This is a genomic window from Ornatilinea apprima (genome assembly GCF_001306115.1).
In the GTDB taxonomy this organism is placed as follows: domain Bacteria; phylum Chloroflexota; class Anaerolineae; order Anaerolineales; family Anaerolineaceae; genus Ornatilinea; species Ornatilinea apprima.
Map to the genome: position 1 here is coordinate 1 of NZ_LGCL01000023.1, position 57671 is coordinate 57671.

Genomic DNA, 57671 nt, shown 5'->3' on the forward strand with positions numbered 1-57671 from the left:
GTATCCATTCATCGTTGGGTTACCTGACACCTGCCGAGTTCGAAGCTGCTTGGCTGTCATCACAATCAGTGGTGGGTACCCCCTAAACTATCCCTGTTTTTGTGTCCAGTTTTATGGGTCCACCACAATGAAACTCTCACCCTAGTTCTTTTTGCACCATTCACTGGCAACCTGCTTACACGTGGCACGCCAATGCTATTCGAGACCTCTCACAGCGCTGAGGCGGCATTCTTATCTATGAGGTTTGCCCTCAGGGTCGTACTCACCGGTCTTAGCTTCTCCAGAATATGAAGGTTTCGAATTTTTTTGCTATATTTGCCCTCAAAACAAAATCAAAAGGGATGATAAGGTTCAACGTAAGTAAATAGTCCAAGAGATTATCACGTTATCTGGCACTAATGGTTCTTGCTGTAGCCAAGGCAGTGCTTAACCACTCAATTATTAATTCGCACTTTTCAGTATCAAAGAAAACCTCTGCATCACCACTTGATTCTTCAGATATTCCTATTCCAATTGAATTATCGACAACCCGGACAACAATATAACTTAGTTCTCCTGACATCCTATCCTTAAATTGAACAGATCCAATGTTTACAATATCCATAGAAATCTCCATTTCATTTAGGCATTGGTTGCCCAGATAAATATGTCAGATGTTTCTATAATCCCGGCCATTCAATATGCCAACTAGCCCTTATGAAATGCAGGTGCATCAAGGTAGTAAGGATGTTGCTCGTATGTAATCTTAATCCAAGTTGCCACCTTGGGATGAACTTTGAGAATTTGTGGGAGGTTGGTATAAGGCAAGGAATCTTTCACTCTCAGAGGAAATTGGTCATAAAACCAGTGTCTCCCCAATTCTCGAAGACACTGGTTTTTCTTTTCAAACATCCACTCGCCATCTAATCAAACATCTCATGGGGCGTGCCCTCATTCACTAAATACGTCAGCTCGCTGTCACTGAGGTGTCCAATCCCCAGCTTGTCGAGGGTGCGGCCGCGCCGCCAGTAATCCGTTTTGTGAATGATGCATGCCAGGCGGATAATTGAATCCATTGCCCGCACAGAAACGCCGAAGTGCTCGCCCAGTGACGCGATGGGAACCATGCTCATCGGCACGTCTTCAAAGATGTAGCGGTGATACAGGGTGGTTGGGGCCTTAATTCCATAATAGCCCGGCTGGTTATGGATGGCCTGGTGCAGGTCTTCGCCCACCGTGTCGTAAGCCAGCTTCAACCACTCCATGGCGGTTCGCCCGCGGATGCCCAGCGAAGCCGCCACAGTTACCCGTTCGCGGTCCAGCGCCTCCAGCACGCGCGCCACCGAGGTGGAAACACCATCAATATAAAACTCAAAATCGCCGTGGGTGGTTTCAATCCAACCCGCGTTGAGAATCGTCAGCGCCGGATGAAAAATGGCGCCCATATTGTTTAACCCGGTTTGCAGTACATTCACGCCATCAATGTATTGCGAATAGGCCTGGTGGATCATGTCCAGAACGCTTCGCGTGCGGGTGGCTGGCAATGCTGCCAGCGGTACGGCCTCTTTTATGCGGAAGATGCGCGCCTGAGCTGGGCCATCGGACCGCGAGGCATAAATGAACGTTTCCGCTTCCGCGACGGTAACATCAGCCGTGCAGTGATTGTCGTGCAGCACTTTTTGGAATTCAATCGCCCCACAGGTGCGCCCGGGGTGCAAAAGCACAATCTGCCCATCCTTCAAGTAGGGCGCGCAGTTTTTGGCAATTTCGGCGTGCGCCGAAGACGGCACCACCACCATGATCATGTCGGCGTTTTCCAGCGCCTCGGCAATGTTGGAAGTCACGCAGGCCAGCTTACCAAAGCCGTGCGGTCCGCCTTCGCAGCATTCCAGGTCAATTCCACCCAATTCCTTGATCGCCGCGATATGGTCGGGTGTGCGATTATACAGCGTCGTCGGAAATTCCATCAACGCCAGGTGGGCTGCCATCGCTTTTCCCCCATGGCCCGCTCCAATTACAGTGAAATGAGTTTTTTGGGTCACTTTGCTTCGCCTTTTTTCAACACAAACTCCAATCGTTCAGCCTCCGGCACAACTCTGCCCGACTGGTCAATACAATCACAGCCACCATTAATGATTCTGGTACTGATCTGCCCGCGTCCAAAACGGTTGTTTTTGAGCTGCGGCGCGTCCATAATGCCGAGGGTAACCGCCCTGGCCAACGTAGACGGGTCGGTTAATGGGTCTTCTCCTTTATTTTCCGAGATAGCCTGAATGGCGTGCAGGGTCTGAATTGCCTCACTGACCAGATGCTCTGCCCGCCGGTTCACCAGCGGATCGCTCACCATATCGGGGATTCCGCGTTGAGCGTTCTCGATTGCCCGGCGCGCCAGCTGGCAAGACTCAATCACATCCTCAGCCGTGGCGGCATGGTCCGCTTCGGTAAACCCGACCACATGCACAATATCAGGCTGGAGCGCCATTTGCAGGTAAACACTGGTGGCCAGATGAGCACGCGCTGCCGCCGGGTCTAAAGGATAACTCAACAACCCGGTGCGGGTCTGCTTCCAGATGCGAAAATCCGGCCCCGCGAGCGGCGCGACCATCCGCAGAATGGCCAGCATTTTTGCCAGGTCCATGGCGTCGGAATGCCCGGGCGGGCTGTTGAACATGAACTGCGCGATATAGTCCTTCACCCCAAACGCGCGCGCGTTATAGGCTGAGAGATAAGCACTGACCACAAACACCACATCAGGCGCGTCGCGCATACCCCAATGATGCGGCTCATTCAACTCCACGGGCACGTTGCGCTGGCCATACCATGCCATCACTTTTTGGTGCTCGCGGATCGATCCTTCCAGGTCCCACGGGCCGCGCCCGTCCATCTGATTGAACCAGAAGAGCGGAATCGCGCACCAGGCCAGGTGGATGGTTTCCAGGTACATTTCTGCCAGGGGGATAAAATCATCGGTGCCGGAATAGGTTCGCAGCAGTGGATAATTTCCGCTGCGGCTCGCCTGGTAGAGCTGTTGGTAATCCTCAGACGAGCGCACCGGCACGCCCCCCGCCCCTTTGCGGCGCGGATCTTGCCGCTCGGGGTGAAAGAAGTTCTCCTGCGCGTCCTGGTCAATCCCCAATGAAATCACATCCAGCACTTTGGCGTTGGCAATTTTGGCGATGCCCTCTACCGTGTCTTGCATGGTGGGCAGCCCAAAATGGTGGCGCAGCAGGGGAAAGGGAGATTTCCATTTCATGCGCTCGACGGTGGTTTGCGGCGGAATTTGCTCGGCCGCGCCGCCGCCCGCGTACCCCTTCAGGTAAGCAACCACCGCTTCAACCGGCTCAGAGCCGTCGAACACCGCCTCAAAGAATCCCAAGCGGCGCGCCTTCGCGGCAATCGGCGGTGTCCCGCCAAACGCGAAGCGCACCCCGGTGCTGTGCAGCTCGTCGGCCGCCTCGGCAAACTCTCCCAATAAGCGTTCGCCAGTCTCCGGGGTCAGGCGGTAAGAGACCCCCACCAAATCCGCTTTTTCCTGGATGGCGGCCTCGATCACCTTTTCAATCGACACAGCCGGTCCAAGAAAAACCGTTCGCCAGCCGGCATTCTCCGCCAAACTAAGGAATTTGGATATGCCGGCAACGTGGACGCATTCTCCTAATGCAGCCGCGATCACCGTTTTGGTCATAAGATGCTCCTGTTGTGGTGAGAATAAAGCTTCTCAAAAGGGGCTTTCATTTCTCAGAATGAAAATCAGCCAGGTCAGTTAAGAATTGAATCGGTCATCTGTGAGCTGGTACAGATAAGCCGTAAGGAATGGATCTTTCAATCCATTGGATAGTTTTGATATCGGTTGCAATCAATTGAAGTAATAGAATTGTAGCAAAGAATAAAAGCGATGGGAATAACTTCAGGGCGGATTCGATATTTGAATCCACGAATTTCTCCGGGTTGCCATTTTTCGGATGCCACCCTGGAAAAAAATTGGAAGGGAAAAACCGGTCTATTAAGTGGACGCCAGCACCAGGTTGATGCCCCGTTTGGCCAGGTCCAGGCGAAGTTGGCTTTCAGCGAATCGCCGGTGATCCATAGTTCAGGGGTGTTGGCTGTCCAGCGAATGGTCCCGCCAACACCCCTGCGTTCTTATCAACCTTGCTCACAAACTCCGCGGCAGACTGACTGCCCTTCCGAGCTTTTCATGGATGCTCAGAGACCTGTAATCCACTCTATTCCTTATCGAGGTCCCCTTCCACAAAGCCAGGCATCATAAACTTTGGGTTCGGATAGGTATAGAAGCCGCGGCCGGTCTTAATCCCCAGCAACCCCCGGTCCACATAGGCCTTCAAATAATCCGCGTTCTTTTGCAATTCGGGATCATTCAACGTGGTGGCCCAGTATTGGTTGATATGATAAGCCGTTTCAAGCCCAACCTGATCAAGAATCCCAAACGGCCCCATCGGCGCTTTCATCACGCCCATCCAGGCCCGGTCAACATTTTCAAACGAAGTTACCTCATTCGCCGCCAGCGAGGTGGCCGTGCGCAACAACGCGTTCAGCATGGAATTGAGGACATAGCCGTAATGCTCCTTGCCCAGCCGGATCGGAATCTGTCCAATCCGCCTCGCGAAAGCCTCCAAGGTATCCAGCGTCTCTTCCGATGTGCCCGGGTGCGGCATAATGTCAACCACATTGGAAACCCACACATACCCATGAAAATGCAGCGCGGCGAAGCGGTCTGGCCGTCCGGTGGCTTCCGCGTACATGGATGGCAAGAGGGAGGAAGTGTTGGTGGTGAAAATGGTGTGTGCCGGGCAAAGCTGGTGAAATTGCGCGAAAACCTTGCCTTTCAACGCCGGGTCCTCCGGCACCGATTCACTCACCAGGTCTGCCTGCGCCGCGGCAGCCGCGTCGGTCATGGGATGAATGCGCTCCAGAACCACCGGTTTGTGTTCTTTCGGAAACACCCCCTGCGCAATCAATCCGTCCAGATATCCCTCTATGGTGCGCATGCCGTTCTCCACCGATTCGGCAGAAATATCATAAAGATGGACATTAAAACCGTGCATCGCGCATTGCAAACCAATCTGGCTGCCCATTGTGCCCGCGCCAATGACCAACACCGTGCGTAGATCTTCGATCCTCATCCTAGTTTCTCCTTATCATGAATTTGCCACGCACCCCTTTGAGGGGCGCGTTTTCCCACCCTGCATGCTTAATCATACCCGATCTCACGCCAGGAGAAATCGGGGTTTATGAGGAAAACTTCTCCGCTACAAAAAACTGAAGAAATCTCAAAAGGAATTGATCAGGCGGTTTTCCCCCGAATTACATTCTCCGCCCTGCGTTCCAGATAACGCAGCAGAAAATTGGCGCTGAAGGATAAAACGCTGGCAGCCAACCCCCCGGCGAAAATCTTTTCATAATTCGCCGTGGTTACCCCCTGGAAGAGCAGCAGCCCCAGCCCACCCGCGTTGATGAAGGCTGCGATCATGCCAATCCCAATCGAAGAAAGCGACACCAGGCGAATGCCGGCCAGCAGCATCGGCATCGCCAGCGGAAGCTCCACCTGCCAGAAGCGCTGCCAGCCGTTCATGCCCATGCCGCGCGCAGCCTCAATAATCGCCGGGTCAATGGTGGTCAGCCCCACCAGCCAGTTACGCACCAGCAATAACTGGGCATAGGCCGTTAAAGCCACCACGGCCGGTCGGGTTCCCAGACCAAAAAGCGGGATCAACAAGACAAACAGCGACAGGCTCGGAATGGTGTAAATGACCCCAAGAACGCTCATCACCGGCCCGCGCAGCCAGGCCACACGCGCCAAAAGCAACCCCAAAGGCACCCCAATCAATAAGGAAAAGAAGAGCACCGTCAGGGTAAGCTGAACGTGCTGCAGAAATAACGGCGCCACCACTTCAAAATGATTGATCAGGTAACTCATTGGCAGTTCTTCTTTTTTGACGATGGTGCAGCAAACAACATCGAGCGTAAATCGCTAAACCCAACTTCACCCAATGGTATCCCAGACGCGTTTTCCACCCGCAGCGTATCCCTGCCACTGCTCAACAGCAAAGACAGAGCCGAGCGCAAATCATCTTCCGGACGCAAAACAGCGGTCTCCTCTGCGTCCGCTTCGGGCAGCACCGCCGGTATGCCCATCTCTTCGCGGGCTTTCAGGATCGACTGCACATTCACCAGGCTCAACCGCCGCAGAAGATTGTTGGATCCCACCAGGTCTTCCACAAAGGCATCTGCCGGGTGGGTAACAATTTCGATAGGCGTGCCATATTGAACAACCTTGCCCGCCCGCATCACAATAATCTTGTCCGCCAAGCGAAAAGCCTCTTCCACATCGTGGGTAACAAATAAGATCGTCTTCGCCAGTTTGCAGTGCAGGCCCAGCAGCTCGCCCTGCAGCCGCTCGCGGTTGATCGCGTCCACGGCGGCAAAGGGCTCATCCATCAATAGAATGGAGGGGTCAGCCGCCAATGCCCTGGCCAGCCCCACCCGCTGCTGCTCTCCGCCCGAAAGCTGGCGGGGAAAGCGTGAAAGGTAGGAAGTCGGCAGGCCGATCAGGTCCAGCAGCTCTTCCACGCGGGCGTCAATTTTCTGATCATCCCACCCCAGCAAACGCGGCACAACGGCGATGTTCTTGCGGATGGTCATGTGCGGAAACAATCCGACCTGCTGAATCACATAACCGATATGGCGGCGCAGTTCATTGACCGGCAGAGTATGAATTTCTTGCCCGCCCAGCCAGATCTTTCCCTCGGTGGGGTCGTATAGGCGGTTAACCATCTTTAACAGCGTGGTTTTTCCGCAGCCAGACGGCCCCAACAAAACGACCATGTTACCGGCCGCGACCCGGAAAGACACACCGTTCACGGCCGGTATTGATCCATCCGTAAATGACTTTGACACGCCTTCAAACACAATCTCACCCGATTGTGCCATCCGGCCATCCTCAAAAAGAGAAACACTGTTCGTCAAAGCGCCCGCCATTCTAATCTATCAAACCATTTTCCACCAGAAAATCTCTGGCCACATCAGCCGGCTCTTTCTTTTCTGGTCCGTCCACCTGCCAGTTCAGCCCAGACATGATTTCATCCGTGAGCAGCGGTGACAGTTCATTGAGCAGGTCAGCGATTTGCGGGTAGGCTGTGAGCGTGTCCTGGCGAATCACCGGCGCAACATTGTAAATGGGGTAGAACACCTTATCATCCACCAGCAGCAGCAGATCATTGCCATTGATCGCGCCGTCTGTGCCGAAAGCCACCACCACATCCACCTGACCGGCCATGAGCGCCTCATACCGCAGGCTGCCCTTGCCCAATTGTTTCAACTCTTTGAACTCAAACCCACCATAAGCGCCTTGCAGTCCTTTAATCCCGTCTTCTCGCTCTGAAAATTCTGGCGGACCGCCCAGAATCAGCTCAGGCGCGACTTTAGAAAGATCGGAATAGGTGGTGATACCGTATTTCGCGGCGACTTCTCTGGTCATCGCCAGAGCTTGCGAGTTGTTGAACGGCGAAGGTTCAAGCCAGGTCAGTCCATAATTTTCCTCATAGCCCTCTTTGACGGTGGTAAAAATCTGTTGGGCGTTCTGAATGGGACTCAGCTTCAACACGGTCATTAATCCGGTGGATGTATATTCCGGGTAGAGTTGAATCTCATTGTTGATGATCGCCTGATGCGCAATCGGCGTGCCTCCCAGATTCAGCTTGCGCTCCACAGTGAAACCTGCGTTCTCTAATATTTGGGCGTACATTTCAGCAATGATATACTGCTCGGTAAAATCTTTCGAGCCGATGATCACCTTTCCAGCGCTCTCTGCTGGTTGGCTTCCAGCCGCGGGCGCGCAGGCGCTGACCAGCATCACAGCCGCCAGCAGAACAAAAAACAATTTATGCATCTTCTTAGACTTCAACATCAACACACCTCCTTGAGCGCGTTATCCAAGCAATTGGATGAGGCTACTTTCCGATCGAAGGGTAAACCTTCAAAAATATCGACCAGAAGAATTCAGACGATAAAGCCAGCAGCGCAATGGGGATCGCGCCCACCAGCATCACTGACACGCTGTACAAAGCGAACCCGCGGGTTACAAAATCCCCCAAACCTCCCCCACCGATAAAGGATGCCAGGCTCGCGCTGGAAATGACTTCGACCGACGCGATGCGGATGCCGGTTACAATCGCGGGAACCGCCAGCGGCAGTTCGACCTTGCGCAGCACCTGCTGTGGGGTCATTCCCATACCCGCCGCCGCTTCAATGAGGAAGGGATCCACCCCGCGCAGACCAGTGTAGGTATTGATCAGCACGGGTGGAAAGGCCAGAATGGAAAGCGCGACCAGGGCAGGGACAAAACCCAGACCAAGGTAGGGCAGCGCCAGAAAAAGAATCGCCAGGCTGGGGATCACGCGAAAGGCCGTGAAGAAATTGATCACCGCCTGGGCAATTTTGGCGCGCTTCGCAATCCAAATCCCCGCTGGCAGCGCCACCAGCAGACTGATCCCCAACGCCGAAAAACTGAGCGCCAGGTGCTGCCGCACCGACTGCCAGAAGAAAGCTTGGTTTTCTAGAATGTATTGGTATGCACCTTGTAACGAATCCATCATATCCGCCCCGCTGGGCTTTGCTTTCCTGACCCGTCTATCCTGGCAAAGAAGATCACCGTAAATATGTTAAATCCTATTGTGATCAAAACGGCCGATGATTGCAATACCAAGCATAACAAAACCGGGGGTTTGTAGAACATTTAATCAACAATCGGGCTCAAATTCGACCAAACCGGCCGAAGGACATTAAAAAACCGCGCCTTCTCCAGAGAAACACTCTAGAAAAAGCGCGGTAGATGTAATAAACAACTGCCTAGCGATTCACTTCCGAATGGTTTAACAATGGCCCGAATACGCTCACCAGCTTTTCCAACCGCTCTGGCCTGTCAACCACCCAGCAGGCCATAAAGGTTGTGATGGGTACTGCCGCAAACAATCCAATTGTCCCCACCAGAGAGCGGACCATTTCTTCGGCCAGGTAATTGAGGTTGATGATATTCGAGAACTGCACATTGCTGTTGGAGAAAAGCAAGAACAGCGATAGGGATGCACCAAGATACGCCAGAACCAGCGTGTTGACCGTCGCCGCGATGTGATCTTTGCCCACATTCATCGAGCGTTTGAACCGTTCCGAAAAGTCCATCTCTGGGTTGGCCCGATAAATCTCAATCACCGCCGAGGTCTGGCCCACCACCAGATCATCCAAAATTCCCAGCGCACCAATCACAATGCCGGCGATCAATAAGTTGCGCAAATTCATCTGATTGGACTGCTGAAGCAGGTACATGGCGTTTTCATCTCCCATGCCATTCAGCCGCGCGAAGTCCACAAAGAAGACCGCGATCAAGCCGGTGATCAAGATCGACACCAGAATCCCGCTCAGCGCAATGTGCGTCTTCAAGGTCCAACCATAGACCAGGTATTGTGTAATGGTTAGAAACAGGAAAGATCCCAACAGGCTGATCAGAATCGGGTTCTCGCCGTCCAGAATCTGCGGCACAATGTAGAAAATAATCACCAAAACGCTGACGCCAATCCCCAAAATACTGCGAATCCCCTGCCAGCCGCTTACCAGCACGCACACGCCCACAAACAGAATTCCCAAAACCAGCAGCGCGGGAGTGCGAATGAAGTCCACAAAATGAACATATACATTTCCATCATCCATCGAGGAAACCGAGACCAGAATCTTCTCGTTGGCTTGCAATACATGCGAGCTGGCCAGCAGATACTTCTTGCCATAATCAATGATGAATTGCTGCCCGGCATACTTCCCTTCCAGGATGCGAATATCCACCACCTGGTAAGGCTGGGTCGTCTCGCCCAACTGTGTGGTGCCCTGCTCTTTAATGGAAAGCACCTGGGCCTTAACAGTATCTGTGGTATACCCGACCTGCGTTTCCACTCCGCTGGGCGGCCGGTTCAGCGCCAGGATCAATGTGAGAATTAAACCGATGGCAACCATTAACGTGATTTGTTTCGACCTTTGGTTGAGTTTTTCCCAAAACATAAAAGCTCCAAACTGAATGCCGCAACCGGCTCTTCCGGCTGAGAATTAACCCGCTGTTCCTTTTTCTGACCACTTTAATGAATTTTCTCATTCTAACATACTTGCCGGAAACGCCATTTTGCTTGTGATGCACTGCAACCGGGTTGAATACGTTTCTCTACATTTGGCGTGGTAAAATTTCCTTTAGAATGGTTTTGATCACTGACCGTTACATGGGGAGAAAATGGCAAAGATTCTCAGCATAGTAGGCAGCTATCGAAAAAATGGCAACACCGCGCGCGTGCTGAATCTGCTGCATGAAGATATTCTGAACAAAGCCGAGCGCGAGAATATCTCCGTTGAAATTGAAACCGTATTCCTGGGTGAGTTTAACCTCAACCCATGCCGGGGCTGCCGCTGCTGCTTTGACCGCGGTGAAGACACCTGCCCTTTGGGCGACGATGATTTGAATACCCTTTTCAAAAAAATGCACGCCGCGGACGGGTTGATCATTGCCACCCCCGTTTATGTCAACGATGTATCTGGCCTTGTAAAAACCTGGATGGACCGCCTGGCCTTTGCCTGTCACCGGCCGCAGTTCCACGGAAAGTCCGCATTGGTGGTCAGCACAGTTGGAACCGGTATTCACGGCTATACGCAAGATGTGCTTGCCGCCGGCATCACCAGTTGGGGTTACCATTTATCGGGAAAATTGGGCATTACCGGCGGTGCGCTCACCCCTCAGGCAGACCTGGCCGCCCGCTACCAGAAACCCATCCACCGCGCGGCTGAAAAACTGGTTACCGATATTCAAAAGGAAAACCACCTGCGCCCCAGCTTGCGCTCTCTGGTCACTTTCGCCGTCCAGCAGGCCGTCTGGCAGCGCCACCAAGACGAAGACACGGTTGACGCGCGCTACTGGCATGAACAAGGCTGGACCAAACCCTCTACCAGGTTTTACCTGCCCCCTCGCACTCAACCTATCGTCATCCTGCTAACGCGTGCCATTGGGAGAGCAATTGCCCGCTTTATCGCTTAATCATACAAAGCACCGGCATTTTTCCTGAAACTTCGCCTTAAGTTATTCGTTTTTTCCCCCGGTAGCCTTTCTACATGTTTATACATGATCTGATATTTCAGATATGACTTGACCAATTATGCTATCATATTAATAATTGATCGCCGCTTTGCTGAACCGGTGAAAATCATAAATTAGATTCTCCAAAGGACGGTCTCATGAAAAAAGAAACGCTTCGCCCTCTGCTTGTATTTCTGTTCTTTCTGTTGGTTTTTTCTCCCTTGCTGGTCATGCCTTTTGTCGAGCCCGGACTAAGCCGCGGCTGGCAGCGCGAATCCTCCATCATCCTTGGCTTTGTGGGCTTAACATTAGCTGGCTGGCAGCTGGCGCCCATCTCACGCTTCACACCCGCGCAAAAACTCTTTAATCTAGACCGCCTCTATACATTTCACCATATCCTTTCGGTGATGTCGGCGGTCTTCGTTACGGTGCATTATCTTCTGCTCCTGTTCAACTTCGAGGCCGGGTTTGGCATCAACAATTGGGCGCTTGGGTTGTTGAACATTTTTACCGCACCGCTGCGCGCGCAGATGGGCGTCCTCAGTTTATTGGCCTATCTATTGATCACCATCACTTCCGTATTCCGCAAGCCGCTGCGTATGGATTACGATGTCTGGCGCATCCTTCACGATATTTTCACGCTCATTCTGGTTGCCGCCGGTCTGACCCATGCCTTGCTGGTTGGCAACTACACCGCCGCGCCAGCCATGAAAGCCCTGTTATGGTTTGAAACGGCGTTGTGGATTCTGGTGGCGCTGTACATTCGCGTCTTCAAACCGCTCGATCAACTGCGCCATCCATACAATATTATTGAAGTGCGGGAGGAAGTGGAAAACGCATTTACTCTGGCATTAGAGCCACAGGGGTTTGCTTTGCCGGAATTCCACGCCGGGCAGGTTGCCTGGCTCACCGTGCGCCGCTCACCGTTCTCTCTGCGCCGCCATCCCTTCTCCGTTTCTTCCAGCACGCATAACCGCCAGCATATTGAATTTACCATCAAGGAATTGGGCGATTTCACCAGAACCGTTCGCAACCTGAAAGCAGGCGAGACCGTTTATATCGACGGGCCGTTCGGCTATCACAACATCACCCATCCCAACCACAAGGGAATGGTTTTTCTGGTGGGTGGAATTGGGATTGCCCCGGCCATGAGCGCGCTGCGCAGCATGGCAGACGGGAACGACCCACGCCCGGTTTACCTGTTCTACGGCAACAACCACCTTGATCACCTGGTGTTTGGGGAAGAATTGAAACAGCTTGAAGCCAGGCTGCCCAACTTCAGGAACCATGTTGTCCTCGAACATCCCCCCGCGGACTGGCACGGGTATAAAGGCTTTATTACCAGCGATCTTGTTCGCAAAGAACTGCCGCAAAACTTCCGCGAACTAAACTTCTTCATCTGCGGGCCGCAGCCAATGATGAAGCCCATGCGCAAAATCCTCAAAACGTTGGAAGTGCCTGCCGGCAACGTCCATTTTGAAGAATTCAACATGGCCTGAGCAGCCATTGCCTTTCAAAACAAAACCCGCTTTGATGAAGAAAAACTATCAAAGCGGGTTTGTGATTCAACCAAAGCGGTTCAATCCCTGCCCATCAAAAGATGGCGGGCGGTTGCCAGCATCACCGATCGATATTGGCCATTCTTGATCGCCCCCGGGCTATGTAAAAGCGCCCTGACCCCCTTCTCAAAGATTTGCGCGGGTGCATGCTCAAGGGAATGTTCATAAATTGTCCAGGAGGTAAAAAACCAGCCGCGAACATAACGTTCATCACCCGCAGACAGGCCTCGCGGCCAGAGGGCCAGCACCTGATCAATGAACTGCAGTTTCTCCTCCACCGGCAGCAACAGACAATAATGCACAATCAACGCCGTGTACGATGGGCGATGGTTGAATAAAGCCGGCTCTTGATCATAGGCGGCCTGCATATGCACATAAGCATTCTCCTGATCGCCGCGCGCCAGCGCGCGCAGCGCCAGCCCAAAATGAATCCGCGAGTAGATGCGATTGCCAGCCTCACGAATCAACGCGCCGCCAGGCGGCAGGTGTTCAAGCAGGTCAGAGATAAACTGCTCCGGGTCATGAACCCGCACGCTGAGTGCGTCTTCGCACAACCGCTCAACCAGCGCATCGCGGTTCTGGAAAACCGGCGGATACCCTGTCAGTGCCGCCTCCAGGTTACGCTTCGCATCTTCCCACTGGTGGGAGGCGTAATACCGGCAGCTGAGGAAGAAGCGCATCCGCGCGAAGGCTTCATCCCGCAGCCCCAAAGAACTTGCCGGAAATTTGGGATGCGAGAAAACCATTTCCAACAGCGGAATCACCCACTCTTCCAAACCTCTGACATTACTGATATCGCTGTGCGGCAAAATGCGGTATGCCCCCAATGGCTCTTGCACGCAGGCCACCGGGCGCCCCATCAGCCCCACCGCCAGAACGCGCGCCCAATCCGCCGAACACCAGAACAAACTGGTGGCAATTTCGGACTGGTCAATGCAGCTGCGCCGGATGAGCGGCGCTCCAGACCACATAAAATCACCGCGCAGCAGCTCGTCCAGCACATACCCTTCCGGTAGCGTTGTTATGGTCTCCAACAATTGGCCGTTTTCGTCAATGTGGTGATAACCGCAGTGCGCCATGCTGAGACGCTCATCAGCTTCCAACCGCTTAACCTGCCGGGCAATTTTTTGCGGGTACATCAAATCATCGTGATCCAAAAAGTTGATGTACTTCCCTCGCGCGGCTGCCAGCCCGGTCAGAATCACCTGCTCGCCGCCCGTATTAACCGGTTCGCGAAGATAGCGCACGCGGTCGCCATAAGCAGCCATCACCTCTGGCGTATGGTCGGTGGACGCATCATCCGCCACAATCACCTCAATATTTGGATAGGTCTGCGCCAGCACACTCTCCACCGTCAGGCGTAAAAACTCCGGCCGGTTGTAGGTCGGAATAATCACCGAAACGAGAGGGAGAGGCGCGCTGCGATCAGACATCATTTTTCACTTAAATAGCGCATGACCCAGCAAGGCCAACGTTCCCTTGTGTCGCACAATATTGGTGTTAGTACGGATAGCCTTAAGTACATTTTTAATCACATCTCCCCGATTTTTCTGATCGCGCGCCTGAAAAGCGCGGATCAAATACAGCTCAGCGAATAAATAAGAGCGCACATTCGGGTGCACCGGCTCAACCAAGACCTCATTGAGGAATCTTTCCTGGTGCTCATGGTCAATATTTTGAATCACATACAAAAATGGATCAAACGTATCGGGCCGCCAGCGAGAAATATCTGTTTGGTTTTCAAATGCCCGATGAGCATATTTTTTGGTAATCGCAATCTTTTCTTCTAATGCGTATTTATTACCCATTGCCAGACTGTAATTGATGTGCAGAAATACGCGCGCATAAATTTCATCTTTGTGCTCGGCTACACTTCTGGGTAAATTGGGATGGTTGAATACCTTTTCGAAAATCATCATCAAATACGGCTCAACCCGATCGACTGCTCTGCCTTTGGATTGCTTTCCACTGCGGCTTACGCATAAGACTTCATCAATAAACCGGAATTGGAAACCGGCCAGCGCAATTTGCAGCCAGAAGTCCTGCTCTTCCCGCATCTTTAACCGCTCGTCAAAACCATTAACTTTTTCAAGGATTTTCCTACGAAACAAGGGCAAATTGGGTGGGAATAATCCACCGATATCGGTCCACAAAATCCGGCTGACCAGATCAGTTACTTCAATGTTTTTTATTTCAACATCAACTTGCTTCTCTTCGTCAATATACCGGAACCCACACAGAACCACATCCACATCGGGGTGGGCGCACAAATACTCTGCTTCCAGCCGGATTTTGTCCGGCAAGTAATAATCATCCGAATCGAGGAACGCAATAAACTCTCCGCTCGCAATTCCCAACCCCGTATTGCGAGCTTTGCCGGCGCCGCCATTCGTTTGGTAAACTGCGACAAGCCGGTTACCATATGTTTCCAAGACTTCCCGCGTCGCATCTGTTGAGCCATCATCCACAACAATCAATTCGATATTGGGATACGTCTGTGAAAGCACACTATCAATTGCTTTTTCCACCATTTGAGCCCGATTATAGGTGGGTATGATTACCGATACTTTGGGCGTATTCATAGGTTTTGCCTCTGCAATCCTGGGCACGATAAATCCTTTTACGAAGCAGCCGGTCGATTCCCCAGTTTTTCGCCAATCTGCTTGCTGTTCGCAATGGCCAGGCGTATGATGTTAGCTACTTCACTGATTTCCGCCGCACCCACAGCCGTACCAGTAGGTAATGCCAAAACACGATCAGCCAACCGCTCAGTTTCCGGCAGCAACAGACCCGCATGCGGAAAATAAGACCGGTAAGGTTCCATTCGGTGGCAGCCCGGATAGAAATATCGGCGAGCTAAAATATTTTCAGACCAAAGAATGTCCTTAATCTCATCCCGGCTGATCCCGGTAACATCTTTGTCAATCTGAACAATAATATATTGATAATTACATTTTTCTCCTTCATTAAATTGAGCAAGGGTTACTCCGGGGATTCCGGATAACTCTTTTCGGTAATGGAAGTAATTCTGGCGATTGGTTTCTATAATTTCATCCAGACTTTCCAGAGAAGTGAGCCCCATCGCGGCCGAGAATTCGTTCATCTTTCCATTGGTGCCTATGTAAACCACCAGGTCCACATCTTCAAATCCAAAGTTCTTCATCCAGCGAATTTTCTGCGCCAGCTCATCATCGTTGGTCACCACCGCGCCACCCTCAGCGGAATTGAGGAACTTGGTAGCGTGAAAGCTGAACACTTCAGCATCACCAAAATTGCCAATCATTTTCCCGTTATAAGAACAGCCAAAAGCGTGCGCGGCGTCATAAATTAACTTCAGGTTGTGTTTTTGGGCAAGTTCTGCCAGGGCGTCAACATCGCACGGGCGGCTCCATAAGTGAACACCGATGATACCCGTCGTGCGCGGGGTGATCATTTGCTCGATCTTTTTCGGGTCAATATTGCAGGTAACCGGATCAATGTCGCAGAATACGGGTGTAATCTCCTGCCACTGCAAAGCATGCGCTGTGGCAACAAAGGTCATCGAGGGCACAATCACTTCTCCGGTCATTCCCGAAGCGCGAATGGCAATCTCCAGGGCAATGGTGGCATTGCACATGGCAATACAGTGCTTCACCCCCACAATTTCGGCAATTCGCTGTTCAAATTCCTGAACAAAGGTCCCGTCATTGGTCAGCCAGCGTGAATCCAGAATATAATTAATTCGCTGCATCAACTTTTCACGGTTGCCAATATTGGGCCGGCCCACATGCAGACTTTTTGAAAACGCGGGGGGGGCCCCAAAAATAGCCAGATCGTCGATTGTTTTTTTCATATTGTGCCCCACTTCTAGTAACGATTATGGTTAATATTCGCCTGCGCGGTAAGCCGGGAAGTAATTGGTCTGCGGCCCGTTCTTTATGCGCATTAATTCCTCGTACCGCTCCGCATTCAGAACCTTTCCGCAAAAATAACTGGTGCGAGTGTGGCTGGCCCAGGCGCTCTTATAGATACTCAAACCGTCCAGTTCTTCATCCGAAATGCCAACTCCCCCACCCAGGTTTACCCAGCGCGCTTTGCCTTTGAAGTATTCAAAAGAGTAATAATCAATGGCATACGTGGCTTCCAGGTCGTATCCTTCTGGGCTGCACGCGCCCAGGTGCGCGTGAACCACATTCCCCTGGTATAGATAGACCTGAATTCCCACCGCTTTTCCATGATACAGCGCGCGGATCATCACCGCGCCTGGAATTTGAAACTGTTCCAAAAATGAAACGCGCGAGAATGCCCGGACGCCTTTAATCTGATGCTTTTCCATCAAGACTGCATACAGATCCATCCATTCATCAAGATATTCGGCCGGCGACTCGCTGACCGCAATAGTCAGCTTGTTCAAGGCGCGGCGGGCATGCCTGCGCCGGCGCTTGCCCCCAATTTGCTCCAGGGGTATATCCAGGTCTACGGCGTAATGCTGCTTGAAAGGAAAAAAGCGGCTGTCAAAACAGGCTTGCATCTTTTCCAGGTCAAAATCCGCAAAGGGGTCCGTTACCATCGACACAGCCACCAGGTCCGAATCCAGATTGGAAATTTCCCCAGGGACTTTCTCCCAGTCTTCGCAGCTAAACAGCGGGTAAGGGCCCATGCAATCGGTGTAGGCCATACCCGGCGTTTGTCGCTCCAGCAGCCAACCCCCGCTTTCTGGCAGGGCTCGCGGCGTCCCAAATTCAGACAACGACCGTATATATGCCGGGTGATGGTAACTATACATTGTTCCTACCCTTTGATGACGCAAGCCAATATCCAATTCTCTTCAGCACAGACAAACGATTACTTATCGCCAATGATATTTGGGCAAGATTACGCCTTCCTCTCCATTTTTCATGTTGCCAATCAGCTGAAAGGGTTCTTCGCCAATTTTTGCGAGGAAATGACCGCTTTTTTGGTTTGCCAGAAATAGGTGTAAACTGTAGTAATCTGGCTGTAAGTGCAGCGGCTCTAAATCGAGCTCAAATTCATTGTTCCCCGACGCAATGGTTGAATATCGATCTTCGCTGGTGAAAAGCGCGCATAACAATCCATCTGCTCTCCGAATTTGAACAACATAGAGGGAATCATGAACTGTATGGCTGCACCGATACTTACAAAAAATTTTGATTGGTTCTTCGGGTGAAAATTCTTTTGAAGGATTGCCATCTGTTTTCATAAACTCAATATGATCAAGCGCGACGGGCACATGCTCGTCCTGGGTTTTCGCGTGACCGTTTACCTTATCTTCAAACATCTTCACGGTGCGCTCGCGCTCTTCCTCCCGATAGATCTGTATGACGTCGCCGGGTAGCCCTTCGGCTGCGACTTTCCCGTGCTGCAACAAAATAGCCCGCCTGCAGAAACTGGAAACGCTGTAAAGGTTATGAGAAATGAACACAATCGTTGTGCCGCTGTCACGCAGTTCGTTCATTTTGGCCAGACATTTCAATTGAAACGACATATCCCCCACGGATAAGACCTCATCCACCAGCAACAGATCAGCCCGGACGTGTGAGGCCACCGAAAAAGCCAGGCGCACATACATGCCCGAAGAATATCTTTTCACGGGGGTGTCGATAAATTGCTCCATCTCGGCAAACTCTACAATTTTGTCAAACGATTCGTTAATCTCATCGCGTTTCAAACCTAAAATGGAGCCATTCAGATAAACGTTCTCCCGCCCAGTCAGGTCGGGGTGAAAGCCCGCCCCTAACTCAATCAGAGCCGCCATTCTGCCGCGCGTGTGAATTTGCCCACTGGTCGGGAAAGTTACTTTGGAAAGCAGCTTGAGGGTTGTGCTTTTCCCGGCCCCGTTGTGGCCGATAATTCCCAGCACCTCACCTTCTTCCACATCAAAACTGACGTCATCCAGCGCCCAGAAAACTTCCTTCTCACGCGAACCGGTTTGGCGTCGCAAAATTTTTCGCCCGCTTTCTGCCAGAGCCTCTCGCAGGCTGGTGCGATACGCGCCAAGCTGGTAGCTTTTTGATACATGGTTGAATTCAATCATTTTCATAGTGCTATTTTATACCCTGTAATGATGATTTATCAGGCGCTTCAATGAATTTTTTCTGTTTGGGTTTCAAGACAACAATCCCATCCAGGCCGTCTCCAACAGCCCGGTCCAAATCTTTTGCATAGCCGTCATGAGCAAGGTCCTGGCTTTCATCAAGGATAACACCAAAGTGCTTTCCATTCTTTTCATAAATCCACCCAGTCTCATTCAACGCGCTCACCAGCCCGGCAGAAGGATGATTCATCAGAATCATACGGTTCGGGAAAATAAAGCGAGGTTGCGATTCGACCCGTGCGGTAAAAGATTTCTTAAATCGAAAAATGCCATTGTTACGGCTTGCGTACGTGGTGCCCAAATCAAATCGCTTTGCGCCTTTCGCCAGCGCCCATTCAATGCAAGCCCAAAACATCAACGAATAAACATTTTTGGGGAGCAGATCTGGGTCTACATCCAGCACACCACCTTCCAAACCGATGGCAAAATCTTCCGCTGACTGCACCAATGAACCGGCAATTGTCTGGTCATCCTTGCAAACCATAACCAATCCGCCTTTTTGGAACTCCTTCCATTGAGCTTCGTAGTCATTGATGTCCGCAAAATCGCCATGCCGTTTCTGAATATACGGTAAATACATATGATAGTGGAAGTTGTCGAAGTCCGATTTTTCCTGCGAAAAGCGATAGGTAATATTTGATCTCTGCGCCTGGTAAATCCTCCTGCGCAGCTCCCTAAATTTAGATCCACTCAAAAACGCCTCAGCTGAATCTGGCAGGTAAATGACTTGCTCAATAATAATGGGGGTTTTGATTTGATAATTCGTGTTAAAGGCAAGGGGATACGTTCTGCTCAAATCACAAACCACCGCGTCCACGCCTTCTGTCAGCCAACGATCAACCTGCTTTGGCAAAGCCCATAAATAGACTCTGCCAACAGGTTCAAGGTCAACGTCATTCAGTTCATGGTCGATCTGCCGCAGGAAGAGAACGCATTCAATTTTTTCAACGCCCAGAAAGATAAATTTTCCGAGCGCGTGCTGGCATGTGTATGCTTCCAGACGGGGAAACTGCTTAACAAACAAGGCCAGGGATCCAATCCAGCGAAAGAAAGATATGACAATTCGCCGCAGCCGGGGCTGCCGGATAAGATTGAATTGGACCATTTTTTTGGAGCAAAACAGAATAACCCGGTCCATCCAGGCGTTTACTTTAACCTTGAAAGACTGGTAAAAATTTTTCATTGTTGAGTCCTGTTTTTTTCAAAGACGAACCTCAAGTTCTTTTGCTCGCGCTCTATGATCTTTCATCCCAAATTATGAAGATTCGATTGTTTGACTGAGCCTGCCTAGCATAGATATTCCATCTTACCGGGTGAAACGCGCAAGATACCGGCTAATCCATCTTGATGGGCAGTTTTTAGGTTACGCGCTATTTCAACTGCATCCGGTTCTTGGGCGCCCTCAAAAACCACCCCGTAGAATTGGTGTCGGTGCTCATGGATGATTCCCCATTCATTCAAATCGTTCAACAACGCGGGGCCCGGCTGCTCCAGATAAAACTGCCATTGGTTGCGAATGAATCCATAAAAATCTGTGACTATCGTGTTCCAAAAAGTCTTATATTGAAACACACCGTTCGAGCGAAAAGAATAGGTGCCTCCCATCTGGAACTTCCGGCAGCCCTGTGAGTTTCCCCATTGTGCTGTACTCCAAACGGAAACCCGCGGAAAGCCAGCGGCGTGCAATTCAGGATTCCCATCCATCACCCCCGCTTCAGCCGCGTAGACCCATTTGCCGTTCTTGACCACCAGCATCGCTGAAACGAGTTCGTCCTTGCAATTAACAAGGATCAAGCCCCCCTTCTTGAACCATTTGTAAAGGTATTCATACGGCTCAACATAGACAAAAGAACCATGCCGGTTCGAAACATAAGGGCGGTACATGCGATGGTAAAAAACATCGAAATCGGATACCTGCTCCGAATACCGAAAACCAATGCATCCCGCATGATCGCGATATATCTTTCGCAGCGTTCTCATCTTGGGTCCGGCTGGCGGCTCATCGCAATTGTCAGGAATGGGAAAGTATTGCGAGATCCACTTGGGCGTGGTGGCCTGAAAAGCCGCTTTCGCCCGCCAGGGGAAGAAGCGGCTTACGCCGTGCACCACCATATCTACCCCACCAGCCAGCCATTCCTTCGTTTTTTTCGGAAGCTGCCATGACCACACGGAAATCGGTTCTTCCCGCTTCACCAGATCGCCAGAGAAAAACAAATGCGTGAACTCTTCCACTTCCCGGCCCACAAACACCACCCGCGTTGTCTGACCCTCCAGAGAGTACGCCTTCGTCATGGGGAAGTCGCGAAGAACGAGAACCAAATCGCCGCTAAAGCGAATAGTCCGCAAGAGAAAAGTGCGCAAAGAGGGATTTCGCACAAATTCAGCCTGGAAGAGTGCTTCCTTCCAGATACCAAGGAGTTTTTCGGTAAACTCAGTATGGTCCAGAATGAATTCTTTAGCCCGCCAAAAAAAGCGCCGGATGGGCGCAGGAACTATTTTCTTTCCCATTTCTTTCACTTCGGCGAGAGCGGATTTACTGGACACAGAATACCTGACCTCTCACAATCCATCAGATCAAGTCTGCAAACTGCCGCTCAGCGCGCTTGAAGTAAGGATATGTGAAAATAATTAGCACAATTGAAACAGCCGCCGCCAGCCCCAGGTAGCGCCAATCGGGCAGCTGCTGATACAAAACCACACGGCGATACGATTCTATGATCGTCGCCATTGGGTTTATGAAGTAGAACGGCTGCAACCATTCGGGCACCAGGTTTACCGGGTAAATAATAGGAGAAAGATACATCCAGATCTGCAGTACCAAGGGAATAACGAAACGCACATCTCGGTAAAAAACATTAATGGCCGAAGCCAAAAGGCTAATTCCGTAGGTTAAAACAAACTGGATGATTAAAATTACCGGCACCAGCAGGGTTGTCCAGCCGATCGGAACACGATACCAGATCATCATCAATACAAAAATGGAGCAGGAAATCAAAAAGTCCAACAGGCATACCAGGATGGAAGATAATGGCAATATCTCTCTGGGAAAGAAGATCTTGCTCACCAGGTTCATATTATTTACCAGGCTAGGGATGGCAAACGTCAGGGAATTGGCGAAAAACGTCCAGGGCAGCAGGGCCACATAACTGAACAGCGGATATGGAATCCCATCGGTAGGTACGCGAATTATGTTGGAAAAAATAATACTGAAGACAACCATTAACGAAAAGGGCTGGATGATCGCCCAGGCCGCCCCCAGGATCGATTGGCTGTAGCGAACTTTGAAATCTCGCATGGTCCAGGTATATAACAATTCGCGAGAACGAAACAATTCTTTCATGTACGGAATCATGGATTCTTCCCCGATCAATGTATAAACTTTAGGTCTTTTGTTTCTCTTGCGCAGACCAAAAAAATTCTTCACCCACTATTTAGCCATTATACGACAAGTTGCCAATATTGATAGCATCGCATCGATTGAATCCAAACAAACATCTTCCTCCCTCCCCCTCTGCTAAAATCACCATTTTTTGCTGCAAATGATTCTCACTCATTCAGAGAATAGCGGAGCATATCGAGGAAAATTCGTACCACATCCGGGTCAAATAATACTCCGGCGTTATCTTGCAAATACCGCATCACCTCATCTTGCGGCCAGGCCGAGCGATAAGGGCGGTCATTGGAAAGCGCGTCCCACACATCGACCACGGCAAATATTCTGGCTGCCAGTGGAATCTCTCTACCCTTCAGCCCTCTGGGATATCCCGATCCATCCCAACGTTCATGATGGCTGTACGGGATGTCCAATGCGGGCACAAGATATGAAATCCTGGATAACCAATTGTACGCATACAGAGGGTGCTGCCGCATAATCTTCCATTCTTCTTCATCCAGCGCCGCCGGTTTTAACAAAATCCGATCTGGAACCCCCAATTTTCCCATATCATGCAGCAGCGCCCCGCGACGGATGTGGATGATATCCTCCTCGCTGACCCCCACCAGGCGCGCTAATTGCAGAGTTAACTCGGTAACCCGCTCAGTGTGCCCTTCGGTTTCCTCATCGCGCAGGTCCATAGCGCGCGACCATCCCTCAATGGTGGCGTCATACGCCAGGGAAAGCTCAAGGTTCGAGCGCTGCAATCCTTCAAAGAGCTGGCTGTTATCGATGGCAATTGCAGTTTGGCCTGCCAGCATCTCCATGAAGTCCAGCCATTCTCGGCTGGCATCCAACGGGCTGCGGTGATAGACTTCCAGCACGCCTTTAATCTGGCCTTTCACGATCATCGGAGTTCCGTAGTAAGACACAAAACCTTCTCTGAGTGCCATGTCATAACGAACAAAATTTGTCTCACTGAGATGAACCAGGCCAATGGTCTTCTGCTCAAAGGCCACCGCGCCTAACACCCCCTCTCCCAACATCTCATTGGTTGATTCAATCATCCGCGTGCGAAAACCACGTCCTTCCGCGAATTGCAGCCGCAGCGTATAGGGATTGAACAAGTGAAAAGCGGCGGCGTCTGCATTGAGCTGCCTGGTCACATGCTCCAGAATCAACTTGAAAATGATTTTGATATCCACGCCGCTCGCAAGCACCTGATCAATCGCCCGCAAGGTGGCAAGCCGATCCAATTGTTGTTGAGTGTCTTCACGCAGCGTTTCTCTTTGTAAAATGTTCGCCATGAAGGCTGCTGCTGAATTGAGCAGGTGAATCTCCTCTTGCGTAAACTCGTGATTGCGGCCAACCAAAAGAGCGCCGATCGTCTGTGTTTCGACCTGCATAGGAACGCTCACAGCGGCATGGACAGTGTCCGATAAACCAATCCATTCCTTGAAGTCTTCATTGCTCGAATCGCCAGTTACAATCGGTTTTCCAGTTTCCATCACCCACCTGGACATCTCCATCCCTGTCGGCAAATCATCAGGTTGGTCTGGTTTGAAGATTCCACTCGCTGCAAATAAGCCCCTTTCACCAGGAGTTTTTCCGCGCAGCCCAACTAACGAGCCATCTGCCTGAACAATTTGCAGAAGCTTTTCGGAAAGAATCGGAAGCATATCCGCCCGTCCAGAAGAAGATCTCAATGCCTCACTCATTGAGGCAATCATCTCAAATTCCTTTTCGCGCAGTTTCCGCTCGCTGATGTCTTGTTTTACAGCAATAAAATGAGTGATTTCACCTTTTTCATTTTTTACTGGATTGATGGTCATTTCTTCATGGTAAATGCTGCCATCTTTCCTACGATTAACAATTTCCCCATGCCATGTTTCGCCTGCCAGGATCGTTTTCCACATGGTTTGGAAGAAGACGGGGGGATGCACGCCAGATACTAGCAGGCGCCCGGGTGTCTCTCCAATCACCTCCGACATCACGTAACCGGAAAGGGTTGTAAAAGCCGGATTCGCCCAGATAATTTTCCCATCGCGGTTTGTGATAATGATGGCATTCGAGGTGGATTGCAGCGCCGTGCTTTGCAGGTGAAGCGTTTCTTCTATCCATTTTCTCTCAGATATATCCAGCATGAAGCCCCGTAACCGGAAGGGGTTTCCATCCTTCAATTCAACGCTGATCACATCCTGAATCCATAAGTACACCCCATCCGGCCGCATAAATCGGTATTCGAAATAACTTTCTTGCGCCTCTTGAAGGCTAGCATCATAGTTACGCAAAATCTCATCACGGTCCTCAGGGTGAATGCGGTCCGTCCAGAACTTCAAATTCGTCCATTCCTCCGGCTGCCAGCCGGTAAGGTCAACGACTTGTGGGGCAATATAAACCCACCGGTCAGTCTTAGGATCATATTCCCACAACACGGCGCTGGTCGATTCTGCCAGCTCACGGTATTTCTGCTCACTCTGATGCAATTCGGCTGTTCGCTCACTAACCAACTGCTCCAACACCCACTTACGCGTAACCAGAACGTCCAACACACTGGCTGCCAATAATGTGATCACCACGCCGATTAGAGCTGTGAGCCACCCGGCGCGGATCGGGTAATCAAAAAAGAATTGAGCATTGGGATGCGCCACCACTATATAAATTTTTCCAAAAGCATAAATCGGTTGGAGAAAAACCAGATCTTCATGTGGGTGAAGTCTCAAACGGTTTTCAATATGAGTTTGAATCAAAAAATCCGTGGAGTTACTGGCTAAATATACCGGCGTCATGTCTTCCTGCAGGGCATACATTTCCACATTCATCAATGAGTCATCGCCAGGTTTACCCCCCAATGCGTTGGTTAATAAATTTCCCATGCGAAGAACAGCGATCAGAAATCCCTTTTGGCTGAACGGATCAGACGTGCCAAACACCGGTTTAAGAACCAGAATGCTGACCTGGTTCTCCGTCTCCTGTACGATTTCAATCGGATCCGTCGCGGTAATCAGCTGGCTCTTCAATGCCGAGTCTATCGCCGCTTTTCTGATAGGTTCTGAATAAATATCAAACCCCCTGGCTGGCAAGTTGCCCATCACTGGCGAAAGATAAAGCACCGGGTAATACGTATCGCGCTCCAAAACAGGCACGCGTTCTCCATCCTGGCCTTTTTCCCATACCTCGTAATCGGGCATCCCGTCCAACCTGGCTGAACGCACAAACTGATCAAGATCACCCCGAAAGACCGCTGGCGCCCACGCCCAAGCTTCCACTTTGGGATCTTTCGCTACGGAAGCAGTGAAGGTCAGAAACTCCTTATGGGTTACATAATCGCTGGCCTCGAAGAAATTTGCCAGGTCTGAAAGGTGATAATTTTCCAGGTCGCGGAAATAACTGGTTATATAGTTAGCACTGGCGCTCGTCAGGCGATTAATCGTCTCTAATCGGGTTTGCCGCTCTTCGGTATGAGCCGACCAGGCAAGCAAAGCCGTTGTGGCTGCACCCAGCACGATCACAATGATCGCTTCTGCGTGCCGGTTCCAAAAAGATAGCTGATAGCGGTGGGGCATCCGGCCGCGACGCAACAAAAACAGCAGCGAGCAAAGGATCAGCACTCCAATCAGGGTTGTCAGCACAATATGGATCGCCGCGCGTTCATTCACCTTTTGGCGCCACACCCCGGCATCAATATCCATGCCAAAAACAGTCACAACCTCTCCGGTAGTGGGATCGATCACGGGCACCAGCGCGCTCATCCAGGTTCCCCAACCGTCTGTCAGTGGTCCCTCGACGATGGCTACCCGGTCTTCAAATACTTGCCGCAAGTCGTCAGACGCTGGTTGGTAAATTTGCCCCGGTGGAGAAACCTGATCAGAATCGACGGGTTCCGAATCAATGTAAAAGAAGATCGAGCCGTCCTGTTTTTCCCCCATTAAGTACAAAAAGCGGATATCGGGTAATGTAAGACGAAATAAAACCAGTTGTTGTTTCAGCCGCTGATATTCAGGTAAAGCCTGATCAGCCTCGCTGCCAGTAAGACGTTCAAATTCTCTCAAATTAATCGCCTGGGAAAACCGTTGAGCCTCATCCAGAAAATTGGTGCGCGAAAGCTGCTCAGCTCGGTTCCAAAACGCAAATGACACCAAACCAATAAAAAGAAGAACTATCGTTGAAAGGGCGATATCAACAAGCCAAAATCGGATGTTTGATCTTTGTTGATTTTTCATAGAAACCAATGTTTAACTCAACCGTTGAACAGGCTTTTCTTAATTGTACGAAAATATCATAAAAAAACCATGCCGTGTATGAGAACGGTTGGAGCCATTCAATATCTTCAACGCTGACCGGCACCATTCACCTGTGATATACTCACCATCAACCTTTGTAAAGAATAACGGAACATCCCCAAGAGACTTTATGCCATCCACTTCACAGCATACATTCAGATTGTTCACAGCCCTCAGCCTGGCTGCCGCCATTGAAGGTTTGATTGCCACCGTCTTTTTATTTCGCGTTCCCTCGTTGGAATCTTCAAATGGTTGGTTTGGATTCTCTGTCTCCAGGCTTGCCCTGGGAGCCGGCGCGATATTCCTGTCAATCCTGTTTTTTGCCCTGGGCATCATCCTGGCACGCCAGCCCGCCTGGCTGCAACACGCGGCAGCACGCTTTGAGAGCTTGCTGGCATCTCGTGAAAACCTGCTGGCGATCTTCTCTATTGGGCTATTTGGGCTGGTCTTCTTCGCCGGTATCATTCTGGCATTTTCCACCTCCCTCACCGCCGACCTCATTTCCACTCCACTCATCTATCAACGAATCTCTCCATTCCTCTTCTGGGGGTTTGCCATATTTCTCCAATCGCTCACCGCCTTTTCCCTTCGATACAAGGCCGCGCTGTTGGAGAAGACCCCTGTATCCGTTTGGAAAGTGCTCCGGCCTCTCGCCTGGCTGATCATGGCCGGCACGGTTGCGTTTGTTCTCGCCGACATTCTCGCCCACCTCAATATTACCAGGGAAATTGGTTTTCACTATGTGGCTTTCCTTTCTGCGCTGGCACTTTTTCTTTCTCTCTCCTATATAAAGGAAGAATACCAGGATCAAGCGTGGGCAAAAAAGGCCAGCGAGCTTTGCGGCGCCGGGTTGGTTTTTGTCTCCGCCTATTTTTTATATGTCTCTACGGCAGAATCAGTCAATTACATGCACACGCCTTCAAAAGCGTATTTCAACCATCTGGCCGAAGCCTTTCTGCAGGGACGGCTGTATTTAGAATCTCCCGATTCCACCATGGACCTGACCTTCTTCAACGGCCAATGGTATGTGGCATTCCCACCTCTGGCAGCCATTCTGATGCTGCCCGGTGTAGCCCTCTTCGGCGCGAATGGGATCAGCACAGTGGTGTTCACCATTTTCTTTGCTTCCATCAGCGTGATGCTGGTCTACCTGATTTTGAATGAACTGTCCGATCTGGCCTGGAGCCGCCTCAGCCGCGGCGACAACTTGTGGGTTTTGATTTTATTCGCGTTCAGCACAATTCACTGGTATATGGCCATCGCCGGGAAAGTCTGGTACATCAGCCGCATTCTGACGGTTACTTTCTTCAGTCTGGCAGCGCTGCTCGCCTTCAAGAAGAAAAGTCCCTTGCTGGTTGGCGCCGCGCTTGGAATTGCCATGACCGCCCGGCCCAATATCGTGCTCTTATGGCCGTTCCTCCTGAGTATTTACGCGCAGCATCTTCAGCAACGCAGCGAGCTGCGATTTTCCCGTCTTTTCAAATGGTCCGCCCTCACCGCCATCCCCATCGGTTTATGCGTGGGCAGTCTGCTGTGGTACAACTATATTCGTTTTGGAAACTTCCTGGATTTTGGCTATGCCACCATGAATGTCGGGCAAAACACAGCCACCGTTCAGACCTTTGGACAATTTCATCCAGCCTTTATTTTGTATAATCTGAAGTACATGCTTGTGAGCCTTCCCAAATGGAGTGCAAGCTGTGGGGGCAAACTCATTCCCGATCCTCAGGGCATCAGCATTTTCCTCACCACACCGGCGCTTTTCTATCTGTGGAAGAGTTTCAAGAAAGAAATCTGGATCGCGGGAGCCTGGCTGGCCGTTTTGCTGCAGGTAGGTTTGCTGCTCATGCATACCGGTTCTGCCTGGGAATTTGGATACCGCTTTATTATGGACTTCATGATCCCTCTGGTCCCCTTGTTGGCTGTCGCGGCCGGTCGGCGCGTCTCCTGGTTATTTAAGCTGTTGATCTTCCTGGGGATCGCGGTGAATTACATCGGCGTGCTATGGTATTTTGGCGTGTGGTGCCCGGCTTAGTCGTCATCCCATCCGCCTCACTCTATTCAACCATTTGCTGTATCAACTATTGATAAGGATTTCGCCCAACAGCTCTCACCTTGACGAGGTACATTCACCCATGCCAGACACCTTATTAGTTGGATATGCCAGTCAGAGCGGCTCCACCGAAGAAGTAGCCGAGTTTATCGCCTTAAACCTGGCCGAACACGGTTATATGATCGATCTGCTTTCGGTGAACTACATTCGTAAGTTGACCGGGTATCGCCTCATCGTCTTGGGAGCGCCGCTTTATTATTCCCATTTGCATCGAGATATGCGCCGGTTCCTCAAGGCCCACCAGAGCGAGCTGACAGTGACACCGGTCGCTTTCTACGCGCTTGGGCCGGTGCATAAAACCGATGAAGAGTATAACGGTGCAAAGAACCAACTGGCAAAGGAGTTGGCAAAACTCAACTGGTTCAAACCCTTTGACGTGCAGTTATTTACCGGGATGATTGATCCGGCAAAATTGGGCTTTCCGTACAAGCTGATTCCCCGAATTCGCGAGTTGGAAATGACCGACGAAAGAAATTGGGACCAGATTTCAGCCTGGGTGGAAAGCCTGGCAAAAAAGCTCGAAAATGACATCTTCTGATTGCGCTGATTCGCTGCCCCCCAACCAAAACAGTAGCGCCCTTAAAGCAGATCTGCAATAACCAGCCAGCTTTGAGGGCGTCTTTCTTTTGCGTCCGGTTCGGACGGCATCACCAAATGCCGGGGAACAAACGAAACCGCACCTGCTCTGCATACTCGCGATAACCCACCAGGCGGTCTTGAAGTGTTTCATCTTCCAGGTGGGTGCGGATCACCAGCACGATACTCAGGAGAATTGCCGGAATAAATGCCCAAACCGCGTCCAACAGCACAGGAGCGGCAATATAACTGACCAACGCGCCGGTGTAACCCGGATGCCGGATCCAGGCGTATGGACCGCTGCTAATAACCTTATGCCCGCGATCAGTTTGAATTCGCACCATTCCAGAAAAGAACCGGTTTTCGACCAGCGCGTATGAACCCAGCGCGAACCCTGCCAGCATCAGCACCAGCGCGGCAATCTTCACCAGTATGGAAAAATTTGGAAGAGTGCTGAATAGCCCATCCAAACCGGCCGTCAAGGGAATCAAGCCGCCGCCCAGCCCCACCAAAGGGGCCAGCCAACGATCCCAGGGTTCCGGGTCATCATGGTGGAGCATACGCGCGCGCTCAGCAAGCAAATCGGGGTGCTTACGGCCGGCTATTGCCCTGCTGGCGACAAAACCAAGGATGTTGATGGCGGCATACACCCAGGCTTCCCACCAACTCCAACGGCGTGTCATGAGGATCGGCAGTAGAGGAATGATGAAAACAAAAATCAGAACCTGCAGCAAAACGCCTGGTGTCATGGATTTCTTTATATTTTCCATTTGCTTCCTACCCGCTCCTTTCCTCATTATACGGACGGATCCCAACTGCCGGAAGAGCACTTTGTCAAATTTGCTATATTGGGCGCATTTCTACGTTGCATTGCACCAGCATCGACTAGGCTTAATTGATCATGCGGACAAGCTTGTTCTTTGCGGCTGAGTCTTTCAGCGCCAATCTCTATGCAAGCTTTTTCACCGATTACCAACGAAAAGAGGGTATTCATTTGAAAAACGGCTATTTGGATGAGAAGTTCAGCAAAATCATCGAGTTTGTGAGGCAGATAATTCGTCATTTAGGAATAAGGAAGATCAAGATTTCCTTCGTACGAATGTCATTTTCATGCACGCTGAGAGAAAACCTTTTTGGAAATTCACCTTAATGTTAATTGAAACTGAATCCTCGAAAATCATTTATGGCGAGGATGTGTATCAAGTTATATTCACATCAGGGCTTGAGTCAAAAATCTCAAATAGAAGGTTTTTCCAATCCTAAAATTCCCGTAACTCGATAATACTGCACCTTCAGACCATCTAAGATTAGCATGGCGAAGAGTGTAATAACCAATAATATTAAGATGGATTGGAGAGAAACCGCGGCCATCACCCAGCCAAAGGCAGCCATGAGTGTAGCAACAACGATATTGACAGCAATCATACCGGCAACCCATTTGCTGGGTGCAAATGACCAGAATTGATCCCTGGTCCGGGTCATAAAGATGGTCGCCATCGCCGAATAGATCAGATACAGAAACATCAAGGAACTAATCTGTTCAGGATGTAAATTTTGAACCATTTGGTAAAACCAGAGGAGCCCAAGGCCGAGGGCCAGCCAGCCGATGGTGAAAATCGCTGATATTTTGGCCAGTTGGGGCATGTTCCAATTTTCAGGGACAGAAGTAGGCCATGCATTGTCTGTCCCTAATGTTAGGGTAACTATATCATTCATCACAACAATGAATACAATCAAGCTTAATGAAACGGGGAAAAATCCGGCAAAGATCAATCCAAAGGTTAATAACGCAGCTAACTCGGCTGTGCGAGCCAATTTTGTAATGGTCCACGTCATCATTCGCCGATAAACGCGGTGGCCGCTATCAATCACCTTGGTGATGTCAGATAATTTAGGCTCAGTTAAGACAACCCTGGCTGCTGATTTGGCAACATCAGTGGCAGTACTGACGGCAATCCCCACATCCGCTTGCTTCAGCGCTGGTGCATCGTTGATGCCGTCTCCGGTCATTCCAACAACCATTCCTAATTTCTGTATCACCTGGACAATCCTGTATTTATCCTCGGGGTAAACATTTGCAAATCCGTCAAAATCTAATGGATTAGATAATGCGTCTTCCAATATCCCAATTCGGCTGCCAATTCCAACTTGCTTAGCAATTGCCCTTGCGGTACCGACCGTATCTCCCGTTAGCATGATGATACGGATACCTAATTTTTTGATGCTCGCAATGGATTCCTTGGCATCTTCCCGTGGTGAATCTGCTAATGCAATAAGTCCCTGACAGACCAATTGCTCGTTTTCTCCGGAAGCAACTGCCAGAACCCTGGATCCTTTCGAACTCAGAAAATCAACCTGGTCTACGTAATTGTCTGGAACTGCTGCAATTTCGCTGATGACTGTAGGTGAGCCGAGAACTACATTCAAGAGGTTTCCACTTTGGGTGATCTGAGCCTTGGATACTTTGTGGACAGGATCAAAAGCGGTGAAAGATGTTCTCTGAGGCATGACTAAGTTTTGCGCTTTTAATGCCCCAAGGATTGCCTTGTTGATGGAATCGTTGGATGTATCGTCGCTCGCAGCCGCTGCTAACTTCAGAAGTTCAGCTTCTTCCAACTGCTCAAATGGAACCAGATCGGCGATTTCAGGGCGATTATTGGTCAAGGTTCCCGTTTTATCAACAAGCAAAACATTCATACTGGCGGCTTCCTGAATACCGGTCAGTCCCGTTACCAGCACATGTTCTTTGGCTAAATTTTTCGCTTCCAGCGAATTTGCAACGACAAAGCTGGAAGGCATGGAGATAGGAATGGTAGCAATGAATAAGATAACTAAGAACGGCAGTAATTCCTGCCAGGGGGTTCCCCGAATAACCGCAGTAACCACAAGGATAACGGCGAGGATAACATCTACATACGCAAGGTAGCGGACAATGGTGAACAGTAAGGCTTGCAGCCGCCCCGGAGCTTCTGCGATACGAACCAATTCTGCGGTCTTTCCATAGGAGCTCTTTGTCCCAATGGCTGATACGCGAGCAATTACCTCACCGTGGTTAATCGTGGATGCAGAAAAAATTGTTTCACCAACTTCCTTGGTTACATCAATCGATTCACCTGTAAGCGCTGACTCATCAACACTGACTGTCCCATTGATAATTTCCATATCCGCTGGCACAATATCCCCAACCTTCACGTGCACAATATCTCCAGGGACCAGCTCACGAGACAGCAATTGCAGCCATTTTCCATTTCTCAAAGTGCGAGCACTGATTTGCAGTTGCTGATGCAAGTACCCAATGGCCTTCTTGGCTCGATTCTCTTGAATTTGTCCGATCACCGCGGAAAAAATAAGCAACAAAAAAACAACAGCTGCTTGAACCCCCTTACCCAGGATCAATTCAAATATCATGGCCGCCTCTAGCAGCCAAGGAATTGGTCCCCACATCCTTTGCAAAATGCCCATGACCGGACCAACATGCTTTTCCGGAATTTCATTGAAACCGTATTGTTTTCGTATGGCTTGAAGATCGGCTTCGTTTATACCAGTTCCTTGGTATGTATTTTCAATACCTCCCGTATCCTTATTTAGAAGCATTGCCATTCCTCCTTTTTTTCATTACCTTACTGTAAGTATTTTCCAGTGAATATTTTCGATCGATAGAAACCTTTTAAAACAGATTTTTCCGAAAGTATAAGTAGAAGCACTCAGCCAATTCTGGCGGATCCCCGACCTTTCCGAGGAGCGGCAAGCTTCATCGCTATGAAAAAAAGCTTCTCCCAACGGGAAAGTTGCAAAACCGCGCAGGGTCAGGCAATTAGCATAAGGCTGGTCTGCAAGGATCTTATTCGCTTTACTAGTTTCAGGGACAGCATCCCCGCTCATAATGCACCACGAGCAGCGTTCGGTGATGATGCCCTTCGGGTTAGCCGTGCAGTAGTTGCCGCGCGCTGCAATATCACCACGATAAATGTACACGCCCACTCCCAACACTTATAAAACGCCGCGTCCAACTTGGTTCACCGATGGGTTATTGGTCATCTTGAAAAACGATATGATATACATCTTCGCCGAAACTGGTCGGCAATGGTTTCGCTTCGATCAATTTATACGTTCGCTCTCCATCCTCTTTTCTCTCTGCCCGGAGAAAAATGGCATTTTCCAGCCCTCTATCAAAAAATGAATGTGCGAGATCGTATTGATGGGTCACAAAGAAGACTTTAACATCCTGTTCTAACAATGCGCTGGTAATTTGCCTGCTGATCTCTGAGCCTTCCCTTTCGTTGGTGGCTGCAAAGGATTCATTAAACAGGATTAACGAGTTGGATGAAATCGTATCAGCAATATCATCCATCCGGCTCAACTCCTCATCCAGCTTCCCGCTGGTCATGGTCTTGTCTTCTTCTCTTTTATAATGGGTAAAGACACCCGTACAGAGATTGGCTGTAAAATCGTCGGCGGGTGTAAACATTCCGCTCTGCATCATCAACTGTGCCAGGCCGATGCTGCGCAGGAAGGTAGATTTACCTCCTTGATTCGCGCCTGTGATCATCACTAAATCTTTCTGATCAGCGTTCACCTCATTACCAACGATCTTTTGTTTCTTCGTCAAAGCCAGGCAAATATCATATAAACCGTGAAACGAGTGTCTTCGCTCGTTGGTTGGCGCGGGCAAAGGAAGGCAAGTGGCACACCCCATTTGTGCAAGCTGCTCGTGAAGATTGATGCAGCCGATATAAAAACCTAATTCGATTTGCAACATCTTAAAAAAGTTATCAATATGATCCGCGGATTGTGCGAGCGCATTGGCGACCAGATCAACACCCGTATCCTTTAGCTCACCCAATGCCCGAGCACCAGCGTCATCCCGATCGGCAATATATATGGAGTAAGCTTCGTTCTCCCGGATGAAAATTTCCTTCCACCATTTTGTGCTGAGAGGTTTTCGCAAGATATAATTTGTTCCCTCATTGCCCTGCCCCAGATCTACACTAATCATCACACCTTCACGGAACTTCAGTTCTTTCAGATGATTTTCGGCAATAGCAAAATAGTTGTCATCCAGTTCTTGCTGGATCATTGCGAAAAATCGTTTGAATCCTTCCGACTCGAATAGCGCCGCATTATCATCTGCAATGCCTCTTAATCGCTTCAACAACTCGAAAAGCATTTTTATAAATTCATGAGAACCGCTGAGGATGGCAGTCGGATAGTGTCCATAGATTCCCAACCATCCCTTTTGTTTGTTGGTCTTTGCTTCAATTGGGAGTTGATAGATTTCTCGGATGACAGAGGGGTATTTTAAGCAATCCTTAAGAATATCTTGTCGGTAGAGGATGGTATCTATGTCTTCCGTACCAGACAGAATGGAGGTCCTGGCAATATCAAACACAAAATTGTCGCCCTGCGCCATGGCGTCAAACAGTGTTTTTAATTCCAGGTCTTGGACCAATGCTTTTGCTTGTAGAGGTAAAGGGCAATGCGGGCCAAAATCCTGGTCGCGAAACATAAGGAAAGCTTTCATCGTTTGATGCGCTCCTTTAACAGGTCATGCGTCAGATGATATTTCTCAGCGATATTAAGCGCATACGCCAGGCCGTCGGCGCGCCTCCGAATAACCTTGAAAGTGCGCAAAGCGGGGTTTTTCGGCACGATCGTGCTGACCATGCTAACCGTTTTTCCGTTTAATGATGCCAGTTCATCAAGAAACGTCACACAGACACATAACAGATCCAACTGGATAATCTTCTCCATAACCTTGTTGCTCAAATAAACAGCATCCTTCAACGTAGTGGAAGTGAAAACCTCGTTCATGATGACGATACTTGCCGGTGTTGCCTGTTTCAGAATCTTATGCATTCTTACCAGATCATCCTGTAGTTTGCCGCGTAGATTCTGGATATTCTCTTCTTTTTCAAAATGGGTGAACAGGTTATCAAATAAGAAGAGCCGGGCATGCCTGCCTGGAACAGGCAGCCCTAGACTGCCCAGGTAATGGATTTGACCGAACATGCGCGCGAAGGTTGTTTTCCCGCCCTGGTTGGGACCGGAAACGATGATGATCCGCTCTTTACCTGTCAGAAAAATATCGTTGCATATAACCGCCGCATTTTCTCCGGTCAGCTTATTGGCCAAAGCGATATCAAATCCATCCACTTCGGAAATTTCTTTGCTTACAGCAGAAACCTCAGGATAACAAAATTTCAAACCGGCCAACTTGATTTTCTGAATAAATTCCAAATACGCCACATAAAACTGGACTTCCTGATCAAAAACGCGGATGGTCTCATCCAGAAAATTTTGATGCATTTTACAGTACTGATCAAGATCCGCGAATGGCTCTGGATGCAACCTTGCGACATAATCAAGAATCTGACCTTCTACATGATTCATGCCAGATGCCTTCCTAAGCTTGGATCGGTAATCCTTCACAGCACCTTGTTTGAATTTTTCGAATGTCCGCTCAACCTCCCTGCTGTAGTTGATTTCCGATTGATATCTGCGAACAATGATTTTTCGATCTTTGATAATGAGCGTGTAGCGAATGGTTGATAAGGCTGCCTTGCGCTGTTCCGTCTCGGTTCGAAGTGTATGGTAATAGGGCGAATGCACATAATTATTCAGATATTCTCGAAAGGCGATAAAGCCCCGAGACTTTATTGGAGCCCGCGACAAATCCTCTGCCAGATCGCTGACCGCTTCGCAGTAAACAAGGGCGGCCTCTAAAAACCATCCTTCTCTGTGGTAGTGAAATTCAAGCTTTTCTACCAGACCGAGATACCGGCGCATCATGATCATTTTTTCCGCAAAGGTTTTGATGCTTTCAAATACAGAATTATTTTCCAGATCCCGGGCTACTTCCTGGCGATACCTGACCGTCTCGACATCCTTCAAAGGGGAATAGAAGAACGGCCTAAGGTTATATTCACGCCTGCCAAAGACAATCGCATCGATCACTTGATCCAGGTTCAGATCAGGAAAATATGGAGGCATGATCGCCGATCCAATTTGCGTGTGGTCAGGTTGCTGTTCAAACAGGATACTTTGAAAGGTCATAAAGGTCTCTTCTCTTGCGATTGTGGCTGGTTCAACATAAACTCCTCAAACATACTCTTATTGCTTAGCCTTAGAAAGGCCATTGCCCAAAATAAATAGCCTCTACTGGAGCAAGCGCTCAGTAGAGGCCATCAGTCGGGTGACAGTTTTAGCGAGCCTCATCGCCATATTATTGAAAAAGCCTATATATTATATCCGAAAATTCTTGCGAAATCGTTTTCGTACGAGTGGGTAAGGGCCTCTGGGTTTTGTCACGGCAGTTCCTCAAGAGCCATACTAGATCCTTTCCACTGTTCGAAAACCCTCCACCTTTTTGCGATCCCGGATACCTATACTCCAAACACTTTCTCAATATCGAATTAGGATAAATTGATACTTTTTATATTTCAGGTAGTTCTCACTCACAGTGGTTATTGTGGTCATTCCATGGAGAATTACAAAAGGCATATCTCAATCCGAACGGATTTATAATTCCATCTCCTCAGGCAGGTTCTGGTTGTCAAATGGAAAGTGCTTTCCAGTTTTTCGAGTTAAATTCTACGATCAACACTTAGCGAGGTTATACTTTCGATTTTCCGCTAAACTTTCCGCTTTTTTTGAAAATGATCTGATTATAAAAATTTTGAACCAACCCAAAAATACAAATAGATGAAGGAAAATACAATGATTAAAATCCTGCCTAATTTACATTGCCTGACTCTATTTTTTATCCTAAAAGCCCCGTCAAGAATTGTGATCAAATCGGTCAGATCATTAATCAGGATTTGTGAAAGTTTTCTTGCGATGGAGGAGCTATTGTTCACAAGAGAGATTCCAACATCTGCCACTTTGAGGGCAATTCCATCGTTCGGTCCATCTCCAACCATTGCAACGGTATTACCTGCTTTTTGAAGCTGTCTGACTAAGATCCCTTTTTGGGAAGGTGTTAATCTCGCAAACACAGAACAATATGAGGCTTGCCTGATTACTTCCGCCCATTCCATCCTATCAATGATCCTGCCCGTTAATGCAGCCTTTTGACCAGCAGTTATACCGCTTTCAGCGCCAATGCGGACCGCGGTTTCTGCTTTATCGCCAGTCAACAACAGACTCCGAATTCCTTTTTGAGCAAATTGTCGAATGATTTCTTGCGTTCCAGGTTGTAATGAATTTTCCAATTGAAGTAAGCAGAGGAAAGAATATTCTTTCGGAGAATCGTCAAAATTGCCGGATGCGTATGCTAAAGCAATTGCGGTATCTCCATTTTGAGCAATAGCCTCGATTTGAGATTTACAAGTCAACCAAAACCCAAAATCATTATTTTCAAGAGACCCGCTCGACGTAAAATGACGATTACACAACTTGTAAATAACCTCTGGGTCTCCTTTTGCGAAATAGAAACTACCTGCTGTACTTGTTTCAAATCCACAAGCCATATATCGGTGCTCAGAGTCAAAGGGTTAGTCGTAAATTCGTTTGTATTGTAATAACAGTTCATTTACATCGATGCGATTTTTTTGAGCAAACCTGATAAGCGCTAAATCAATCGGATTTGCCAGAATGGTTTTCTGAAAAAACAAAACATCGTTACATAATGCGCAAGCCTTGTAAACCAGTTGAGCTACAGATTCTTCAATATTTTTTGTTCCATTCTCAGTTTCAATAATCAGATCCGGGAAATATACTTTCTTGATATCCATTTGCCTCGTCGTAAGCACACCTGTCTTATCAAAACAGACAAGGTTTATATCTCCCATATGTTCCAAAGCGCGAATATCACGGATTTGTACATGTGCGCGTTTGAGCCTTTTTGATTCGTTCGAAATAATCAGGTACCTGCATAGGTTGTCATTCTGTAGCAAATTGAGGACGAAAGAAAAGAACAAGAAAATGATCAGCAAGGTAAGATCATAGGATTGAACAAACAAAAGCACAAATACGGGTAAAAACAAAATGATGGTCCATAAATTTTCCTTGTCGATAATGCGGAACGTATACGGCTGATTCTGTTGACCCTCTTGGCTTAAAACCTTCCCATATTCTGTTTGTTCACCGGTAGAAAGTACTACTCCTTTCCCGTACCCTCTGATTACTCGACTACCGTGATATGCGATTACGTCATCTTTGGCAATTTTTTTCTCGACCGGTAATAGTTCACCTGTGATCTCAAATTCATCGATCTCTAACCCCCTGAATTCAATGAGTCGTAGGTCGGCAGGGACAATATCTCCTGTTTGAATGATAACCAGATCAGAAATACGCAAATCTTTTTCATCGATATTGGTGAGCTTCCCATCAATTTCAATCGTAACAAGGTTTGCGTTCATGACATTACTCTTTAGTCCTGTTAATGATACATTTCCTCCGGAATATCTGGTTGAATTGAATTAATGATCCGGTTTCGCCTTCATCCTTGATTCTTATTATGCTTTCTACTCTGATGCGCTTGCACCTAACCCAAGGAGGTATTTTACAATGTCGATCCTGTCAATAATACCAACTATCTTTTGATCTTTGGTCACCGCCAAGGGATGCTTGCCCTGGTTGATCATTAATGTGGCAGCTGACATTAACGGCGATTCTTCTGTGACGCCGAGAACATACGGAGTCATTAAATTCTCGACGGGTGCATTATCCCACTTCTGAATTAAGGTGTTTTCAATTTGTCGCTGCATTGGCCTCCCATAACTGGCTGGCACCGGTGAAGTAAAAAGGTCTCTAATACCAATAGCACCAACGAGTTGCTCACCATTAACCACAAATAGAGTTTCTACTCCTTCCCTAACCATGATCTCGGCTGCCAAACGTAAGCTCGATTTTGGAGAAATGCACAAAAACTTTGAGCGCATTACATCCTTAACAATCATTGACCTTACCTCCTGAATTCCTTATCTTCTTTTATTGGGTCAGAATAATTTTCCTTGATAGAACGAATTTAATAGATAAAAAAACCTCTACCAAGGTGAACCTGGTAGAGGCCATTAGCTGTTTGAGCGATTTATATCTTTTGAGCGAGCCTCATCGCTTATTGATATTATAAGCCCATCATAACAAATCGTCCAGCTAAAAATTCCAAGATTAATGGATAAGTTCTTTCAGGTTTTCCAACAGGATAAAAATTCCAACGGCGATGATGGAGAAGACCACAAAATACCAAAAATAGTGAAACAGAATCAACAAAAACGCCGCAGCCGCCAGTCCAATTGCCAGGCTGTTGATCAACCGGGAGAGCGTGCGCCTGAAACTCGACTCAATGAAAACGAATAAGGCGATCATCACGGAAGTGCCAAATACAATGTGCTGGCGGCTGAAGATCATCAGCAGCACAAACCCAAACAGCATAAGCGCCACGCTGGCAGCCGCCCACCACTCTTCAACACGCCCGGAATTTCCCTCGGCGGGGAGCGCGGGGGTGTGAGCGCGTTGAATATGATTGCGAAATGCGGGAGAACCAGCCTGTGCCGGCTGGGTCAGGTAGCGATCCAATGCCGAAATCTCCAGATCAATGGCGGCTGCCTCCCTTCGTAAGCCGGCCAACTCGTCGGAGAGATCATCCAACTTCTTCTCAGTCGTTTGCATCAGGGGAGATAAGCCAGCCTCATTCTGAAAAGCCTGATAGGACACACCCGTCCCCTGCAGCTCACCGCTCTTCTGGTCAATTAAACCATTCAACTCTTCCAGGCGAGATATCAACGTCTGTTTTTGCTGGTTAATCACATGCGGGGTGTTCGCTTGTGTGGGCACTTTATCTACCCCAGCCCAACCCAAAGGGTTATACCAGGCGCTGCGTAAGGCGCCGTTGCGCTGGTACATTGGGCCGGAAGGCGCGTTTTCCCCGGATGCCGGATCTTGCGCATACAGGCCCCACAACCCGCGATATTCGCTGACCCATTGAGGTGTCGGATCGAGCAGGATGGGCGGAGCCCAACTAATATATTGTCCCTCGCCAACCGAAAAACCATCACCGCGGGCGTAATCCACAAAGGGAATGCGCAAAATGTTGCCTCTATTTTCATTTTCAGTACTGCCAGAGCCAGTCAAAGACTGCCATCTGCGCTGAATGAATTCCACCACGCGGTAAATGGGCGCAAGAAAGGGTACATCCAGTTCCATCAGGTATTCACCGGGTAAAAAATAGCCGGCATGCGAACCGGCACCCACAAAGACGACCGGGTGATCGCCCACTTTTTGAACCTCAGGGTCATTCCAATGCCGGCGCAAATCATCTCCCGAAAATTCATGACAGGCATACGCCAGCCATTCGGGCTGCCAGCTGCCGTCTTGTTCGCTGAGATAAATATTGACCATTTCCCAATCGGCTTCATGGTCGTTGAGTCCAAAATATCCAGAGCGCCAATTGTTAAACGCGTAGAAATACCAGTATTGCAGCACCAGCCAATCATTTTGCCGGACGACCCTGGCGTAATAAGAATACACCGGGTTTCTTTCCAGAATGCGCCGGTATTCCAGAGTGGCCGCCATGCTGGTATCCCCCGAGACGCGGCCGCGCGCCAGCAAGGTGAGAGAAAAGAGCAAATCCACAAAGCGCGAGAGATACCCCACCCGCGACAGGCGGCCTTTTCCCGGGTGAAAGCGAAAGTCATCTTTTTGCCGAATTTGCTCCTGGAGATACTCGAGCAGCTCTGGCAAGTCAACCGGCTCTATAAATTTTAGAAACTGCAATGCATCCGGCGGGAGCGCGATGCTGCCATCCAGCTTGTCCACATCCAGGCTTCCTTGTGGAACGAGGCAAACTTCTGCCCCCTCGCGAAGCCGCGCCCAAAGGCTGGAACTGCGAAGATATTCATCCACCCGCATCGGGTAGAACTTTTCGCCGCGCGTGAATTTTAGAACGGGCGCGTACTGCCGGATCAGTTCATATTCCTCATTCTTATCCACGAGAGATCCTTTTTACTTGTTGGCCATAAGCTGCTGAAATGCCGCCCGGATATCATATAAATTCAAATACACCACCTGAAAAACGCTGGCCGCCATCAACGGGTAAAGATACTCGGCCGGATGATTGAAATGCAGATACATGCACAGCGTTAAAATGAGCACTTGCAGCATCAAGGCCATCGTCCAGGCGCGGCGGCGGCGCAGCCAGAAGGTCAGCACAATGGGAACGGCAAAGAAAGCGAAGGGAATAAACAGGGCACTCAAAACCTGCGCTTTTGGAATGGTAACCGTCTGCGAATTGAATAAAAAAGTGAGATGGTCGGCTGCGGGGCGGTTCAGCGCTGACAGAATTTGCGAGCCGGGTTGGGTGAGATCATCGTAGATTTCGGTGATCGAAATGGAAAATGTCTGCATCTGCAACCCAATCAACAGCGGGAACATGAGCAGATTCAACGCTGCTTGCATGAATAAGAAAACACCCGCCGCAAAAATTGGTAATCGGCGGTAAGCAGGAGCGGAAGTTGTTTGCATTCTTTGGAGCATGGCAATTAAATCATGGCGCATTCCGCCAGCGTATGCAAGCGGAATGCGCCTCTGAGGTCAATTAGCTGTTAGAAGACGGAGTGGGAAGGTGAGGCGTGAGCCAGGCAATGAAAGCATCCGTGGAGCGCGTTTGCATCAGCACACGCCCCGGTCCGGTCAGATCTACCACCAGGCCTTCACCGCTGAACAGAGTGGACTTAATCCCGCCAATGCTGCGCACGTGAAAACCCATCCCTTCGGTGAAAGCAACCAGATGCCCCGTATCCACGGTGTATGATTGACCGGCTGCCAAAACCATTTCATGGATCGCGCCGTAAGAGGATAAGACCACTTTGCCCCTGCCAGACACGTTCAGCATAATAAAGCCTTCCGAAGCAAAAAAAGTCTTCGCCCCGCTCCACTTGGTGTTGACTTGAATGGTTGATTCGGATGCCACATACGAACCAGACTGCACAAGCAGGCTTTCTCCATTCAAGTCCAGCGTGACCAGGTCGCCAGGCAGCGCCGGCGCCACCATCACCTCACCCCCTTGGGCTGAAGCGGTATAGGTGTTGACAAAGAAACTCTCCCCTCCCAGCAGCGCCCGGCCAAGCGACTTGAGAAGGCCGCCCGATGCGCGCGTTTCCACCTGCACACCCGGCGACATGCTGACCATCGATCCGCCTTCCACCTGCACCCCTTCACCGCCATTCAGGCGAATCACTCCCATCGAATACGATGGGCGATAAAGAATTTCAATGTTCATCCGTTTACCTTTCTATGATGGATGGATATGCCTTATTATCTTTACGAAAATACCTGGCGCGAGTCGCAAATGAGAATTGCCTGCACAAAGGCGAAAGAGTACAATTCAGTATCCATATCATCAGGGAGTTTTCCATGCCGCTCTTAAAATATACGCTGTGTTTCTTAACCCATCAAGACTCAATCCTGATGCTCAAACGCAACCGGCCGCCCAACCGCGGATTATGGAACGGCGTTGGCGGGCATATTGAAGCCGGTGAAACGCCTTCCCAGAGCATTCTGCGCGAGGTGAAAGAAGAAACTGGCATTGAGATTCCTGCGGCGCGCTATGCCGGGATTCTTACCTGGTCTGGTTTTGAAATCGAGGACGGCGGGCTGTATATCTTCACCGCTCAAGCGCCTTCATTTAATATACAACAATCCGAAGAAGGCTGGCTGGCCTGGAAACCCAAAGATTGGGTTTTTACTTCGCCGGAGGTTGTATCCAATATTCACGTTTTTGGCCCAGAAGTGTTTCAGAATTCACACACGCGCCAGTACCATTTTATTTATGACCGGGGGCAAATTAAAGAATACTCCTTTCGCGAGCTGCCCGAATGAGCAAAGGCAGTTTAGCATGGCACAAACCAGCGTGTTTAATTACCCGCACATTAAGAGGCGAACAACTTAAGGAAATTATAGAAATCTGTTATCCAATATACGTCAGATGTTGGTTTTGATCCTTTGGATGGATTGTGTGATAAATCCGCCGGTGCTGCTTTTGAAGCGCGTCCAGAATGGGAGTAGGCTCAAAGTTGGAAACCAACAAAATGTGCCGGCCAGGCGTAAGCTGGCTCAGCAGTTCATTCACTCTTTTCAGCGGCACTTCCCCGCGTTTCAGCATTTCCGTCCCGTCGAGCGTAAATTGGGGCTTACCAACAATCCACTCAGGGTCAGAACCCGCGCTAGAGGGCAATCCCGCCGAAGATTCAGCTGGCCCGGCGCTCAAATCCGCTTGCCCAACCGAGCGGCGCAGCGCATTGACAAATTCAATCGCATCCACCCCACCCACCTGCGCCACCTTCTCCAATGTGGCAAGTTTTCCTAACGTGCGGCGCAGCAGCGGGTTCTTTAAGTTTTTGAATGCAGGAGCGTAGTCAATAATTTGCACTTCCAAGAACGGGAAGGCCTGCAAAACGTCGAACAGCTTGCTTTCACGGGTAATTTGCATGGAGAGTCTCCTCATAGTCGAATCAAACAAATCTCTCCATCCCTAATTGAGGATTTGATCATTCATTTGAAGCCAATCCCATTGAAAACAATTTGAATCCAATGTCAACAATGATTAATTGATATTATCATACCCGAAAATTTTAATGGACCCATACAACATCAGCAGAGAATACTGGCAGCTCATTTAGCCTTCGCAGTGGTCGAACGCAGCTCGATAAAGAAGAAAACGGATCTTCGACATGGATTTGTCAAAGATCCGTTTCTCATTTCACCAGTTATCAGGTATCAATCAAATAGATTTCTTTACCTTCGAGAATCCGCACTGCTTGTCCCGGAACGAGTCGTTCTAATGTCCGCTTCGACGCTGCCTGAATTTGTACTATGGTTCCCCTTGGGCTCTCTTTCTCCAAGAGTTAATGTGGCAATCTCATCTTGACAAAATGGATTTTTTTCTACCCTTAGCTTGATGCCCAAGGGGTTCAATTTCAAATTGCTCTATGCAATACCCATCTGCATGGGGTAACTTGCCAGATACTCCAAAAGGTCATCAGGAAGTTCGATCTTTAACACCTGCCGGATCATCTCATGGTGAAAAAAACTGTAGATCAACTGGCGATTAATATCCGTAGAATACTCCGTGAAATGAGAACGTAGATTGCCGTCAATGTGTTGCTGTAAATCAAAAGAAAATGAAGCAGCTTTGTCGGAAAAATCAAACTCGGTTAAGTTTATCCATTTCTCACTACGATCCCATTGAGTCTTAATGTGAATTGTCAATGAAATTGGATCATAAATGATTTTCCAGATGGTATCTGGGCGTTGAGCCGCATCAAGGATTTTATATAAATCAGATACTTGTGGTTTGCTGCCATTATCCATCTGTTCCAACAAACTGGCAGTTACGCAAAACCTTTCTACAGAATTTTTAGCATACTCATCCAGAAATGCAGGGAGTTTATTGCCGTTGGAATTCAGGAAATTGAGTGCTTCAGTATAGATGGTATTGGTCAGGACAGGTACAGGCATGCAATCATCCTCAAAGACTTGCATGTGTCCATTCAAATATTCAACGATGGCAGAATTGCCTTTTCGATCCAGCAGGATATATTGAATGGTTGAAGTTGTTTGGGAAATCCTAACTTCAGCAAGCGATTTCAATGCCTGGGGCACCGTTTCACAAGTATCCAATAAAAACTGGATAACCTGTAATTCCTTGACCGCAGGGCGTGAATCCAACGATGGATATTGGGTCTCGCGCAGCGTTGTTTGTTCGACAATAAGGCCAACTTCATTCATCCCGCCTGATGGAAATTCTTTTCCAGATTGGCTAAAAACCACACTTCCGTAACAGGAAAGCCATTGAAGGGGTACCTCAGGGGGCATGAGCAGGGCAGTTTTGTGAATCCCGCGCTGGTTGGTGAATAACATGCCGCTAGGCAGAAAAATATCTTCGTTATTCGCCAAGAAAAACTGATCTCCAGATTCACAAATAAAAGTGGTACACATCAAATTTTCTCCGTATCCTCAATTAAGTTATTACAGTTTCCGAATGCTCTTATGGTCTGAATGCTTCGCCTGCGAGATATGTATCGAAAAATTCCTGAAATTTCGTGACTTTACCAGCCTCGATTGTCACCAAATGGACAAAGTCTGATTCATAGGTCTTGCCCGTTGGGAGCGCAAGGCATTTCATGGTGCCCACAACGGCAACTGAGTCATGATCGGTCAACATTTTGATTGGTTGCAACACCAAAATTTCCTCCGACTGCCGCCCAATGTTTGCCCATTCCAAAAAGCCAGCATGCCCGTGGTGAGTTCCACCTGCCGGATTGAACGGATTGGAAGGCTCCCCCCATTCAACATCTGGGTGGAGCATTGCGAGAATTCGATTAATATCGCGTTTGCCAAATGCCTCATACAGGCTCTTTACAATGTTGATGTTTTCTTCTTGTATATTCATTCCTAAATCCTCTTATTCTTGGGAGAATTGGTACAACGATATGTAAATTTGTTTTGTTCTGTATCTGTGGGCCGCCAGAAGGCTACGCGCCGGGTGTAGCACGGGATCGTGTTCTCACCACAATTTTCCTGATCGCCGCATAGATACCCAAAACGGCAAGCAGGGCAAGGATGATGAAATAGACAACCCATTTCGCAATCGTTATTGTACTGGCAATGTTCACCAACAATTCCAGGCGCACCGGATAGCTAAAAAGCAGTGTCAGGAGCAGGCCATTTTCCAACAGGTCCAGCCCACTACGCGCAACCGGCAGCAAATTTAGTAAAATCCATTGCTTGCCAATTCCTGACCCGCGCAGCAGAAGCGTGGTCAGCAACGAGAGCAGGCACATATATACCAGCGCGAAAACAATATCCAGACCAAGCAACTGGGCGTAGCCAATTCTGCCCGCTTCCCCAATACGCTCGAACATGCTGTAAACGAGCGAAGAAGAATACCCACCAGATAGCATGTCGAGCATTCCTACTCCGTTGCTGATGTTCCTGAGATGGATCGAACCGAAGGGGCAAACCTCCATCGTCCCGGTAACGAGGACAAACAGAACCAGCATCACCACGAAATTGCGGATATTGGTGTACTCTTCAATCAGGACTGAAAGTTTTCTGAGTGAGTTCATTTTATTCACTCCCCACAGGTAATATCGTAATTGGAAGCTGCGTATGTGTCTGGTGATATTGCCCTGCCACGCGAACCAGCCCCAACATAAGAAGCCAAACCCCAAACAAGCCGAGGACAGCAGGCATCGAGATGGTCCTTCCATCGTTGATCAAACTGATCAGGATGCGCATGGGCAGAAAGACAGGCCAGATGATCAAGACATTGCTGGTCAGGCGGAAAACAATGCTGTACAAGAGACCAGCCAGGAATAGAGAAAGGAGGTCTACCAGAGATGCGCCATAGGCAAGGTAATGCAAGGCGTACAACGCGGCGCTCAGAACTACCGATGGGAGAATCCCGAAGGCCGCTTCAAGCCGCGTTTGCACCCATCCACGCCAAAAGACGGTCTCAAAGAATCCGATGAACATGGCCAGACCAATCAGGGGCAGCAATTGCGCGAGGGGCGGAAACTGGACTTTTCCCATGATGCCAGCAAATTGCAGAATAACAAAAATCAATTGAATAAAATGACTTCTGCGCAACCATTTTCGGGTCATTCCCAGAGATTCTAATGAGCGATGGCGAATAAATACTGTCCAGTACAAGGGGAGGGCCACCCCGCAGAGCGCTGCCGTGATAACCGCGTACACGATGAAATAAGGGATGCCCCCTCTATCTTGTTGCCCGTTGATATTTGTCGCGATAGAGATACCGCCCATCACCAGCAATACGGTAACGGCAACAGCAATTAGATCTTTGTTGGGATTCCAGTGAAAAGTAAAAATTTGCTTGAGCGTTTCTTGCATAACGTGTATAGATATTTTGCGATTCATACTTCATTCTCCATAAACGGACAGAGACGTTGATGTGTTGGCCTTCATCTCCAGGGCAAAGATGTGTGCCGGTCGGGTGGATCCTATTTTGCCGAGCGCAAGCCGATGATATTCCCTTCCGTGTCCTGGATCAGGCAAATGTACCCCAGTTGTCCCATTTCAAATTTGGGCTGCAAGACGATGCCGCCAGCGGCCTGGACACGGCTGATAGCCTGGTCCAAATCATTCAACTGAAAGTAAACAACTGTTCCCTGTCCCGAAGGCTGGCTATTTTCGTTTTGGATCAGCCAACCCGCAGCACCGGAGGCATTACTTTTTTCTGGAAAGGCTGCAAATTTGACATCCCCAAAACTCATGGCGAATAAATTGGTACCCAAGACCTGTTCATAAAAGGCTCTGGCGCGGTCAAGATCCTGAACCGGGATATCCAACCAGGTGACCACGTTCTGGCCCTTGGTTTCAGGTTTCTCTTTGGACGGGTCATGAACCGAGCGCAAGCCGATGATGTTCCCTTCCGTGTCTTGGATCAGGCAGATGTACCCCAGTTGCCCCATTTCAAATTTGGGCTGCAAGACGATGCCGCCAGCGGCCTGCACGCGGCTGATGGCCTGGTCCAAATCATCCACCTGAAAATAGACAACTGTTCCCTGTCCCGTAGGCTGGTTATTTTCGTTTTGGATCAGCCAACCCGCAGCACCGGAGGCATTACTTTTTTCTGGAAAGGCTGCAAATTTGACCTCACCGAAACTCATCCCGAATAATTTGATATCCAAGACCTGTTCATAAAAAGCTTTGGCGCGGTCAAGATCCTGAACCGGGATATCGAACCAGGTAACCACATTCTGGCCCTTGGTTTCAGGTTTCTCTTTGGACGGGTCGTAAACAATTTTCCCCGATTGAAAAACATAGACAATTCTGCGAATTTCTGAGATGTTGCTGGTCGGGTCGCCATCCACCAGAACCAAATCAGCGATTTTTCCTTGTTCAATCGTGCCAATCTCATTTGCTAGTCCCAGGTGTTGAGCGGCATTGCTGGTCGCCGCGATGATAATCTGCATCGGGGTCATGCCTGCCTGCTGCATCAACTCCATTTCCTCAATCTCGGCCGCGCCGCCAGTTTGGAAGGAGCAGTTCATATCGGTGCCCATCGCAATCGAAACACCCGCATCAGAAAAATCTTTCAGGTTTTGCATGGAGATGGGAAGTTTTTGCGCATCGGTCGAGGTTTGCAGGATTTGCAGCGTGGGCACAAAGAAAGCTTGTTTCTCGATGAGCAACTGCGGCAAGGCATCGCCTGTCAGGCGCATCCCCACCAGACCATGCTCGATGCCGTCGGCCCCGGCTTCCAGTGCCTCCATCGCGTCCTGCTCATACCAGACATGCACGGTAGCGCGCAGGTTTTGTTTGTGCGCCTCATCGATGACGGCTCGCAACACCTCTTCAGAGAGTTTTTGAACCACAACCGGCTGGTCAAAAGTCTCCATCTCGCCGCCCTGATAAGACAGCTTGATGGCATCAATCTTCCTGGCGGCCAATTCGCGTACCTTTTCCCGGGCAATCTCGGCGTCGTCCACTTCAATGGACATCTGCGCGCGCGACCAGGGATCATCGGCAGTCAGGGTCAGCGCGGGATGCCCGTCTGGGGCGGTGAAATTGGGGCCAACAGTGAGCAGCCGCGGGCCAGGAATTTTCTGATCTTGCAGTTGTTGTCGTAATTCCAGAACAATGTCGAGCGGGTCATTCAGTGACTTGATCGTAGTGACCCCATGTTTCAAGAAGTTATTCATCTGTGTGGGAATCTGGTTCTCCAGCAATGCGCGGTAAGCCGCTTCGCCTTTGTCAAAGCTGTAGAAAATATGCAAATGAGCATCAATGAGACCCGGCATCAGGCTTTTTCCGGTGCCATCAATGATCTGCGCACCGCTGATGTTCACCGCCTCGGTCGAAATGGTTTGAATAAGGCCATCCTTAATCACAACCGAGGCTGTTGGCAAAATTTTTCCATTGCCGACGATGACGCGAACATTCTTTATAACGATTGTTTCCGGAGTTCCTGATGAACAGCCTGCCATTCCAAAAGTGAAGGCAAATATAAGTAAGATGGGAATAAATTTTTTCATTTTAATGACTCCTTATTATGTAATCATAACGGTGAAGCGGATAATGCCCACTATACCATTGGAGAATTATCGACTGGTCAGTAGGTCAGTCCTGTTGAGCGTTTTTCCAATCGGATTTACAAATTCAATGACAAGTCATTAACCAAGTACTCCTCAAATAAGCGAAGAACCATATCAGAACACCCTTGATTGAAATTTGAGTTAATGTTTTCATTATTTTCGTCTTAACCGATTGGATGATTGGCTGAGAGTCTTGTTCAGATTAATGGTTGGTCACCTGTCGGACCGAGAGGAGCTGAAGTCCCAAGTCACGGATCCGTTCTAATACTCCGTGAAGTTCGGCCTGGTCGATTACCGGCCCAACCATGATGGTGTTGCCGTTCTCATCCGAACTCAAGTCAAAACCGGCAAACCAATCCGACCAGGCAGGTGCCAGTGAACCTTTGACTTGGATTTCGAAGATTGCTACTGAATCTGTGTGAGATATTGTCATAAACTCTCCTGGAAAATGCTTTTGCTCTACTTAACAAATCTTTATTGATTGGATTATAGAAAATGCTCCCTGTCTTGTCGTCCACCTGAAACGGGTGAAAGAGCCTGCGCGGGTGTATTTTCGGGTGTATTTGCGCAATAAAAAACCGGCGGACGGAAATGCCCACCGGTTGAAGAAAACGTGTATTCCTGAGAGAAGGATTTAGAGAATGCCCAACTTTCGGGCTTCAATAATGGCTTTCGCGCGACTGGTCACGCCCAGTTTGGCAAAAACATGATTGATATGCCGTTTGACCGTGCTGACGGCCACGACAAGTTGGCCTGCAATTTCGGAATTCGTCATCCCTCGCGCCAGACAAACCAACACTTCCATCTCGCGCTCGGTCAGTGGTTCAACCAAACTGCCAACAGACCCGGCTTCCGCAACAGTCAATCCAGCCGCCGGAACTCCTGAGAGCTGAATGGTATGAGTATGAGGATCCACCGTATAACCCATCGCCGAGAGCAGCCGGATAGCATAGTTCAGGTGTGCTGTTTGATGCCGCGTCACCATTTCCACCAGCAAGGCGGCCACCCCAGCCCCCTCATCAATAATTGAGCGCACGTATTCTTCTGGTTCGGCAAGCGCCAGCGCCTGATCCAGGATTTTCAAGGCGGCTTGATTCTCACCCAGACCACTCCGAGCCAATGCTTGCAAAACCCATATCTGAATCTGTGCGCCAACCCGGCCGCTATCTTGGGTTGATGTGTGCAGACGCTCTAATAGCTCCAGCGCAGCTTTCTCGCGTCCTGCCGCCACCCAAACTCGCGCAATGGCAATATTTCCAACTTCGCGCAGGTAGGGTAATGGTTCGTTAATATTAATTTTTTCCTGCTCCTTTTCTGCCCAACGAAGAGCAGCCGCCAGGTTGCTGATGCCAGGATGCAACCACAAACGAACCCGGCACCGTTTTGCATTCGCATCGTGCCAGTCAGGCAGATGATAGAACCGGACAAATTCATCGGCTTTATCACAGGTTGTTTGGGCCGCGGAGAGATCCCCCTGTGCCAGGCAAACCTGGCATAATGCCTGGTAGGCTTGGGTTGCAGCCGCTGTGTTTCCCCACCCACCCTCTTGAGCACAACCCTCCTGGGCAAATTGCCTGGCAAGATCCAGGTGATTCCACTCATAATGGAGTTCGCTTAAAGCCGCCAGGGGACGCATGGAAAGAGGCAATCGATGGCCGTCGGAATCAATCGCCAATTGCAGAGCCTCGTGGAAAGTTTTCTCTGCCTGGTGTAAACGACCAAGCGCCATCTCTTGTACACCCAGGGAAGTCAGAGAGGGCACTGCTACATTAAGGTTATGCGACATCGCCCCCAGCCGACCAGACTCTCTTAATGCCTGGCACGCACTCGGCAAATCATTGACCATCAAGGAGGCCACCCCCAGGTTGTAGTAAGCGGTGGCCCGCAAAAAAACATTTTCTTCACTGATGATTGCAAGGGCATTTTGTGCCGCTTCAATGGCTCTCGGAGCGTCCAGAGTCTTGCCTGCCATAAAAGCGCGGATGGCCGCCACGGTCTCACGCAAGAGTTGACTGTTATTCGGTTCTCCTTTCAGATGGTGCTCGACGGCACTTAAATAGGTCTCAACCGGCTGAGCCTCGCCAGTCAAAACCAGGTACCAGGCTTGATAAAGGCTCAACAAAGGCCGGGCGAGTACAAGATCATCGGGCACCGCCGCCAACCACTCTCCGATTCTCACGATATAACCCTGTAAAATCAAATCATGTGCCCTGGTTTCGATCAAATCAGCTGCCCGGTTATAGTCGTTTGCCCGAATAGCATGCCAGAGCGCTTCCGAGATTAAACCTTGCTGCTCAAACCAACAACTTGCGCGCTGGTGTAAGTCATCGACCTGGTTCCCCATCGATCGTGCTAATTGGTGGCGCAAAAGATCAGCAAAAAGGTGATGGTAGCGAAACCATCGGCGTTCATCATCCAGCGATATTAAGAATAAATTGTTGCGGTTGATATAAGCTAAGCAGTCTTCAGAAGAGCGAATACCCTGAGATGGCGTCTCTTGAGGCTTCCATACCGCATCGCAAAGCGAAGCCGACATACGGTTCAAGATGGATGTTTGCAAAAGGAATGCCTGAATCTCTGGAGGTTGACGCTGAAGAACCTCATCGATTAAATAGTCGAGAATATAGAGATGGCTCCCTGAAAATGCTTGCACAAATCCATCAGGGTCGCTGGCGCCTCGCAGCGAGAGACCTGCAAGCTGCAATCCCACAATCCAGCCCTCGGTTCGCTTCTCTAATAAGGCCAGCATGTCGCTCGAAAGGTTCAAACCCATCACTTCCGATAAGAACTCCTCGGCTTCCGAGCGGCTAAACCGAAGCTGCGCCGACCGTACCTCGGTGAGCCAGAGACGGCTCCGTAGACGCGGCAACCCCAGGGGCGGGTCTGATCGGGTCGCGATGACCAGATGGATTTGTGATGGAAGATGCTCAATTAAAAAATTTATAGCAGTGTGAATCGTTTCCAGCTTGATTACATGATAATCATCAAGTACGATGATCAACTCTTCTCGTCGTTCGACCAATTCATTGACCAGCCAGGCCAGAATGGATTCGGTGGGAGGTGGTTGGGCTAAACGAATCGCGGCAATGATCGTCTCACCAAAATCTGGCCAGGCGATTTGAATGGTTGTCACAAGATACGCTAGAAAGCGGTTGATCTCGTTATCATTTTCATCCAACGATAACCATACAGCCGGCAGCTTGACCTGTCCCAGCCACTCAACCAAGAGCGTGGTCTTTCCGGACCCAGCCTGAGCGGAGAGCAGGATCAGCGAGCTATTCAACCCCGCATTTAATTGATTGATCAAAGCTGGACGCGCCAGGGTTTTGTGCCGTGGCCGAGGTATAAAGAGTTTCGTTTTAATTAATGCGTTAACAAACCGTTCCATGACGATTCTCGCTCTTTAAGCGCTAGTCAAGTGGGTGGGTTCTTGCCCATGAATTTAATTATCAGGACAAAACAAGGGATTCTTACTGACGGAAAAATGTCCAAGTAGAGCAGCAACTAGAGCTCCGTCTGAAGATACCGTCGATTATATATTTGAAGTATATTTAATTATTCCTGAAATGCAAATGAGAATTCCATATTGGGTTGTTTGTCATTTTCCATATGGTCATGTCAGGTTTCATCCCACCATGGCTAGATTTTCGATTCGACTTCAACCAGAAATAATCGATCCTTTGTATGGTTCCTAATCATGCAAAACCTATCGGAATCTCCACGGGTTGGAATACTACTGACAAATCGAATTTGATATAAACAGCTGCTTTCAAGAGTTGTGTTCCAGGTCTATATACGATGGCTAGCCGAAGGATTGAATCCCTTCACAATCAGCCAAACCGCCATGACCATTTCCTGCAAGAAGATCGGGAAATTCAAAGCGAATTGAACCGGTGACATGGGATCAATCATCGCAAACAGACCCAATAAACCAGTAGAAATCAGATGCATCAGCACAGCAATGATTCCCCACACAGATAACCACCGTGGGATAAGTCTTTGTTGGAACAATCCATAGTAGAAGAGCAGCGCGCCCAAAGGAAAGACGATGGCGGTCAATTGGGAACTAATCTCGGCTTCTTTGAGCAGCATATTTCCCAGCACTTCAAAACTTGCGGCGTTTACAGGGCTTGCCTGTAGATAAGCCTGGCTGAGGGCGACCAGCATTAGCCAGCCGATAGCACCTCCCAAATAAGTGACTGTCTCCAACGCCCCTCTGATAATCAGGTAGCCAAGCGCGACAATTTCATTGCGCTTCTTGAACACAGGAAACATCATCACCGGCACAAAGGCAAGAGCAAAACTCATCACCAACACCAACAAGGAGCCAAGAATCAATTGGTTCTGCTTCTCGGCGATTTTCACCAGATAATCCGGGGCATTCAATACAGGACCGGTCACCAGAAGACTCAATACACCCGCAACCGTCCCGATGATAAACAAAACACCAACCATAAAAGCAGTTTTTCGGTTTTCTTCCATCATGACCTCACATTGAGAAAAATGGTTATGAATCAAATACATTGGAATTTTTCTGAAGCAAAGTGATTCCCAACCCGATGAACCACACCAACTGGGTAAGACCAAACACAGCGGTCAGATCATTGAGCGGCGGCACAGCAGAGAGCAAACCAACAAAACCGACGGCCAATCCCAGATAATTGAGCGCTTTCGGCAGCCGGGCAGAGCGCAAAGCGGCCAGGCTGACCAGCAGTGTCCATAAACCACCCAGAATTTCCCCATTACCGCTGCTCAATCCGGAAGATACCGATTCAATCGTCAACCAGATGGTTAATGCCTGACCTGCATCTTTTGGGTAGAGATCCAGCACGGTTTTCATTCCCATGGTAAAGACCATTCCGCTGGCAATTAAGGTCCCCGCCCAGATCAATCCCAGAGCGGCAGCCGTTTGCATGACGGCCGGCGACCCGGTTTTCAAACGGTCGTACAGCGCCAGGTTCAGCACGACCAGCGCAAGACCAAAAACCACATAGGCGGCTGTGTACATGCCATACATACCCAGTTGGTTTTCAAGAAGAAATGCTAATTTTTCGTGAGGGTCGGTGATGCTGGGATAATTAGCGATGAAAAGAAAGAACACAATAGCTGCCAGATAAGCGGCTGCTTGGTACAGAGCGGCCGCGCCGCCCCATTTTTGTAACTTTTTCATTTTTACTCCTTATGTAGATTGTGATTATTCCGGTTGATAACAACATGAAGCCAACTGCCTGCCAGCTGTTGGCGGCGTTCCTGAGTGGGCCGGATGACTTCTGCGGCCCTCGCTTATTCAATTGAATCAGATGGGGATTACGTAAGAAAGGTGTAACGATTATCCAGTAGAGTCCTCCTCGCTGGTGTATGAGAACACCTCCTCCAGCGGCGCGCCAAACACAAGGGCGATTCGAAATGCCAGTTCCAATGAAGGGGCGTATTTCGCGCTTTCAATCGCGTTGATCGTTTGGCGGGTAACACCCACCGCTTCAGCCAACTGCTCCTGGGTCATTTCGTTATGAAGAAAACGCAGCTTGCGAATATTGTTGCGAACCTTACGTTTTTCCATTCTAGAATCCCCTTCGATATAAAACCATCTGAGAGATATCGCCAGCGATTTCAGCCACAATCGAAGACAAAATAAGCAGGCTGAACATCACCAACGGGGGCTGACCAAAGGCGAAGGTGAGCATGGCTGCCAGCACACCAAAAGAGAAGGTTATATAGGTTACGCGCGTGCCTTTCAGAGAAATCAGTTTGTCGCGCTCGTCTTCAATAAATTCAGAGGCAGGTGGTTCTTCCGCGCGCTGGGTCTTCACCGCATGGAAAATTGCGAGCAATATATTCGTGAGGATATTGCCGATGATGTTAACAATAATCAGCGTGACGATGACCAATGCCCATAATGCAAAAATCCGGGTCGCAACCAGCTCGCCATTTCTCATCATTTGAAACAGGTTGATCAGAAAGTAACCTAGAATCAAAATGTGGCTCATAAACGAGACAGCAATGGTTTTTTCTTGTTGAGACATATTCACCTCTTCTTATTCTTTACCAGTTTCATTGCGTAAACTTCATTATACATATTGTATATATATCTTTACTATTTGTCAAGTATTTTTTACATATTGTAAATAAAGTTTTACTTTTCTAATCAATCTTATGCGACAATAAAACGGCCGCAAGGCGACCGTTTTCCTCTTGATGAAACTGAATTGGATGAGAAAGCCTGGCGTATGTTTCACTCAGCGATTCAAGTTGGCGGATTCAATTACCTTTTGGGCTGGTTGCACCATTTGGCGTGTGATCTGTTGGTTAAAACCCTTACGGAAGGGTGGTATACGTAGTAAACCAAGCATGATGGAATTGGTGATTCGCGAAAGCCAATTGCGCTGTGGAAAGGTCTTATAAAAGCCCAATCGTTGGTACGCGTGGTGATCAGCCCGGAAAACCATACGCAGGCGGCCCCAAATATCATCACGGAAGACCTTCAACCCACCTTCCCCAAGAAACGTCATCGGGCGGGTAGCGCGTGCCTCCGCCATTTGCACTGCAGAAACCATCAGCTGTTGCAGCAGCCGCTCGATTTCAGATGCATCACCATATTCATCACTGACCAGACCAACAATATTAGCCTGCTGAAATTCGGCGTATCCATATAAAATTTCTTGTAGGTTTGGCAACTGGCTGACGGGACCGGAAATTACATAAGCAAGTTGTTTTCCAATCAACACCGGGGTGTGGGTATTGAAGAAAGAACGGTCAAAAAAAGTTTTCCAACGAGAGGAAAGGTAGCGATCAACAACCGTCCCCGCGTAGACCAGCACATCCGCAGTCATAATCGTTGTGCGATAGAACTCGGTAAAACTGTCTTTCCCCTCAAACGAACAAACATTGTTGTACCCACAATGCAAGCATCCCTGGCAGCTGGATTTAATCTCAACCTGGTTAAGGTCAATTACCTGCACATTTCCAGAAATCGCCGCCTGGCATGTTTTAACCATTTCCTCGATGTTGCTGCCTGGCCGTCCGCCATCGTACACAATTACCACCTTCTTTTCTCCCGCATCAAGCATCGCGGATATCAGTGATGCCTTGTAGAGAAATTCACGTTGAGATAGGGGTGGATATTGCCGCTGTGTCAACGCCCTGGATTCAATAGCGTGGAGAAACCGCTGCCCAAACTGTTTCAATTGGGTTCGGCCTTTTTCCTCAAGGAGATCAACCATATCGGGTGAAAATGCTTCAATATACCGCATACCCCAATCGTCACAGATACCATGAATGTAGTTATGAGCAGTATGGTCAAAGAAATGAATGCTGGTAAAAAGTGAAGCGGCGTATTTTCCAGCGAAAGCATCCATCACTCCCCGTTCATTCACCAATTCAATAAAACGCTTGTAATGAGCATGCACAATGAGTATGTAGAGGGGAAATGCCCACAAAACTCCATCCGCTAAACGCACGCGGGATATGATTTTGTCAAACTCCTGGGGGTCGGTCTCTATCTTTCGAATCTGTTGGGCAATATTTACCGATTCAAAAGAAACTTCAGGGTGAATCTTTTGCAGGTAATTTACATACTGCATGGTCACACTGATGCCCCCTTTGGGGCTTCCGTTCAACACGAGGATTTTCATAAGAGGTTCCTTTCCTTTATATCAATCATGTCATTACTAACATGTAATTTATGACATAATAAGACAAAAAAATATTAAAGCGATTCAACCATCTGAATGGTTTCATCCAGCCATTCCAAATAAGCCTTTTCATATCGCAAGCCAAGCTGTATCGTCGCATGCCAAAACCGGGATTCGCGTTCCAGTTCTATTGGCTTCTTTTCGTCACCCATACGGACAGTTATATTTTCATACTCTTTCAGGCGTTGCAAGTGTAACCTGCGTTGGTGCTGAAGTTCGGCAATAATTTGATGCGATTCGCGCTGTCCAGAGAAAAACAATCTCACCAGCAGTTCCTCTTTGATCGGGCTCATCTCCTGCATAGGCCGGTCCAACCATCCTTTTAGGGCGGCTTTTCCCATCTCAGTTACATGATAAATCCGCCGGTTTGGTTGTCCTTCCTCCTGGATAAACTGCGAGGTCACCAGACCTTCTTCTTCCATCTGGCGCAGATTGGTGTAAATTTGACTGTGATGCGCGTGCCAGAAATGCGCTGTGGAATGGTCCAGTATTTGTTTTAAATCATAGCCCGACATAGGCTTGTAATTGAGAAAACCTAATAAGATGAAACGGATCATGTTTTAAGTATAGCAAGATTAAATATATATGTCAATAATGACATATATAAGCATTGACATATAGGTCATCCAAAAAAGCTTGCGATTTTCATGAAATTAATATGGATTCAGAATTCAAAATATATAATGGAATTATGGAAGAACAGGCTACGCCATCCATCTTCATTGTCTCAGGCGGGGTGGGCGCCAGCGGTGAACAATTAATCCACACCATGCTGGCGCAATTTCCCGATGATGCTGTGAATGTAGTCACTGTGGGGAATATTC

At 49.1% G+C, this 57671-nt stretch carries 49 protein-coding genes, 1 pseudogene and 2 riboswitches (1 of these 52 running past the window's edge); of the genes and pseudogenes, 6 read left to right on the forward strand and 44 right to left on the reverse strand.

All coding sequences use genetic code 11. The annotated features are described in order from the left end of the window. Nucleotides 1-385: 385 nt before the first annotated feature. The 9 genes from ADN00_RS08975 to ADN00_RS09020 all read right to left on the reverse strand — a co-directional run bounded on the left by ADN00_RS08975 (nt 386) and on the right by ADN00_RS09020 (nt 10041). Nucleotides 386-604 carry a hypothetical protein gene (locus ADN00_RS08975; protein WP_075062639.1) on the reverse strand — a complete coding sequence of 73 codons (219 nt, stop codon included), beginning with the start codon at nt 602-604 and terminating at the stop codon, nt 386-388. A gap of 298 nt (nt 605-902) precedes the next feature. Continuing rightward, on the reverse strand, nt 903-2021 hold the full coding sequence (locus ADN00_RS08985) for an NAD/NADP-dependent octopine/nopaline dehydrogenase family protein (protein ID WP_075062641.1): 1119 nt from the start codon (nt 2019-2021) through the stop codon (nt 903-905). Then, a complete protein-coding gene (locus ADN00_RS08990; protein WP_075062642.1) occupies nt 2018-3664 on the reverse strand; it encodes a cobalamin B12-binding domain-containing protein in 1647 nt (548 codons plus the stop codon). Before ADN00_RS08990 ends, ADN00_RS08985 begins: the two co-directional genes overlap by 4 nt. A 538-nt stretch (nt 3665-4202) precedes the next feature. Beyond that, nucleotides 4203-5120: a 3-hydroxyacyl-CoA dehydrogenase gene (locus ADN00_RS08995; protein WP_075062643.1), complete on the reverse strand. Its 918-nt coding sequence runs from the start codon at nt 5118-5120 to the stop codon at nt 4203-4205. Nucleotides 5121-5281: 161 nt separating this feature from the next. Next, nucleotides 5282-5914, reverse strand: coding sequence for an ABC transporter permease (locus ADN00_RS09000; protein WP_075062644.1), 633 nt, complete (start codon nt 5912-5914; stop codon nt 5282-5284). Then, complete coding sequence (locus tag ADN00_RS09005; RefSeq protein WP_075062766.1) at nt 5911-6927, reverse strand: ABC transporter ATP-binding protein; 1017 nt, start codon at nt 6925-6927, stop codon at nt 5911-5913. The genes ADN00_RS09000 and ADN00_RS09005 overlap by 4 nt, the downstream gene beginning before the upstream one ends. Before the next feature lie 49 nt (nt 6928-6976). Next, a complete protein-coding gene (locus tag ADN00_RS09010) occupies nt 6977-7903 on the reverse strand; it encodes a glycine betaine ABC transporter substrate-binding protein (protein WP_075062645.1) in 927 nt (308 codons plus the stop codon). Nucleotides 7904-7946: 43 nt separating this feature from the next. After that, entirely contained in the window at nt 7947-8588 is a 642-nt protein-coding gene (locus ADN00_RS09015; protein ID WP_075062767.1) for an ABC transporter permease, read from the reverse strand. Between the two features lie 256 nt (nt 8589-8844). Further along, entirely contained in the window at nt 8845-10041 is a 1197-nt protein-coding gene (locus ADN00_RS09020) for a YibE/F family protein (protein ID WP_075062646.1), read from the reverse strand. Nucleotides 10042-10264: 223 nt separating this feature from the next. Between ADN00_RS09020 and ADN00_RS09025 the strand changes: the two genes are divergently transcribed. Both ADN00_RS09025 and ADN00_RS09030 read left to right on the forward strand, forming a co-directional pair. Further along, the gene (locus ADN00_RS09025; RefSeq protein ID WP_075062647.1) at nt 10265-11059 is read left to right on the forward strand and encodes a flavodoxin family protein; all 795 of its coding nucleotides are present in this window, start codon (nt 10265-10267) and stop codon (nt 11057-11059) included. Nucleotides 11060-11256: 197 nt separating this feature from the next. Continuing rightward, complete coding sequence (locus ADN00_RS09030) at nt 11257-12597, forward strand: ferredoxin reductase family protein (RefSeq protein WP_075062648.1); 1341 nt, start codon at nt 11257-11259, stop codon at nt 12595-12597. A gap of 80 nt (nt 12598-12677) precedes the next feature. Here ADN00_RS09030 and ADN00_RS09035 read toward each other — a convergent pair whose 3' ends face one another. From ADN00_RS09035 to ADN00_RS09075, 9 genes are all read right to left on the reverse strand, one after another. Beyond that, nucleotides 12678-14090 carry a glycosyltransferase family 2 protein gene (locus tag ADN00_RS09035; protein ID WP_075062649.1) on the reverse strand — a complete coding sequence of 471 codons (1413 nt, stop codon included), beginning with the start codon at nt 14088-14090 and terminating at the stop codon, nt 12678-12680. Between the two features lie 6 nt (nt 14091-14096). Further along, entirely contained in the window at nt 14097-15239 is a 1143-nt protein-coding gene (locus tag ADN00_RS09040) for a glycosyltransferase family 2 protein (RefSeq protein WP_075062650.1), read from the reverse strand. A 38-nt stretch (nt 15240-15277) separates the two neighbouring features. Continuing rightward, nucleotides 15278-16489, reverse strand: coding sequence for an aminotransferase class I/II-fold pyridoxal phosphate-dependent enzyme (locus tag ADN00_RS09045; protein WP_075062651.1), 1212 nt, complete (start codon nt 16487-16489; stop codon nt 15278-15280). Nucleotides 16490-16519: 30 nt separating this feature from the next. After that, on the reverse strand, nt 16520-17386 hold the full coding sequence (locus ADN00_RS09050) for a hypothetical protein (protein ID WP_152966307.1): 867 nt from the start codon (nt 17384-17386) through the stop codon (nt 16520-16522). 99 nt (nt 17387-17485) lie between these two features. Continuing rightward, nucleotides 17486-18697, reverse strand: a complete 1212-nt coding sequence (locus tag ADN00_RS09055; RefSeq protein ID WP_075062653.1) for an ABC transporter ATP-binding protein — start codon at nt 18695-18697, stop codon at nt 17486-17488. Between the two features lie 4 nt (nt 18698-18701). Continuing rightward, a complete protein-coding gene (locus tag ADN00_RS09060) occupies nt 18702-19934 on the reverse strand; it encodes a GNAT family N-acetyltransferase (protein ID WP_075062654.1) in 1233 nt (410 codons plus the stop codon). A gap of 104 nt (nt 19935-20038) precedes the next feature. After that, nucleotides 20039-21259, reverse strand: a complete 1221-nt coding sequence (locus ADN00_RS09065; RefSeq protein ID WP_075062655.1) for a hypothetical protein — start codon at nt 21257-21259, stop codon at nt 20039-20041. 61 nt (nt 21260-21320) lie between these two features. After that, nucleotides 21321-22103: an ABC transporter permease gene (locus ADN00_RS09070; protein ID WP_075062656.1), complete on the reverse strand. Its 783-nt coding sequence runs from the start codon at nt 22101-22103 to the stop codon at nt 21321-21323. A gap of 194 nt (nt 22104-22297) precedes the next feature. Next, entirely contained in the window at nt 22298-26176 is a 3879-nt protein-coding gene (locus tag ADN00_RS09075; RefSeq protein WP_160317498.1) for an HD domain-containing phosphohydrolase, read from the reverse strand. A 361-nt stretch (nt 26177-26537) separates the two neighbouring features. Here ADN00_RS09075 and ADN00_RS09080 point away from each other — a divergent pair, with 361 nt between their 5' ends. Next, entirely contained in the window at nt 26538-28442 is a 1905-nt protein-coding gene (locus tag ADN00_RS09080; RefSeq protein WP_075062658.1) for a hypothetical protein, read from the forward strand. Between the two features lie 100 nt (nt 28443-28542). Then, nucleotides 28543-29058: a flavodoxin domain-containing protein gene (locus ADN00_RS09085; protein WP_075062659.1), complete on the forward strand. Its 516-nt coding sequence runs from the start codon at nt 28543-28545 to the stop codon at nt 29056-29058. 109 nt (nt 29059-29167) lie between these two features. Here ADN00_RS09085 and ADN00_RS09090 read toward each other — a convergent pair whose 3' ends face one another. From ADN00_RS09090 to ADN00_RS09140, 12 genes and pseudogenes are all read right to left on the reverse strand, one after another. Then, nucleotides 29168-29866 (reverse strand): methyltransferase family protein, encoded by a 699-nt coding sequence (locus ADN00_RS09090; RefSeq protein WP_160317499.1) that lies wholly within the window; start codon nt 29864-29866, stop codon nt 29168-29170. Between the two features lie 26 nt (nt 29867-29892). After that, nucleotides 29893-30159: a hypothetical protein gene (locus ADN00_RS09095; protein WP_075062660.1), complete on the reverse strand. Its 267-nt coding sequence runs from the start codon at nt 30157-30159 to the stop codon at nt 29893-29895. Between the two features lie 173 nt (nt 30160-30332). Continuing rightward, on the reverse strand, nt 30333-32690 hold the full coding sequence (locus ADN00_RS09100) for an HAD-IC family P-type ATPase (protein WP_075062661.1): 2358 nt from the start codon (nt 32688-32690) through the stop codon (nt 30333-30335). Nucleotides 32691-32711: 21 nt separating this feature from the next. After that, nucleotides 32712-33071 carry a hypothetical protein gene (locus ADN00_RS19750; RefSeq protein ID WP_152966308.1) on the reverse strand — a complete coding sequence of 120 codons (360 nt, stop codon included), beginning with the start codon at nt 33069-33071 and terminating at the stop codon, nt 32712-32714. Nucleotides 33072-33123: 52 nt separating this feature from the next. After that, nucleotides 33124-34617 (reverse strand): MutS-related protein, encoded by a 1494-nt coding sequence (locus ADN00_RS09105; RefSeq protein WP_075062662.1) that lies wholly within the window; start codon nt 34615-34617, stop codon nt 33124-33126. Continuing rightward, nucleotides 34614-36149 carry a MutS-related protein gene (locus tag ADN00_RS09110; RefSeq protein WP_075062663.1) on the reverse strand — a complete coding sequence of 512 codons (1536 nt, stop codon included), beginning with the start codon at nt 36147-36149 and terminating at the stop codon, nt 34614-34616. Before ADN00_RS09110 ends, ADN00_RS09105 begins: the two co-directional genes overlap by 4 nt. Before the next feature lie 115 nt (nt 36150-36264). Then, nucleotides 36265-36324, reverse strand: a riboswitch (Fluoride riboswitch). A 436-nt stretch (nt 36325-36760) separates the two neighbouring features. Next, complete coding sequence (locus ADN00_RS09115) at nt 36761-37564, reverse strand: HAD-IC family P-type ATPase (RefSeq protein ID WP_075062664.1); 804 nt, start codon at nt 37562-37564, stop codon at nt 36761-36763. A 24-nt stretch (nt 37565-37588) separates the two neighbouring features. Then, nucleotides 37589-38461 (reverse strand): annotated as a pseudogene (locus ADN00_RS09120) (HAD-IC family P-type ATPase); the annotation flags it as partial. A gap of 99 nt (nt 38462-38560) precedes the next feature. Next, the gene (locus tag ADN00_RS09125) at nt 38561-38995 is read right to left on the reverse strand and encodes a CBS domain-containing protein (RefSeq protein ID WP_075062666.1); all 435 of its coding nucleotides are present in this window, start codon (nt 38993-38995) and stop codon (nt 38561-38563) included. 98 nt (nt 38996-39093) lie between these two features. After that, nucleotides 39094-39163, reverse strand: a riboswitch (Fluoride riboswitch). 43 nt (nt 39164-39206) lie between these two features. Continuing rightward, nucleotides 39207-41027: a hypothetical protein gene (locus tag ADN00_RS09130; protein ID WP_075062667.1), complete on the reverse strand. Its 1821-nt coding sequence runs from the start codon at nt 41025-41027 to the stop codon at nt 39207-39209. Between the two features lie 12 nt (nt 41028-41039). Then, nucleotides 41040-41492, reverse strand: coding sequence for a hypothetical protein (locus ADN00_RS09135; protein WP_152966309.1), 453 nt, complete (start codon nt 41490-41492; stop codon nt 41040-41042). 139 nt (nt 41493-41631) lie between these two features. After that, the gene (locus ADN00_RS09140) at nt 41632-42315 is read right to left on the reverse strand and encodes a TIGR00266 family protein (protein ID WP_075062669.1); all 684 of its coding nucleotides are present in this window, start codon (nt 42313-42315) and stop codon (nt 41632-41634) included. Between the two features lie 134 nt (nt 42316-42449). Between ADN00_RS09140 and ADN00_RS09145 the strand changes: the two genes are divergently transcribed. Continuing rightward, nucleotides 42450-42914, forward strand: a complete 465-nt coding sequence (locus ADN00_RS09145) for an NUDIX hydrolase (RefSeq protein WP_075062670.1) — start codon at nt 42450-42452, stop codon at nt 42912-42914. A gap of 88 nt (nt 42915-43002) precedes the next feature. On the opposite strand, the gene ADN00_RS09150 is transcribed toward ADN00_RS09145, so the two are convergent. The 14 genes from ADN00_RS09150 to ADN00_RS09215 all read right to left on the reverse strand — a co-directional run bounded on the left by ADN00_RS09150 (nt 43003) and on the right by ADN00_RS09215 (nt 57404). Then, entirely contained in the window at nt 43003-43524 is a 522-nt protein-coding gene (locus tag ADN00_RS09150; RefSeq protein ID WP_075062671.1) for a DUF1858 domain-containing protein, read from the reverse strand. A 497-nt stretch (nt 43525-44021) separates the two neighbouring features. Then, nucleotides 44022-45032: a carcinine hydrolase/isopenicillin-N N-acyltransferase family protein gene (locus tag ADN00_RS09155; protein ID WP_075062672.1), complete on the reverse strand. Its 1011-nt coding sequence runs from the start codon at nt 45030-45032 to the stop codon at nt 44022-44024. A 49-nt stretch (nt 45033-45081) separates the two neighbouring features. Next, entirely contained in the window at nt 45082-45486 is a 405-nt protein-coding gene (locus tag ADN00_RS09160) for a nuclear transport factor 2 family protein (protein WP_075062673.1), read from the reverse strand. Nucleotides 45487-45568: 82 nt separating this feature from the next. Next, nucleotides 45569-46162: a hypothetical protein gene (locus tag ADN00_RS09165; protein WP_075062674.1), complete on the reverse strand. Its 594-nt coding sequence runs from the start codon at nt 46160-46162 to the stop codon at nt 45569-45571. Between the two features lies 1 nt (nt 46163). Then, nucleotides 46164-46976 carry a CPBP family intramembrane glutamic endopeptidase gene (locus ADN00_RS09170; RefSeq protein WP_082390016.1) on the reverse strand — a complete coding sequence of 271 codons (813 nt, stop codon included), beginning with the start codon at nt 46974-46976 and terminating at the stop codon, nt 46164-46166. 83 nt (nt 46977-47059) lie between these two features. Further along, nucleotides 47060-49096, reverse strand: coding sequence for an amidohydrolase family protein (locus ADN00_RS09175; protein ID WP_075062676.1), 2037 nt, complete (start codon nt 49094-49096; stop codon nt 47060-47062). A 262-nt stretch (nt 49097-49358) separates the two neighbouring features. After that, nucleotides 49359-49589 carry a hypothetical protein gene (locus ADN00_RS09180; RefSeq protein ID WP_075062677.1) on the reverse strand — a complete coding sequence of 77 codons (231 nt, stop codon included), beginning with the start codon at nt 49587-49589 and terminating at the stop codon, nt 49359-49361. Nucleotides 49590-49790: 201 nt separating this feature from the next. Beyond that, nucleotides 49791-52544 (reverse strand): LuxR C-terminal-related transcriptional regulator, encoded by a 2754-nt coding sequence (locus ADN00_RS09185; protein ID WP_075062678.1) that lies wholly within the window; start codon nt 52542-52544, stop codon nt 49791-49793. Nucleotides 52545-52945: 401 nt separating this feature from the next. Continuing rightward, complete coding sequence (locus tag ADN00_RS09190; protein WP_075062769.1) at nt 52946-53638, reverse strand: DUF4386 domain-containing protein; 693 nt, start codon at nt 53636-53638, stop codon at nt 52946-52948. A 25-nt stretch (nt 53639-53663) separates the two neighbouring features. Then, nucleotides 53664-54326: a DUF4386 family protein gene (locus ADN00_RS09195; RefSeq protein ID WP_075062679.1), complete on the reverse strand. Its 663-nt coding sequence runs from the start codon at nt 54324-54326 to the stop codon at nt 53664-53666. Between the two features lie 159 nt (nt 54327-54485). After that, nucleotides 54486-54716: a helix-turn-helix transcriptional regulator gene (locus ADN00_RS09200; RefSeq protein ID WP_075062680.1), complete on the reverse strand. Its 231-nt coding sequence runs from the start codon at nt 54714-54716 to the stop codon at nt 54486-54488. A gap of 1 nt (nt 54717) precedes the next feature. Next, nucleotides 54718-55179 (reverse strand): hypothetical protein, encoded by a 462-nt coding sequence (locus tag ADN00_RS09205; protein ID WP_075062681.1) that lies wholly within the window; start codon nt 55177-55179, stop codon nt 54718-54720. Nucleotides 55180-55392: 213 nt separating this feature from the next. Beyond that, entirely contained in the window at nt 55393-56787 is a 1395-nt protein-coding gene (locus ADN00_RS09210) for an NAD(P)H-dependent oxidoreductase (protein WP_075062682.1), read from the reverse strand. 74 nt (nt 56788-56861) lie between these two features. Continuing rightward, nucleotides 56862-57404, reverse strand: a complete 543-nt coding sequence (locus tag ADN00_RS09215) for a PadR family transcriptional regulator (RefSeq protein ID WP_075062683.1) — start codon at nt 57402-57404, stop codon at nt 56862-56864. Between the two features lie 101 nt (nt 57405-57505). Here ADN00_RS09215 and ADN00_RS09220 point away from each other — a divergent pair, with 101 nt between their 5' ends. Beyond that, nucleotides 57506-57671, forward strand: partial view of a pyruvate, water dikinase regulatory protein gene (locus tag ADN00_RS09220; protein ID WP_082390017.1) — the beginning only. Its footprint extends 698 nt past the window's final position; the window shows 166 of its 864 coding nt (coding positions 1-166); its start codon is at nt 57506-57508; its stop codon lies off the right edge, out of view.

Excerpts from the sequence above, each read along its gene's own strand:
- ADN00_RS08975 (WP_075062639.1), bottom strand. The coding sequence starts at position 604 with ATGGATATTGTAAACATTGGATCTGTTCAATTTAAGGATAGGATGTCA.
- ADN00_RS08990 (WP_075062642.1), bottom strand. The coding sequence starts at position 3,664 with ATGACCAAAACGGTGATCGCGGCTGCATTAGGAGAATGCGTCCACGTT.
- ADN00_RS08995 (WP_075062643.1), bottom strand. The coding sequence starts at position 5,120 with ATGAGGATCGAAGATCTACGCACGGTGTTGGTCATTGGCGCGGGCACA.
- ADN00_RS09000 (WP_075062644.1), bottom strand. The coding sequence starts at position 5,914 with ATGAGTTACCTGATCAATCATTTTGAAGTGGTGGCGCCGTTATTTCTG.
- ADN00_RS09005 (WP_075062766.1), bottom strand. The coding sequence starts at position 6,927 with ATGGCACAATCGGGTGAGATTGTGTTTGAAGGCGTGTCAAAGTCATTT.
- ADN00_RS09010 (WP_075062645.1), bottom strand. The coding sequence starts at position 7,903 with ATGTTGAAGTCTAAGAAGATGCATAAATTGTTTTTTGTTCTGCTGGCG.
- ADN00_RS09015 (WP_075062767.1), bottom strand. The coding sequence starts at position 8,588 with ATGGATTCGTTACAAGGTGCATACCAATACATTCTAGAAAACCAAGCT.
- ADN00_RS09020 (WP_075062646.1), bottom strand. The coding sequence starts at position 10,041 with ATGTTTTGGGAAAAACTCAACCAAAGGTCGAAACAAATCACGTTAATG.
- ADN00_RS09025 (WP_075062647.1), top strand. The coding sequence starts at position 10,265 with ATGGCAAAGATTCTCAGCATAGTAGGCAGCTATCGAAAAAATGGCAAC.
- ADN00_RS09030 (WP_075062648.1), top strand. The coding sequence starts at position 11,257 with ATGAAAAAAGAAACGCTTCGCCCTCTGCTTGTATTTCTGTTCTTTCTG.
- ADN00_RS09035 (WP_075062649.1), bottom strand. The coding sequence starts at position 14,090 with ATGTCTGATCGCAGCGCGCCTCTCCCTCTCGTTTCGGTGATTATTCCG.
- ADN00_RS09040 (WP_075062650.1), bottom strand. The coding sequence starts at position 15,239 with ATGAATACGCCCAAAGTATCGGTAATCATACCCACCTATAATCGGGCT.
- ADN00_RS09045 (WP_075062651.1), bottom strand. The coding sequence starts at position 16,489 with ATGAAAAAAACAATCGACGATCTGGCTATTTTTGGGGCCCCCCCCGCG.
- ADN00_RS09055 (WP_075062653.1), bottom strand. The coding sequence starts at position 18,697 with ATGAAAATGATTGAATTCAACCATGTATCAAAAAGCTACCAGCTTGGC.
- ADN00_RS09060 (WP_075062654.1), bottom strand. The coding sequence starts at position 19,934 with ATGAAAAATTTTTACCAGTCTTTCAAGGTTAAAGTAAACGCCTGGATG.
- ADN00_RS09065 (WP_075062655.1), bottom strand. The coding sequence starts at position 21,259 with ATGGGAAAGAAAATAGTTCCTGCGCCCATCCGGCGCTTTTTTTGGCGG.
- ADN00_RS09070 (WP_075062656.1), bottom strand. The coding sequence starts at position 22,103 with ATGATTCCGTACATGAAAGAATTGTTTCGTTCTCGCGAATTGTTATAT.
- ADN00_RS09080 (WP_075062658.1), top strand. The coding sequence starts at position 26,538 with ATGCCATCCACTTCACAGCATACATTCAGATTGTTCACAGCCCTCAGC.
- ADN00_RS09085 (WP_075062659.1), top strand. The coding sequence starts at position 28,543 with ATGCCAGACACCTTATTAGTTGGATATGCCAGTCAGAGCGGCTCCACC.
- ADN00_RS09090 (WP_160317499.1), bottom strand. The coding sequence starts at position 29,866 with ATGGAAAATATAAAGAAATCCATGACACCAGGCGTTTTGCTGCAGGTT.
- ADN00_RS09095 (WP_075062660.1), bottom strand. The coding sequence starts at position 30,159 with ATGACGAATTATCTGCCTCACAAACTCGATGATTTTGCTGAACTTCTC.
- ADN00_RS09100 (WP_075062661.1), bottom strand. The coding sequence starts at position 32,690 with ATGCTTCTAAATAAGGATACGGGAGGTATTGAAAATACATACCAAGGA.
- ADN00_RS09105 (WP_075062662.1), bottom strand. The coding sequence starts at position 34,617 with ATGAAAGCTTTCCTTATGTTTCGCGACCAGGATTTTGGCCCGCATTGC.
- ADN00_RS09110 (WP_075062663.1), bottom strand. The coding sequence starts at position 36,149 with ATGACCTTTCAAAGTATCCTGTTTGAACAGCAACCTGACCACACGCAA.
- ADN00_RS09115 (WP_075062664.1), bottom strand. The coding sequence starts at position 37,564 with ATGGCTTGTGGATTTGAAACAAGTACAGCAGGTAGTTTCTATTTCGCA.
- ADN00_RS09125 (WP_075062666.1), bottom strand. The coding sequence starts at position 38,995 with ATGATTGTTAAGGATGTAATGCGCTCAAAGTTTTTGTGCATTTCTCCA.
- ADN00_RS09135 (WP_152966309.1), bottom strand. The coding sequence starts at position 41,492 with ATGCAAGCAGCGTTGAATCTGCTCATGTTCCCGCTGTTGATTGGGTTG.
- ADN00_RS09140 (WP_075062669.1), bottom strand. The coding sequence starts at position 42,315 with ATGAACATTGAAATTCTTTATCGCCCATCGTATTCGATGGGAGTGATT.
- ADN00_RS09145 (WP_075062670.1), top strand. The coding sequence starts at position 42,450 with ATGCCGCTCTTAAAATATACGCTGTGTTTCTTAACCCATCAAGACTCA.
- ADN00_RS09150 (WP_075062671.1), bottom strand. The coding sequence starts at position 43,524 with ATGCAAATTACCCGTGAAAGCAAGCTGTTCGACGTTTTGCAGGCCTTC.
- ADN00_RS09155 (WP_075062672.1), bottom strand. The coding sequence starts at position 45,032 with ATGTGTACCACTTTTATTTGTGAATCTGGAGATCAGTTTTTCTTGGCG.
- ADN00_RS09160 (WP_075062673.1), bottom strand. The coding sequence starts at position 45,486 with ATGAATATACAAGAAGAAAACATCAACATTGTAAAGAGCCTGTATGAG.
- ADN00_RS09165 (WP_075062674.1), bottom strand. The coding sequence starts at position 46,162 with ATGAACTCACTCAGAAAACTTTCAGTCCTGATTGAAGAGTACACCAAT.
- ADN00_RS09170 (WP_082390016.1), bottom strand. The coding sequence starts at position 46,976 with ATGAATCGCAAAATATCTATACACGTTATGCAAGAAACGCTCAAGCAA.
- ADN00_RS09175 (WP_075062676.1), bottom strand. The coding sequence starts at position 49,096 with ATGAAAAAATTTATTCCCATCTTACTTATATTTGCCTTCACTTTTGGA.
- ADN00_RS09180 (WP_075062677.1), bottom strand. The coding sequence starts at position 49,589 with ATGACAATATCTCACACAGATTCAGTAGCAATCTTCGAAATCCAAGTC.
- ADN00_RS09185 (WP_075062678.1), bottom strand. The coding sequence starts at position 52,544 with ATGGAACGGTTTGTTAACGCATTAATTAAAACGAAACTCTTTATACCT.
- ADN00_RS09190 (WP_075062769.1), bottom strand. The coding sequence starts at position 53,638 with ATGGAAGAAAACCGAAAAACTGCTTTTATGGTTGGTGTTTTGTTTATC.
- ADN00_RS09195 (WP_075062679.1), bottom strand. The coding sequence starts at position 54,326 with ATGAAAAAGTTACAAAAATGGGGCGGCGCGGCCGCTCTGTACCAAGCA.
- ADN00_RS09200 (WP_075062680.1), bottom strand. The coding sequence starts at position 54,716 with ATGGAAAAACGTAAGGTTCGCAACAATATTCGCAAGCTGCGTTTTCTT.
- ADN00_RS09205 (WP_075062681.1), bottom strand. The coding sequence starts at position 55,179 with ATGTCTCAACAAGAAAAAACCATTGCTGTCTCGTTTATGAGCCACATT.
- ADN00_RS09210 (WP_075062682.1), bottom strand. The coding sequence starts at position 56,787 with ATGAAAATCCTCGTGTTGAACGGAAGCCCCAAAGGGGGCATCAGTGTG.
- ADN00_RS09215 (WP_075062683.1), bottom strand. The coding sequence starts at position 57,404 with ATGATCCGTTTCATCTTATTAGGTTTTCTCAATTACAAGCCTATGTCG.